The organism is Pseudactinotalea terrae (genome assembly GCF_009733845.1).
Classification (GTDB): Bacteria; Actinomycetota; Actinomycetes; order Actinomycetales; family Beutenbergiaceae; genus Pseudactinotalea; species Pseudactinotalea terrae.
On the sequence record NZ_WNXZ01000003.1, the window covers coordinates 1 to 57,146 of the forward strand.

Below are 57,146 nucleotides of genomic sequence, written 5' to 3' on the forward strand. Positions count from 1 at the left end.
GGCTCTTCGCAGTTGAGGGTGTAGCGGCGGGTTGAGCCAGGCGTGGGTCGAGGTCCTCCGATGATGGGAGTTCTCACGCTGCCCATCTGGAAGACCTCGACGTGCTTGACGCTACCTTCGCTGACCCTGATCTGACGACCTTCTGCCGCCTCGATGAGCTCGGGCTCGTCGCTGTGGGGCAGCGACTGGAGCCGGAGCGGGCGGTGATCGAGTGCCGGATCACCGAGCCCGACCCGTGGTGTCGCCAGTGTGGCGCTGAGGGTGTGTCACGCGGCACGGTCACGCGTCGGCTCGCGCACGAACCCTTCGGGCACCGGCCCACGACCCTGCTGGTGCGGGTGCGCCGCTACCGCTGCCAGGGCTGTGCCCGGGTGTGGCGCGAGGACACCAGCACCGCCGCACCACCACGCGCCAAGCTGTCCCGTGGTGGGCTGGCGTGGGCATTGGCAGCGATCGTGGTCGACCACCTCACGGTGACCCGGGTCGCGGCCGGGCTGGGGGTGGCCTGGCACACCGCGAACACCGCGGTGCTGGCCGAGGGCAAGCGCCGTTTGATCGATGACCCGCACCGCTTCGACGGCGTCGCGGTGATCGGGGTGGACGAGCACGCCTGGCGCCACACCCGCCGCGGTGAGAAGTACGTGACCGTGATCATCGACCTCACCCCGGTCCGCGACGGCACCGGGCCGGCCCGGCTGCTGGACATGGTCGAGGGCCGCTCCAAGGCGGTCTTCAAGGACTGGCTCTCCCAGTGCCCGCAGGCGTGGCGCGAGGGCATCGAGGTGGTCGCGATGGACGGCTTCACCGGCTTCAAGACCGCCGCCGCCGAAGAGATCCCCGACGCTGCGCCGATCATGGATCCCTTCCATGTGGTGCGGCTGGCCGGTGAAGCCCTGGACACCTGCCGGCGTCGCATCCAGCAGGACATCTTCGGCCGCCGCGGCATGAAGGGCGACCCGCTCTATACCGCCAGGCGCACCCTGCTCACCGGAGCCAGCCTGCTCCAGCCACGCCAGATCGAGCGGATCGAGGCACTGTTCGCTGACCAGCGCCACGCCGCGGTCGAGGCGACCTGGGGCATCTACCAGGACATCATCACCGCCTACCGCGAACCCGACCGCGGCCTGGCCAAGCACTTCCTGACCCACACCATCGCGCGGATCACCGCCGCGGTCCCGCACGAGCTCGTCGAGGTGCGCAAGCTCGGGCGCACCCTCACGCAGCGCGCAGCCGACGTCCTGGGCTACTTCGACCGCCCCGGCACCAGCAACGGACCCACCGAGGCGATCAACGGCCGCCTCGAACACCTCCGCGGCTCGGCTCTGGGATTCCGGAACCTGACGAACTACATCGCCCGATCACTACTGGAGACCGGCGGCTTCAGACCCCGGCTACACCCTCGTCTGCGATGAGCCGTCAAAGTTCTACGCTGGCTACAAGCGCGTCGGCGAACAAGTGACCGTGACCTGGACCCCGACGACCGTCACCCTCAGCGACGAGGCCGGCCACACCATCGCGACCTACGACAAGCCCACCACAACCCGGAGCTGGCACGGACCCACCGAACAGCGACTGTCCGCGAAGTCCTGAGACAACGAACTGTGCTCGATGTCCTGAGACAGCGAACTGTGCTCGATGTCCTGAGACACCTTCGTCCACGATGTGCTGAGACGTAACATTCAGACCCCGGCTACACCGTGGAATGCGATGAGCCTCGAAAGCGGAAGGACGCATTCCTGGCCTACTTCACCAACGCCCGGGCATCCAAGGGGGCACCGAGGCCGCCAACGGCATCATCGAGCTCCACCGCCGCCTGGCCCGCGGCTACCGCAACTCCGAGAACTACCGACTCCGGATCCTCCTGGCCGCCGGCGGACTCACCCCGTGATCCCCACCGAATGTCCGAAGAGCCGGTCAACGGGACGTACCATCTGATTGCGTGGGTAGGTCAACTTTGGGATCGGAGTTAACGAGTCCGGCTCTCGCCAGAGTGTGGATTCTCGAGACGAGTGCCAAGCTAGCCCAGAATACTGGCGAATTGTGCCAGTAGCCACTTACTAATATTGGGGCCACTGATGCAATGAACGCACCGGTAGAGAGCAGAACTAAATGGGTGGATCGTTGCGCTCGAATCGCCGAAACCATGGTGGTCGTGAACAGCACGATACCTATTATGCCCGTGCCCGTGCCTACGTCGAGGAATGCTTGGTGCGCACCAAACCCGAGATAGTTCTCTGGGACAGTGCGAAACGCACCGGCACCGCGACCTAGTATAGGGCTGTCCCAGAACACCTCGCGCGCTATCGGCCACACATCTAGGCGCCCGCTGAGGTTGCCCACCTCCCTGCCCGCATTTGGAACCACAGTCCTTATCCAATTGTCGAAAACACCCAAGAACGTTGCCAGTGACGCTGCGCCCATAACGGCTGCCATCACGGATACCGCCCGTCCCGGCCGCCGCGCGGCAATAACCGCCCAACCGATGAGTAGAACCAGACTCGCGAGTGCACCCCTTGTGCCGGTGAGGAGTATCCCTCCGTACAGGGCTCCGATGACTCCCACCCCCGCGACTCGCCACCTAACTGATCGCGTCGTTAGCAACATAACGATCACGACAAAGACTGCCGTAGTGAATGTATAGGCAGAATAGTTGGAGTTGATCGAATCCAGACTATAGCGCGCATCTGTCGTGTTGTAGGACCAGCGCAGGCCAGCGCCAGACGTCAGTACGAGCTGCGCAGCGGCGGCGACCGAGCCGGCGACAAACCCTATCGCTGCAAGCAGGAAATGTAGGCGAGTCCGGATTGTCAGCCGAACTGCAACGAACAGCGCGACGCATCCAGCCACATATCGGAGCTCGTAAGCGACTGTTACGTGGTGGGCGGTCCAGGTGAACGAGAGAGCTGATAGTCCCAAATAGAGCAGTGCGGCCGTATCCGGCCTGCCAAGCCGTGCACCGTTCAGCAAGGAAACTGCCGCACAGAAAATGAGGACGTAGAGGCCATACTGGAAAAAGAATGCGGGAGGGAAGGCAAGGGTCGCCAGGACGCAACCCTGAGCGAACGCGGTCATGTCCGCCAAAGCTCCGGTACCACTCGGGGATCGGCGTTGAGTCCCACGCGCCGAGGTACTCGTTCCCATCAACTCTCCCTATTCGCGCGGGCGTTGTAGGCATCACCTGTTCGCCGAACGCCTTGATGCAGCACCTTACCCATGGTACCGCGGTAGCCCAGCCATGCTGTGGGAATGAGTATGAGCAGATAAGTGATACATGCGCCTAAGGCCGCGCCCCCGATCCCCAGCGTCTGGATCAGGATTGCTTTGAGCGCGATCGAGCAAGCTAAGTAGGCGGACCATCCGATGTACTGGGGCCTAAGGTGATTGTGTGCATTCTGGATGGAGAAGTAGGGGCTCGCCACTGCGCGGAGGATCGACCACGTCACAAGCGATAGTCCTAAGACGGCACCGATCTGATGCGTCCGACCCAACCACAATTCCGTCAGTGGATTCCGGATCAAATACAGGAGCGTGGCAGCCAGTGTGACTGCAATTCCAAGGAAGGCCGCCATCTGACGAGCGTTACGCCGGATCCAGGCAAGGTCCCGACTCGCTAGGGCGTCTGCGTTCGAGGGCCACATCGCAAGCGCAGCCATAGTCACGATAAGGCCTAACACAGAGAAGAGGCGGTTGGCGATAGCGAACTCGCCCGCTGATTCAAGACCGGCTATGCCAGCGATTAGAAACTGATCAATGTTCATCGAGATTGACGTGAGAATTGATAAGAAGAAGAACGACAAACTGAGTCGAAGTATCGCTGAGAACTCAGCTTTCCGCAACCTTCCAATCGGCGCGACGTCTCGGCGTTGAAATAGATAGAACATGAGGGTATTTGCGATAAGCGCTGCCGGAGGTGCTGCGATAGCCACTCCGATTACGGCCAGGTCAGCAGAGTCCGTTCGCGAGATCCACCAGACCAGCCCGAGTTGTGCAAGGGCACCTACCGCCTGCCAGGCGTTCGCCTGCCACGCCCGCTTTAGTGAGTACTGGACCCGCTGTATCAGGGTCAGCGGGATCGTGCATAAGAATGCTCCTATGAACATGAACATAACCGCCCGGACGATCCAGTCGTCCACACCTGGATTGGGTCCGATGTAGACCTTCGGGTCCACGACCAAGACAAATAGAACCAGTCCGACCGCCAGAACGGAGCTGAATCCGAAGGCAAGTGCATACGCGTGAATCGAAATGGATCGGAAGCGCGTCCAGTCGTTCGTGGCCGCCGCGACCGACAGTCCGGACATGACGGCGTTGGCCGTTCCGAGATCCGCGAACGTGGCCAGCGCAAGAACTGACGTAGCAGTGGCCCAGAGTCCAAACAGGTCTGGACCCAGCCGGTCCAGCATAATAGGAAGGACAAGTAGAGGGGATAGGAGGGCTATGACCCGAGCAAGCACTCCGCTCCCGAGTGCTGACCGCATGCTCCGTGTTCTAAGCTGGCGTGTTACGTCGGTGGTCGCGTTCTCCGAATCACCTTCCACCATCCGTTACTCCTCAGGATTCCTTAGCGTGGTCGGCAGCGAAGCGATCTTCTAGGAAGCGCCGCTTCTCGGTTGGGCTGTATCCCTTGGTCGGGACGCCAGAACTGAGAGCCTTCTGAGCGTAGGTCTCAATGCTTTGCACGGCGCGAGCGGGCACCCCCGCAGCAACGGTGTTCGACGGTATGTGCTTGGTGACGACCGCACCCGCTGCGAGAATAACGTTGTCTCCGACGGTAACCCCGGGCAAGAGAATGGTGTTGATCCCGATGAAGACATTGTTCCCCACCTTGATGGGTTGGATCACGTCTAGCGTCGGATGAGCGTCCCGGAGCACCCAGACGCCGCCGTCATGGGTGATGAACTGAACCCCGCTGGTCACAGTGACGTGCTCTCCGATTGTGATCAGGTAGGGTTCTGATCCGAAGGTCTTATTCGTGATGTTTAGAAGTCTGCAGCGATCACCTACCGTGACGCCGATCGAACGGGCGTACTCCACAGGACGGAGCCGCTGCTCAATCGAGTGGTGAATGTGCTGGAAGATCGATCTCATCCTCAGGAGCTCCCATTCGCACGACTGTGACCGTTCCTGGCGCGAGTGGTCGCCATCTCCAGGAACCTCTGGAGTGCATCAGTGTAGTTGGATGAACTGAACCGATGGCCGGTTTCCTTCGCCGCCCGTCCCATACTCGCCAGTTGGTCGGCGTTTAGGCGTGCAGCACGCTGCAATGTGGCGGTCACCGCCTCGACGGAGTGACCGCTTGAGACCAGTCCGTTGATCCCGTCGTCCAGGTAGTTTGCGAGGTCACTGGTGTGATTGGCGATTACTGGAGTGCCGACTGACATGCTCTCGACAAACTTAGTCGGGAATCCTGCTTGATTCGAGCGCTTAGGCTTTCGTATCAGGATCGTGAACGACACCCGCTTAACAAGCTCGCGCACCTGATCCTGCGGGACGTTGCCAAGGATGAGTAACTTGGATTCCTGTGCGACCGGAACCATTCTCTGAACCTCGTCAAATGATGGGCCGGCGACTACGAGGCGAACCCCCTTGACGTTCGCTGCAGCCCGGACGATCGTCTCGAGCTCGTCCTTGGCTCCGGGAGTGCCGAAGTATAAAATCTCGGTATGGTCACCTGTGGGCAATGTGTCCACCTCGGGACCTTGGCTCATGAGGGCGAAATCGATGGTTGGTGGAACCATGACCGAAGGTATTTCGAATGTATCATGGTGCCGACGCAAGTAACTGCTGATGGATATTACGCCGTCTAGGTGTCGGTGTAGCACGTGATGAGCGATGGCTGCTTCAATGCTGAGAGGACCGAAACGGCCACCCTTTAGATATCGCGGGTCGTACCACTCCACGATGTCGGCGATAAGCGCCACTCCATGCCGGCGCGCCCAGCCGTGTAGATTCCACAGCCACGGGGCGAAGCCACCATATACGATGATTGCTGCAGGCGGATGATGCCGATGCCGGTCGAGCCATCGTCGGACCCGCCTTCCGCCTGTTAACACAAGCCGCGTCGCGAGAGTGAGGCGTGGCAGATCGGTGGGCAGTTCGCCCGTTCCGAAGTGGTGGATACGGGGTTCGCTGCTCAGCGGTGCCGGTTCTGGCGACGAATAGTCGGAGGCGCCTACGACCACGTTGTATCCCGCCCCGACAATGCTCTTGGCAATGCCATGGACACGCCTCGACCCGGCTTGACCCCACGGATATGAGAATGGGCCGACGTACAATACCCAGGGCTGCATGAACGGCGCGGTCATGGTCGACGCAATCCCGCCCATTCGTGAAGCCTACCAGCCGTCGAGCGCACAAAGCGGGTAACACGCATTGACGTATCAGTGACCTCATAACCAGTGGGGAGCTGACGATCGTGGTCCTGCGCATGGATCTGCAGCTGGATAGCTGTGACGACATCGTCGGGGTTGAGATCTGTCATGACGATGGCACCCACGTCGAGCGCTTCGGGACGTTCTATTGAACTTCGAAGAGTAATTGCAGGAAATCCGAGGATGGAAGACTCCTCTGAGATTGTTCCCGAGTCAGACAGGACGCACCGCGCATTCAGCTGCAGGGAATTGTAATCATGGAATCCGAACGGTTTATGGAAGCGGATGTCGGAATGAATCTCGCGGTCGAGCAACTCCATCCGCCTTCGGGTGCGCGGATGTGTTGACACGAGGACCGGGAGCCCCCAAGTGTCTGCGACTCGTTCGAGGCAGTCCAGAAGATGGTTCAGTCTGCTTGGTGAGTCAACGTTCTCTTCACGGTGAGCGCTAGCGAGAAAGTATCCGCCCCTCGACAGACCGAGGCGGCCGAGAATGTCAGAAGCGTCGATCTGCGGACGATATTGATCTAGCACCTCGCGCATCGGCGAGCCCGTGAGAAGGATTCGTCGCGGATGGAGGCCCTCAGCAAGCAGGTTCCGACGGGCATGCTCCGTGTACACCAGATTGAAGTCCGCTACGTGGTCGACCAAGCGTCGGTTCGTCTCCTCCGGGACGTTCTCATCGAAGCATCGGTTGCCGGCTTCCATATGGTATGTCGGGATCCGCAAACGCTTCGCCATGATCACAGCGATGCACGAGTTGGTGTCTCCGAGGACGACAACCGCCTCCGGCCGCTCGGACAGGAGCACTTTCTCAGTCTCGACCAGGACTCCGCCGAGGATGGAACCGAGACTGGAGGTGTCGACGCCCAGATAGTGATCTGGGGCCCGCAGGGCGAGATCTTCGAAGAACACTTGATTGAGCTCGTGATCGTAGTTTTGCCCCGTGTGGACAAGTATATGTTCGAAGGCTTCATCGAAACGTTTGAGGGTTGCTGACAGACGGATGACCTCCGGCCGCGTCCCAACGATTGTCATCACTTTCATGCCGATCGTTCCTCCGGTTGAACCTCGGCGAAGTATTGGTCCGGTGCCGCCTGGTCGAGTAGTTGGCTGGAGAAGAAGTGTGTGACCAGTTCATCGGATCCGACATTTCGGAGATTATGGATCCACATGGTCGGCATATCGATTATGGCTGGTTTGTTTCCGGACACCCGGAAAGTTATCACGCGGTCGTCGAGTAGACGCCGTAGATTGATCTCCGCAGTCCCTCTTACTACAACAAATCGCTCAAACTTATGAACGTGATAGTGCTCTCCGCGTATCTGTCCAGGTCGAGTGGTTGAGACGTATGTCTGGGCTTCGCCACCGTGGTAGCGAAGTGATTCGAACAGTATCCCGCGCGAGTCGGTGTGGACGCGTGGATACAGCGGGAAACGTTCGGGAAATGTGTACGACCGATAGGTGTTGAACAGGTCGATCGTGAATTGATCCGTCAATTCCGGGACCTCGCCGTGTTTGTAGAGCCGTTCGAAATCGACGAGCTGGGCCAATACTTCCGATACGAGCCGTGGAGACCCGCCCGGCTGATGCCTAATGTCCACAGGTTCGTTAGCAGCCTCAATCAGCGCCTGGGCGGCGCTCTGGGCATGTAGAAGCGGTATTTCCCTGTCTGCGATGACGACGGGCTCAGTGCCGTTGACTATGCTATGCGCGAAGGTTGCGACAAACGAATTATATTCGGGACGCCCATGTTCACCGAAGAGGTTGGGCAAGAGCACGTCGGCCATGACACCGCCGACAGCCGTCGTCGCGTGTCGGAGAATTTCAGCGGCACCGGCCTTGCCGCGGCCATACGGGTTGCCGTCAAGTGCCTGGATCGAGTTTGCGTAGACGAGTCGAACTGGTTTGTTCCGGGCCAAGATTGCCTGGCCGAGAACACGGGCGAGCCGGAGGTTTCCCTCCTCGACCTCTCGGGGGTTTGAAGCCCGGTTGACCCCTGCAAGATGGTAGATGACGTCGGCTTGCTCCACGATTGCGCGGAGACGAACTTTGTCCATCAGTTCCGTCCGACCGACGCGTATCGGTACCTTGCTCGTCTGGGCCAGGAGACGGGCCGAGAGATGCCAGCCAAGGAAGCCGTAACCACCGGTGATCACGACGGTCATGAGTGTGCCTCCAGCGAAGCACGGATCTCGGGGAGCGTGAGCAGAAGCTCCTTGACTGCGGCGACATCAAGGCGCTCCGCGTTGTGTGAGTTGTAGTCGATGTACTCCTTGCCCTCCTGCGTCCCTTCGTCAAAGAACAACTCGTACTCTAGGCGGCGAGCATCTAGCGGGACGCGGTAGTAATCTCCCATGTCGACTGCTTGTTCGCGTTCCTCCCGCCCTAGGAGCGATTCATATTGCTTCTCGCCATGCCTCGTGCCCAGGATCGTGATCTCAGGGTCGTCGTTCCCGTAGAGGCTGGCTACCGCGCGTGCCAACACTTCGATCGTGCATGCAGGTGCCTTCCGTACGAACAGGTCTCCCGGTCGGGCGTTGTCGAAGGCGTAGTGCACCAGTTCGACCGACTCCAGCAAGGACATGAGGAACCTAGTCATGCTGGGATCGGTTATCGTTAGGGGCTTCCCAGCCATGGCCTGCGCGGCAAATACGGGTATGACAGACCCCCGCGAGTACATGACATTTCCGTACCGAGTGATAGAGACGACCGTATTCGAGTCCGATTTATTGCGAGCGAATGCCTGTACCGTCTTCTCCATGATCGCCTTCGACATACCCATCGCATTGATCGGATAGACCGCCTTGTCGGTGCTGAGGCAGACCACGGACGCTACCCCAGCGTCCGATGCGGCATTAATCACGTTACTGCTTCCGAGGACGTTAGTTTGAACGGCCTGTAGGGGGAAGAACTCGCAACTCGGAACTTGCTTAAGTGCGGCCGCATGGAAGATGTGGTCCACCCCTGCAACCGCCTCGCGAACGCTCGCAGGGTCCCGCACATCACCGATGTAGAATCGCAGGCGGCCGTCCCTGAACTGTCGACGCATATCGTCTTGTTTAGCCTCATCGCGGCTCAGAATACGGACCTCATGCGCATCCGTGGAGAGGAGGTCGCGAACCATGGTTGTGCCAAAGGAGCCAGTGCCCCCGGTCACGAGGTAGGTTGTCATGCCGTCTTCCCGGTGGTGTTGATTGATGGGACGCCACAAATTGAGAGGAGGTCGCGGCAGTAGTCGTCGACCGTTCGCTGGTGCACGTGGACGTAGGGACGCGAGCGGGAGTCCGCCAGCGCGGACTCCAATGCGATTGCGATCCCGTCAACGTCGCCGACTGCAACCGGATAGTCATTAGCTGACAAGATGGATTCAGTGTCTCCGGTGCGGGTCGCGACAACGCGGACCCCCTGAGACTGTGCCTCCAGGATGGCTCGAGGCAAACTTTCGGACAAGGATGGGTGGAGCAGGACCGTTGCCTGCGCATACTCGCCAGGCCCGACAACCTCGCCTTCGACGACTGTCAGCGACTTTCCAGGGCCAGGTGCGACCTCATCCCAGAGTGCACGTACGTCTGTGCCATCGTTGGTATATAGAACCAAATGAACGTCTGCGGAAACCCTGGCGATGGCCCGAACAGCGGTGTCGTGTCCCTTCTCGGGGCGGGCGTTTCCCACCATGAGAACTCGATCAGGGTTCCGTTCTGCCGCGGTTCGGCCGAGCCACTCGTCACCAAGTGCGCTGACGTTGGTCTTGATGCGAGTTCGGGATATCCCGTTGTCGGCGAGTTTGTTGGCGGCTACTTCCGAGTTTGTCATGTAGACCTGTACAAGTGCCTGTGTCAAACGATCGACCTGCCACATCGTACGGCCGCGCTGGAACTCAAGACCATTGCGTGCGTCAATGAGTCGGAGCCTGAACCCCAGAATAGGCTTGACAAGGCGCACTGCCATTGACGCGCGCAAGCCGAAGGCGACCACCACACGTGGGCGTTTGTGCCGGAGGTAGCGCGCAAGCTGAACGGGGGAGCGAACGCTCTGCAGGACTTCGCCGACTTCGTTGAGATACGCGCCGAACGGTGTGTCGGCGGGTCCGAGGGTGACCGACTCGGACGCGATGCCTAAACTCGTGAGTCGGGGAATGAACTCGCTCGCCCTACGCTCCGTACCGCCCATCCCCTCGAGACGTCCCCATACGAAGGCGATGCTCGGCTCCGCGAGCGCGCGAGTGTTACGCGGACACTTCATCGCACAGGCTCCAAGACTTGAGCAATGATGGAATCCATTTTGTCTGCATAGCCCTGTGCCGAGTACACGTCCACCGCGACCGCGCGACTGTCTCGAGCGAGATCCCGGCGAAACCGTAGGTCACTCAGGGCGCGCTCTACAAGCGCCTGCAACCCATCGAGCTCGAAGGCGGGGGCCAGCGCCTGTGGCGGTAGAGTGGCCCGGCACCCGGCGATGTCGTAGGCAATTGTGGCGACATCTGAGAGGCTCGCCTCCAGAACCACACGGGGGATTCCTTCGCCCCTGGACGGCAGAACAAGGACGGCTGCGCGCGCTAGAAGTTTGCGGACTTCCCAGTCGTGGAGTGTTCCGAGGTAGTCGATCTTGCCGGCGTCAGCTGCTTCGTTCACAGCTGCGAGCAGGCCGTCGGCGCCCGCACTAGGCGGTCCTACCAAAGTAAAATCAGCTAGTCCTGCTAATGCATCGGCCACTGCAAGGAAGTCTGAGATCCCCTTGCTCGGGTGCACCCGGGCGACCATGATGCAAATCGGTCTCCCTTCAGGCTTAACCACCTCCAGTTCGAAAAGTGTTCCGTCGATGGCGCTCCCGACCAGCTCGAAGTGTCTGGCGACATGGGCAGGGACACGAGTGGCGAGCTCGCGCATGTCGGCCTCGGTCTGAAAAAGGACCCTCTCGGAGCAGGCGGCGGCTAGGCGAAAGCACGCCATGTAAATGGCTCTCAGAAGTGCGCCCAGCCAGCCTGGCCGACTGAAGGTTCGGCCCAACCCTGTGATCGTCATGATCGCGCGGGTCCCAGCTAGGCGAGCGAGGGGAGGGCCAGCTAGGGCAAGCTGGGTGGCGAAAAAGTGGGCAATGTCGGCGCGGGAGCGACGCAGGATGGACGGTACCCGCAGAAGCGCGACGAGCGTGGTTGGGCGAAGGCCCTCACCGATCGGCAGGGGGACGTACTTCTCGGCTGGAAGGGCGTGCGGTCGTTCGGGCAACGCGAGGAGGACGTCGGAGACCAGGCTGTCGCGGGCGAAGCTCACCCTATAGTCGCTATCGGGGAGCTTGGCGTTCGCGAACCCCACGTACCGGGCGCGTTGAGCCTGACCAGTCATCGTTCCTCCAGCTCGAGGGTCATGACCAGCATGCGACGACCTTCGCGCGTCTCGAAGGCGTCGGAGACCGTCCAGCCCATGCCTTCGTAGAATCCGATGGTCCTTTCGTTGGCGTCGCGGTCCGTTGTCAGATGGATCCGAGTCGCTCCCCGGTCGTGCATGCGTTCCGTCCACTCCGCGAGTAGGCGTCTGCCTACGCCTCGACCCTGTGTACGCCGACTCACGCAGATTGAACTCAGGAGGGCAGGATAGTCGGACGGGTCCGGGCCAACGCTCCGCAGGCGTCGGGCAACCCTTGGTATCAGGCTCGGCTTAGCCGCAACCCGCGGCAGTGCGGCGAGGGCGAACCTGATGAAATGGCGCTTCGCCAGCGATGCCAGATAGTTTCGGGACTGTGCTGGTCCACTGGCCACGCCAATGATAGTTCGTCCGCGCTGTGCCACTACGGAGATGCAGCCTGGATCATCGGCTAAGACCGTATACAGTTCCGCTAGAAAGCGGGCACCAAGGTCACTCAAAAAGAATGATGGAAATGCGTCTGCATGGATAGCGGCCGCGGCGCGGGCGTCCCTCGGCTCCAACGGTCGGAATGTGAGCGTCGTCGCTTCGTCCTCGGCCGGTTGAAGTTCATTCGCGGCTTCCTCGGTTATGTGTTCGCGCGTGTGCACTGCTACCGCTGCCAGAGTCGCAACGATCAACTTGATGTCACCGAGCAGCGAGTGTGAGGAAACATAACTGAGGTAGGCGTCGACCTTCTGTGGAATGAGGACTTCCTCGTAGTACGCCGCTGGGTCGTCCTGATCGGCAAGTATCGCTGACTCTGCTCTCAGTTCGATGCTGGCAGGATCGGTGATGCCGGGCCTGACCGATAAGATGATCCCGCGCGCGGCTTCTGGCCACAATGCGACGTATTGCGGGACCTCCGGGCGGGGCCCGACCAGGCTCATCTCGCCTCGCACGACATTGATGAGTTGCGGCAACTCGTCGAGCTTGGTGGACCGCAGAAACGCGCCGACTCGTGTGATCCGCGGATCTCGACCAATTGTCAACTGGGACTCGCCGAACCTCTGGTGTTGCATTGTGCGGAATTTCAGGATGTCGAAGTGTACTCCGTGACGACCCACTCGCTGCTGCCGAAAGATCGATCCGCCCGGTGATGTTGCCGCGACGACGACTGATATTGCCACGAGGATCGGGGACAGCGCCACCAGTGCCAGGACCGACACCAGCACGTCGAACGCACGCTTCATGACAGCAGGTCCCTGGTGGTCTCGATGACGCGCTGTGTGTCAGCGTCTGTCATTCTGCTAAAAATTGGCAGGCTGACGGCTGCTCTAAAGGCGGCCTCAGCGACGGGGTAACGCTTATGATCGAGGCCCAAAAATTCACGCCAGTAGCTGTGTCTATGTAATGGAATGAAGTGGACGCTGGTGCCAATTCCAGCCGTGCTCATCTCCTGGATGAAACGAGCGCGATTAATCGGTGCTTCAGAGGTCAGTCGCACCACGAACAGGTGCCATGAATGCAGGTCGTGCGGTGCTCCCGGATGCGGGGGCGTCAAAGGTAGGCCAGCCAGTCCCGTTAGGTATCTACCGGCAGTGGATGCCCGCTTATCGCGCATATCACGGGCGCGGGCCAGTTGCACGCGGCCGAGGGCCGCAGCTGGATCGGGCAGGTTGTACTTGAATCCGGGCGCAACGACATCGTACGCCCAAGAAGGAGTCGTTGCGGAATACCGATCGAACACACTCCGATCGATGCCGTGGAGGCGCATGACTCTAGCGCGCTCGGCGACCTTGGGGTCCCGCGTGGTGATCATCCCACCCTCGCCGGTCGTCATCGTCTTGTTCGCATAGAAGCTGAATACAGCAACGTCCGAGTACTTAAGCGATCCGACCATCGTGCCACCTGTCGAAGACGGCAGCGCGTGCGCCGCATCCTCGATGATCTTAATTTCAGTCCCTGCGAGTAATGAACGCACACGTGACATGTCCAGGCTCAGGCCGGCCAGGTGAACGACGATCACAGCTCGCGTCCGTGGCCCGACAGCTGCAGCCATATCATCGAGGTCGATGTTGAGCGTGACGGGGTCGACGTCCACAATGACCGGCGTCGCACCCAAGTACCTTATGACTTCGGCGGTAGCCGTGAAGGTCCATGTCGGAACGATGACCTCATCCTCGGGACCGATGCCGAGGGCTTCAAGTGCCAGGTGGAGACCTGCAGTCGCCGAGTTGACAGCGATGGCGTGGATACCTCCTTCATCCGAGCCGACATACTCTGCGAACTCGCGTTCAAAGGCTGCCGCTGCGGGTCCGGTTGTGAGCCAACCGCTGCGCATCGTGGCGGTCACGGCCTCAATCTCGGCTTCACCGATGTCGGGCCGTGAGTACGGAAGAAACGCAGACATGAAGAGACCCTGCTACTCGTTGGTGGCCTGTCGGAGGCCGTGGGTCGCTGGCTTCCGGGTCCTTCTTGGCCGTGCGTGTGACATCCTTTGCCTACTCCGTGGGGTGTGGTCAGGGCGATCCGCCGTTCGAGGCTCGTAGCCGTACATGTAGGCATCCGGTCCCTTCACCGGAGCCTTGGTGAACACGATGCCGGCGATTGCGGCGTCCACCGTATTGAGGTGCTCAAGTGCCGCCTTCAACTGATGCTCTGTGGTCTTGTTGGCGGCTACAGTCAAGAGGACGCCTGCCGAGCGGCCTGCGAGGAGTGCGGCGTCCGTGACGGGCAGGAGCGGTGGTGCGTCGATGATGACCCAGTCAAACTCGGGCCTCAGTTGCTCGAGTAGCGCCGTCATCGCCTTGGAATCCAGCAGTTCACTGGGATTGGGGGGTGTGCGACCAGCCGGAAGTACGTAGAGGCGGTCTCGGCCCCACTGCTGGACAGTGTCCGTGATGCGTGCGCGTCCGATGAGCACATCCGTAAGACCGACCGAGCCTTCGATGCCGAGATACTCGTCCAGTCGGGGTCGGCGCAAGTCGGCATCGACGAGGAGCACCGTCTGGTTGGCGCTAGCCAGTGCGAGGGCGAGATTCGCGCTTGTGGTGCTCTTGCCCTCCTCCGGCATCGACGATGTCACGACGAACGTGCGGTGCCTGTCGTCGACCTGCACGAACTGGAGGTTTGTTCGGAGGGTCCGGTACGCCTCAGCACGGGGACTCGTCGGCTCCGTGTGTACGACCAAGTGCCGCTGCTTCGCCTTCGGATCGAAGGCGATCGTCGCGAGGATGGGGTGCGGCGTCGCCGCTTCTAGGTCGCGGGCTGACCGAATTCGCGTGTCGAGAACCTCGCGGAGCACAGCAAGTCCCAGCGCTATCACCAGTCCAACGGCTGCCCCCAACGCGATATTCAGAGTGGTCCGCGGGCTGATAGGAGTCTCTGGGACTCGCGCGTTCTGGATCGTCGTCAGTCGCACCGGACTCGGCTGGCCGCCGACGCTTTCCACCTCATCGACGGCCGCAGCCAGGCTGGCTGCGGCCTGATCGGCAATCTCCGCAGATTGTCCGGGGTCGGCGTCTAGGGCGGTGATCTCAATGATCGTCGTCTCGATGATCGTGGTCGCGCTCACATGTTGCGCCAGGTCAAAAGGACTGACATCGAGCTCGAGCGTCTCTACGACGCCACTGAGCACCCGTTCGCTCGTTGCCATCTGTGCGTACGTCTTGACGCGGGAGAGGGTGTAGTTGTTGCCCTGGGCGAGTTCTGCGCCGGTATCCCCGGACTGCGTGGAGACGAACACCCTTGTGGTAGCCGAGTACTGCGGGGTCTGTAGTAGCGAGTACGTCAGGGCGGCGCCGATGCCAAGGAGCGTGATCACGATGATCGCGATCCAGTTCTTCCGAACGATCCGCAAGTAGTCAGTGAGTTCCACGCTGCTTCTCAGGTTGGGGCACCGACCGCCGGTGCTCGACGCGCCATGCTCTCACGAGCGGGTAGCCAGCAGTGCCAGGAGTCGATCGGTCGCGGAAACACGAGAGGTGGTCAGGGCCCTGCGAGCGTTCCCAGCCGCTCCACGATCACGTCGACGGTGGCAGTAATCGTGTCTGCTGAGCGGCGGTAGATCGCTCGTTCACGCCGGTAGGGGTCCTCGATGTCGTAGCGGATCGTGCGAGTGGCGGCGACCGAGCCTCGTCTCGCGGCAGCGACCCCGACGACCTCGGCCAGGAAGGCCTGCAGGGATGCGCCGTGCTCCGGGATGGCCACGTCCTCACCCGGCTCCAATGTCTCCAGCAGCGCGGCGAACTCGGTGAGCGTGAAGGCGCGTCGGTTGGCGGAGGGATCGAGCTGAACCGCGGCGCCGCGGTGACTGCGTTCGAGACCCAGTACGAGGTCGGCCTGTTCGACCATCGGAGCCCTGAGACGCCGGGCTCGGTGGGCTGCGGTGTCGGTAACCCCGAGGCAGATCGCCTCCGCAGCGGCGTGCTCGTCCATCGGCCACCCTTCGAGGCCGGCGGTGCCGGCGCTCTCCATCACCAGCAGCTCCACCACCTCGGGTCCGAGCGCCGTGGGGAGCCGAGCACGAAGCAGCGCAGCGGCCTGCGGCGATCGGCAGATGTTGCCGGTACAGACCGTCAGGATCCGGAACGGACCGTCGGCACGCCGCGGCATCTCAACATCACTCGGTAGCGGCACCCGGTCAGGCTAAGCCAGGCCGAGGGCAGGTCGATGCCTAAGATGACCCGACGAGAAGGGGGTGGCTCATGGCCGACCACGACAACGCCGGCGATCGGAGCCCCGGCATGCCCGCCGAGCCTGAGCGCCGCGCCGGTAATGAGGATCGCCCTGGGCGCCGCCACGGCAAGCGTCGGAGGAGCCGCAAGAGCGCAGTCGCATTGATCGTGGGTCTGCTCGTGGTTGTGATCGCGGGGGGCCTTGCCATCGCCGGCCTCGTGATCCAGTCCCAGATCAAGGGTGAGATCGACTACTTCGAGGACCCGTTCGAGGAACTCACTGAACGGCCCAACAGCGCGGAGGGCGAGGAGGGCGAGGCCGACCCGCTCAACTTCCTCGTGCTCGGCTCCGACAGCCGGATCTCGGCCGGCGACCCGACCCAGTGGGAGTTCGGCGCCCAGCGCACCGATGCGATCCTGCTGGTCCACCTCCCGGGGGATCGGCAGTCCGCCCAGGTCATGTCGATCCCGCGTGACTCCTGGGTCGAGATCCCTGGGTACGGCACGAACAAGATCAACGCGGCATTCAGCTTCGGTGGCCCGCCGTTGATGATCCAGACTGTCGAGCAGCTCACCGGCGTGCACATCGACCACTTCGCCGTCACCGACTTCGAGGCCTTCGCCGCGCTCACCGACGAGCTGGGCGGCGTCGAGATCACGCTCCCCGATGGGCTCAACCAAGGCGGTGTGCAGCTCGAGCCCGGCACGCACCTCCTCAACGGCGAGCAAGCACTCGCCTACGTCCGCCAGCGCTACGGGCTCTCCGGCGGTGACTTCGACCGGGTCCAGCGCCAGCAGAACTGGATGCGCGCGATCCTCAAGGCCGCCTTCGACAACGACGTGCTCACCAACCCCGGCAAGCTCGTCTCGTTCCTGCGCACGGTGGCCTCCTCCGTAGCCGTCGACGAGGGCTTCGAGATCGAGCAGATGCGTACCCTCGCGCTCAGCCTGCGAGACATCCGACCCGGCGACCTGACGTTCATGACCGTGCCGGTGGCCGGAACCGACACGAGCAGCGACGGCCAGTCGATCGTGGTCCTCGACCAGGAGCCCTTCGATGCGCTGATGGCCGCTGTGGCCGCCGACGACGAGGTCGCGCAGTACATCAAGGACCACCCCGAGCTCACGACTCTCGGGAGCGACGTCTCCTAGCCGGCTGCCCGTCAGCCCGGCACCAGCGCGTCCTGACGCGGCTCGGGCTCGGTCCAGCGTTCCACGGTCTGGGTGATCCAGAACCCGAGGAACTGGGCGATCAGCGCGGCCTCGAGCACGAACACCCATTGCTCCACGAACGGGCGCACCGCCACCACGATCAGGATCGCGGACACCAGCATCCCCAGGAACCCGTAGGTGTAGCGGTTGAACCAGCGGGTTCGCTTCGTGTGCCCCGCCTCCTGCCGTGCCCGCGCCATCGCGATGCCGTTGACGCCGACCACCCCCATGATCCCGATGAACAGCACGATCGCGGCGAGCCCGTGGCCCCAGTCGAGGAACGACTGCCTCGCCAGCAGGAAGAACAGGAGCAGCCCCACGTACGCGAGAGCGCTGGCCACGAGAGCGGCCTTGCCCCCGCGGGTGCCGGTCGAGCGTTCCCGCTGCGGCAGCACGACCATCTCGACGACGAACGCGAGCGCCCCCACGATGAGGATCGCCCACGTGTTGTTGATGACGGCGGCCACGAAGTCCTCGGGGATCACCGCCGTTCCCTGGCCCTCCACGGCTTCCTTGCGCGCCGTCGGCACGAACGCGACGAAGAACGCCAGGTAGCCGGAGAAGTTCAGCAGCACGTCCTCGAGGTCGCTGCGACCACGGTGGATCACCATGCACGCCCCCACCGCGCACAGGCTCGCGACGAACACCGCACGGGCGGGCGTGTAGTAGTAGGCGCTCACCGAGGGCAGCACGCTGCCGCCGTCCGCGAGGATCTGCAGACCCACCGCGATCCCGAGCAGGCCGGTCAGCAGGATGATCGACAGCCGCAGGTACCGGTAGGTGGCCTGCAGCTCGTGACGATAGCTCGCCCGGTCCGGGTCGCTCGCCCTCATCGCTGCTCCTGTGCTCGCCGTCGTGCTCCCACCCCTGAGGAGTACCAGACCACGCCCCTGAGACATGGGTCTTCGAGCGGGCTGTCTTAGAGTTGCCAGCACGTGATGAACTCCGACCAGCAGCCGATCGCCTGGGCCGAGCAGATGCAGGCCGTGCACGATCGCCTCCGTGAGGCGCTGACGCTCGCCGAGGCGGGGGTCGACGACGGCGCGACCGAGGGCGCGGATGTCCTCCTGTACTGCTGGGGCTTCTGCGCCGCGCTCACCGGTCACCACGGTGCGGAGGACACCACGCTGTTCCCTGCCGTGCTCGCCGACCGGCCAGAGCTGGCGGGGGTCGTGGCGAAGCTCGTGCAGGACCACAGCATGATCGAGCACCTGCTCGCCGCGCTGCGCCACGCAATCGAGTCCGGCGCGAGCGCCGAGACGCTACGAGGACATCTCGACGGCGTCGGCGCCATCATGGAGTCCCACTTCCGGTACGAGGAGCGGGAGCTGCTCGGCCCGTTGACGGGCCTGCGGCTGGAGGCACCGCCCCAGCAGGCACTCGGTCCGCTCGCCTGACGGCGGTCCACCGGATTCCCAGGAAACATCCAGGCTGCCTGGGGTCCTGGCGAAGGTTCAGGGGGTGACATGGGTCCATCAGCACAGGCCAGCCAGGAGGCACCGATGGGCACGCAGCAGTTCGAGAACAACAACCCGTACCGCGGGTACGAGGGTGGATCCCTCGCCGCGGGAGCGACAGATCCGGCGTCGGGAACCCCGACCCCCGCCGCGCCGGTCAACCCGGCACCCTTCAACTTCAGCTCGCAGCCTCCCGCGCCACCGCACCCGCCCGCACAGCAGCACGGCCCCAAGCCGCCGCAGCCTCGCAAGCCCCGGCCCGTGCTGACCGCCGTCACGGCGGCCGCGCTGGCCGCCGTGCTCGCATCCGGCAGCACCGCCTACCTCATGCGTGACGACGCCGCTGTCACGGGCGCGGACCAGGGCGCCGGTCTCACTCAGGTGCAGGGCATCTCGGCCAACGCCGACGGCAGCCCCGACTGGGAGGCGGTCGCCGCGGCCGTCCGTCCGAGCGTGGTCGCGATCAGCGTGCGGACGACGCAGGGCGAGGGTGCCGGTTCCGGTGTCATCCTCGATGCGGAGGGCCACATCCTGACCAACAACCACGTGGTCGCCGGCGCGGAGACCGTGCAGGTGATGCTCTCCGACGGCCGTCTCTACGAGGCCACCGTGGTGGGTACGGACCCGACCACCGACCTCGCCGTCCTCGAGCTCGCCGACCCGCCGGACGACCTCACGCCGGCCACGCTCGGCACATCTGAGGACCTGGGCGTCGGCGAGAGCGTGATGGCTGTCGGCAACCCGCTCGGCCTCGACAGCACCGTGACGACCGGGATCGTCTCGGCGCTGGACCGCCCGGTCACGGCGTCCGCCGAGGGCTCCAGCAGCGCCACCGTGACCAACGCGATCCAGATCGACGCCGCCATCAACCCCGGCAACTCCGGCGGCCCGCTGTTCGACTCGCAGGGGCTGGTCATCGGGATCACGTCCTCGATCGCCACCCTCACCGGTGGGCAGTCCGGCAGCATCGGCCTCGGGTTCGCGATCCCGGTCGACCTCGCCACCACGATCGCCGACCAGCTGATCGCCGACGGCCGCGCCGAGCACGCCTTCCTCGGCGTCACGCTGAACGAGGGGGAGGGGACCGCCGACGGCGTCACCCGTCAGGGCGCGCAGGTCGTCGAGGTCGTGCCGGACACCCCCGCCGCCGGCGCCGGGCTGCAGCCAGGTGACGTGATCGTCGCGATCGACGACAGCTCCGTCGGCAGCGCCGAGTCGCTCACCGGGTTCGTGCGCCAGTACGCCTCGGGCGACGAGGTCACCCTCACGGTCATTCGCGACGGCGAGAGCATCGACCTCACGGTCACCCTCGCCACCCGCGAGGAAGGCTGACCCTCCGGCCCGCCCGCTCAGCTCAGGGCGTCACGCATCGGTGACAGCTTGGCCTCCGACTCCGCCAGCTCGGCGGCGGGGTCGGAGGCGGCCACGATGCCGCAGCCCGCGAACAGCCGCAGCGTCCTCGGCCCGGTGACGGCCGCTGAGCGCAGCGCGATGCCCCACTCGCCGTCGCCGTCGGCCCCCATCCACCCCACGGGCGCGGCGTAGCGGGAGCGATCCATGCGCTCGTGCTCAGCGATGACATCGGCGGCGCGCATCGTGGGCGTGCCGCAGACGGCGGCGGTGGGGTGCAGCGCGGCCGCGACCGCCAGCGAGCTCATGCTCGCGTGCTCAGGCTGCAGGACGGCGGTGACATCGGTCGCCAGGTGCATCACGTTGGGCAGGTGCAGCACCGAGGGTGTCTCGGGCGCCGAGGTCGAGGACACGAACGGCCCGAGCGAGGCCGTGAGGGAGTCGACGGCGAACTCGTGCTCCTCGAGGTCCTTCGAGGACCGTGCGAGCGAGCCCGCGCGCGCGAGATCGCTCTCGTCGTCACCGGTGCGCTGGATCGTCCCGGCGAGCACGCGCGAGGAGAGCAGCCCGCGCTCACGGCGCACCAGCAGCTCGGGCGTGGCACCGATCATGCCGTCGACGGCGAACGTCCAGCAGCTCTGGTAGTCCTGCGACAGTCGGCCGAGCACCCGGCGGGCGTCGGGCTCGCCGTCCAGCTCGGCGATCACGTCACGCGCCATCACGACCTTGCCGACGGCGCCCGAGCGGATCACGTCGATGACCTCCCGGACGCTGTCCTGCCAGTCCGCGCGCGCCAGCGCACCGTCGGCGAAGGAGGCCCCGACCGCGGGGCGCATCGGCGCCACCCGCGGCAGCAGATCGGCGGCGTCACCGGCGGGAGCCAGGGCGCCGGCGGTCATCGTCGTCACCCAGCTGACGCCGTCACGGCGGCCCACGACGATCTCCGGGACCACCAGCACCCCGCCGGCCCGGGAGTGGCGCGAGAACGCGAACGAGCCGAAGCAGACAGGTCCGGTCCCGGGCAGCCTGACCGCGTCACGCACCACAGCGCCCGCCACGAGGTCGGACCACGCCGCGTCGGCGTCGGAGAACCGGACGTCGCCGGCGGTCCGGAACCGCGTCAGCTCGCCGATGCCGATCAGGCCGTCGCCGCGGCGTACCCACGACAGCGCGTCACCGAGGTCGGGGGAGGGCAGCAGATCGAGCAGGTTGCCGACGTCTGGCACCTCGACGGTGCGGGCGACGAGCGTGTGGGCCAGCGGCAGAGACATCAGGGGCCAGCGTAGGCGGCCGCTCCCGCCGCGCCGAATCGGGTGGGCACCTCTGCCCGGACCCCCCCGAAGATCGACGCAAACCTCCGGGTGCCCGCCACACTGTTCTCACCATGACGACGCCGGCACGGATCTTTCGCGACCCCGCCTACTGGGTGGGCATGCTGGCGATCGCTTGCCTGATGGTCGGGGCGGTCTGGCCCTGGTTCGCCGGAGCGAACGGCGTCGTCGGTGTCCCGCCCTCACGCGTGCTGCTGTGGCTGACGGTGATCGCGGGGATCGGGACCCTCGTTGTCGCGCTTCTTCGCCCACGGCTCGTGCTGATTCCCCTTGCTCTGCTGCTCGTGAGTGCGTTCGCGACCGCGACCAGCGCCGACCCGGGCTGGATGTGCTGGGACGGCGTCGACGCCGACGGCAACATGGTCGGAGGCTGCGTGGAGGACGAGTGGACCCCGATCGGCTACGTCTTCGCCGCGGGCGTGCTGCTCTCGGTGGTGGTGGCGGCTACCGCCTGGCTGCGATCACGTCGGCGGCGCTGAGCGCTCCGACAGCCGCGACGCCAGCAAGGGACAGCGCCTCCACCAGGTCGGCGGTCACGCCGTCGAGCACGGTCGTGACGCCCTCGGAGCCCCCGGCGGCCAGACCCCACACGACCGGGCGGCCGAGCAGCACCGCGTCGGCACCGAGTGCCAGCGCCACCAGGGCATCGACGCCGGACCGGATCCCGCCGTCGACCAGCACCGGTGCCCGCCCACCGACCGCCGCGACCACCTCGGGCAGCGCGTACGCCGTGGCGACGGCGCGGTCGAGCTGCCGGCCGCCGTGGTTGCTCACCACGATCCCGGCGGCGCCGGCCGCGAGGCACGCGTCGGCGTCGTCGGCACGCAGCACGCCCTTGACCAGCACGGGCAGCCCCGAGAGCTCGGCGAGACGCTCGATGTCCTCGAGGGAGGCCGCAGGGTCCTGCTCGATCGCCCGCATGGCGTCGACCTCCGGGCGAAGGTGCCTGCCCAGGTTGACCTGGTGCCAGTCGAGCGGCATCTGCGCCACCGAGTCGCGGCCACGGGCACGGGTGCTGAGGACCGGGGTGTCCCCGGTGAGCACCAGTGCCGAGGCTCCCAGCTCAGCCGCCTCCGCCACCAGACCCTCGATCGCCGCTCGCTCCCGCGTCAGGTAGACCTGCAGCCACCACGGCCCGGCCGCGGCGGCGATCGACGCGAGCGGCGTCGTGGCGCGCGTGGAGGCGATCATCAGCGCCCCCGCGGCACGTGCCCCGGCCGCTGTCGCCACCTCGCCCTGCTCATGGAACATCCGGTGGTACGCGGTGGGGCCCACCGCCACCGGCGTCTCGAGCCGGGTGCCGAGGATCTCGACGGCGGTGCTCGCCGCTCCCGCCGCGCGCAGCACCCGTGGTCGCAGCCGGTAGGTGTGCCACGCCTGCTCGGCCTCGTGCAGGGAGATCTCGGCACCGGCGCCCGTCTCGAGGTAGGCGTGCCAGCGGGGGTCGAGCTCGCGGGCCGCCTGCTCGGCGAGGTCCTGCAGGAACGGGAGCACAGAGTTCAGTGTGCCGGGTCCGCCCGACGGGCGCTCAGCGGTCGAGCGAGACCTGCACGACGGCCTGAGGATGGCTCGGTCTTGCCGGCCATCCTGCCGCCGGAGTTCGAGGCGGCGGGCTATCAGCGCCTCGGGCGCCGCCTCGGCGCGAACGGTGCAGTGCCTGACTGGCCCGCCAGCGGTGTCGGCGCCAGTGTCAGCCCGAGTGCCAGCCGCACACGCGCCAGGCCATCGGCGGCACCTTCGACCCCGGCGACCAGCTCGGGGTGGTGCACCAAGGCGCCGAGCGCATTGCCCAGGTATCGGCGATCTCGCTTGGTGGCTTGCCCGAGCTGGTCGTCAGGGCGCACGAGCGTGGCAAGCACCAGGAGGTCGGTGAGGTGGCGGGTACGGGCGCGGTCCAACGGGACGCCGTAGGCGGCGGCCTTGGCGACCAGGCTCCCCAGCAGGCTGGGGCGCCGCACCCACCCCCTGCCGGCCGCCGACGCTCACCGCGACGGCCATGGTGCGGTCGAGGGCCTGCTGGGCCGCCGGTGTGGCGATGGTGGTCCCGCCGCCGGCGCCGGTGCGGGACGAGGCTCGCTCGCCCAGGTTCTCCGGGATGAGGACGTCGATGACGGCAGCGCCCTTGCGCCATCGATGCTGATGTCCCTGAGGCGAGGTGCCTTCGGGCTCGAAGCCCAGGCTGACGAGCTGCGAGGTGACGTCGCGCAGGATTCCCGGGTCGGCACGGACGTCGAGCACCGTGTCGGCGTCGTCTGTCGGTCGCACGGGCGTGCCGCCGCGCTCCGCGCAATGCAGGTAGACCATCTGGCCGCCGACCAGCGTCCAACCTGTCGGCTTGCGCTCGTACAGGTCGAGAAGGGCGTGCCACGCGATCGTCTGGGCCGCGGTCATCGGCGGCATGGTCACGCTCACCGCTGGCGGCCCTCCTGCGGGGGCTGCGGGCGGTCATGCTGCCACTGCCACAACATGTCGCGTGCCTTCTCGTGCTCGCGCGCGCCATCGTGGTCCGCGAGGTCTGCGATCACCACAAGGTCGGGCACGGGGTTCGGCAAGGCCAGCGGACTCAGCCTGAGCACGACGTTCGCGCGCGCCCGCGGGGCGGGCACCAGCAAGTGGTCGGCGATCAGACCTGGCGCCTCGTCCTGGTGCACGTAGCCCTCAGCCATGGTGGCGGCCGAGATGCCGGAGCGGGGGTCGCTGACGCCGGAAGCAACGAAGCGATGGTCGTGACCGACCGCTTCGGCGTCCTGGGCAGCCAGGTACATCACCGGCGCCCGCGAGGCCAGCCAGGAACGGAGCCGGTCGAGCGGAGCTCCGCTGGCGCGCCACTGGGCCACCCTGCGACGCAGCCGATATGCCTCATCTGATCCGAGCCACGGGTCGCCGTGCTCTGCATCGGCGAGCAGCAGCGCCCAGGCGATGCGCTGACTCATGGGCCGTCCAGCGGGAACCCGCGACCTCGGTAGCGAGGCGGGGTCGATCGCCCATTGCCGGCCGACGCGCTGCACGTCCAGGTCGCCCGCATCGATCATGTGGTGGACGCGGGCGCGGGAGACCCCGAGCCGTTCGGCGGCCTCTGCAACGGACAAGGCGGACATAGACACAATAGTAGGCGAACGCCGATGATTGTGTCTATTGGAGGCTCGTCCGGCGCGGGAACGTCGGGCAGCGGATGCGGCGCGGCGACGTCAGCGGTCGAGCGAGACCTGCACCACGCCGTCCGCGACAGGGGAGGCGGAGAGGATCTCGGAGCCCGGGTGGAGACCGTCGTCGGAGCGGTAGCGCTCGAGCAGCGAGGCCTCGGCCTCGAGGTCGCCGGCGTCGGCGGCCAGCAGCAGCGCCGCGGTCTCGTCCATCCACGCGGCGTCGGCAGCGCTGACCGGCGTCCCGGGGGCGGCGATCCGGCCCCACGCGTCCCACAGCAGCAGCTCGTCCCCGAACCGGTGCGCGACCTCGTAGATGACCTCGTCGAAGACGAACCGCTCGCCGCGCAGGTCCGGGAGGCTCTTGTCCACCCCGTAGGTATCGGCGTCGAGAGCCCCCGCCCTGAACCCTGCCCAGACCTGGGCGGCGGTGACGAACCCGGTCGAGCCGAGCTCCGCCGTCGGCATGTCCATCGGCTCGGGCAGCGCCTCGAAGCCGCCCTCGATCTCAGGGTCGAAACGGCGCCAGCGCCCCTCGATCCAGGCCTCCACGACCACGTGGTCGGCGTGCCAGTCGCTGTGGAAGTAGCCGGCGTAACCCACGCGGGTGCGGGCGGGGACGCCGTTCGTCCGCAGCGCCGAGACGCACAGCAGGCTGTGGTCGCGGCAGCACCCCTGCAGCCGGGCGGTGGCCTCGCGCGGCTCGGCGAGCGCGGTGCCGTGGCGTTCCTGGTCGGTGTGGAGCATCGCCTCGACCCACCGCAGGTTGATGTCGTCGCGGGTGCGGGCGGGCAGGTCGAGGCCGTCCGATCGGTAGTGCACGATCACGTTCCTCGCGACCGCAGCCATGGCAGGCGGGTCGGTGGGGAGCGCCGCCAGCAGCGCGGCGTGCTCGCCCGGATCGCTGAACCGGGTGTGCGCGGAGTGGTCGACCACGGCGCTCGGGGATGTTGCCATCCGCCGATCCTGGCAGGAGCGCTCGCCCGAGCGCCCGGCAATATTCGCCGCCTGCCCGGTATGCGCGAGACTGGGGGCATGCCCCGCGCCGATCTCGACAAGGACCCCGCTGCCGTCTCCGGCATGTTCGACGGAGTCGCCAAGAACTACGACCTCACCAACGACGTGCTCACCTTCGGGCTCGACCGGCTCTGGCGCCGCGAGACGGTCAAGGCGATCGACGCGCTGCCGGGGGAGCGGGTGCTCGACCTCGCCGCCGGGACCGGCACCTCGAGCGAGCCGCTCGCCGACGCCGGCGTCGACGTCGTGCCCTGCGACTTCTCGCCCGGCATGGTCGAGGTGGGGCGACGCCGCCGCCCGGACCTGCCCTTCGTCGTCGGCGACGCGACCGACCTGCCGTTCTCCGACGGCGAGTTCGACGCGGTCACGATCTCGTTCGGGCTGCGGAACGTCGTCGAGGTCGACAAGGCGCTGTCGGAGATGTTCCGGGTCACCAAGCCCGGTGGCCGGCTCGTGATCTGCGAGTTCTCCACGCCCCCGAACGCCCTCTGGCGCGCCGGCTACCGGTTCTACAACGCCAACGTGCTGCCGCTCGTGGCGCGCGCGGTGTCCTCCAACAGCGATGCGTACGAGTACCTGAACGAGTCGATCGCCGCCTGGCCCGACCAGCGCGCGCTCGCCCGCAAGATCGCCGGCGCAGGCTGGATCAAGGTCGCCTACCGCAACCTCTTCGGCGGCGTCGTCGCCCTGCACCGCGCGAGCAAGCCGGCTTCCTGAGCTTCTGACCGCGGCCCGCGGGCTGCCGGTCGTGTCGGCCTGCCGGTCGTGCGGCCTGCCGGTCGTGCCGGCACCGGTGGTGTCGCCTGCCGGTCGTGCGGGCACCGGTGGTGTCGCCTGCCGGTCGTGCGGGCACCGGTGGTGTCGCCTGTCGGTCGTGCGGGCACCGGTGGTGTCGCCTGCCGGTCGTGCGGGCACCGGTGGTGTCGCCTGCCGGTCGTGCGGGCACCGGTGGTGTCGCCTGTCGGTCGTGTCGTCTGTCGGTCCCCGCGCCTGCCGGTCGCGTCGCCTGCCGACGCCCCCGCCTCCCGCACCTCCGCCGCCCGCCCCGTCAACGTGCGCTGCGCACGCAGCCGCTGGCCCCGCGCCGCAGCGTCAGCGCTGGGCGGCCCCGCCCTCCACCGTGCTGGCGTGCGCTGCGTACGTGTGGGGTGCGTACGGAGCGCACGCGAGGTCCGCTGGACCACCATGCTCACCCGACGGTGACGACCTGCTCCTTGGGCCGTCGCGCCAACAGCGCTGGGCGGCCCCGCCCTCCGGCCCCGCCCTCCACCGCGTTGGCGTGCGCTGCGTACGCATCGGGCGCTTACGGAGCGCACGACTGCGCGCGCTGGCGGGCGAGACGTCGTTGAGACCGGGAGGTTGTCCACAGGGGTCGCGCGATGCGCCACTGTCCACAGCACCCCTCTGGCGTGCCGGGCGGCGAAGCGTGCGCGGTGCCAGCGTGGCCGGATGGCACGCGTCGACCTCGGAGATCCAGCGCTGCGGGAGGCGCTGCACGCGCAGGATGGCGTCATCGCGTGGCGCCAGCTCAGCGAGCTGGGCGCGCAGCAGCACGACGTCGATCGGATGGTGCGCAGGCGCGAGCTGCGGCGTGTGCACCGGGGCGTCTACATCGACCACACCGGCCCCTTGACCCGGAGGCAACGCGAGTGGGTGGCGGTGGTGGCGCTCTGGCCGGCGGCGCTCGCGGACGAGTCGGCGCTGCCGGGCCCGCCGCCGGGCAGGATCGACATCGCCATCGGGCCCGGGCGAACCGTACAGGCGCCCGCGGGAGTGCGGGTGCGTCGGATCGAACAGCTGGATCGGCGGGTGCGATGGCAGCGCTCGCCACCGCGGGTCGGGATCGAGCACGCCACGCTCGACGTGATGTCGAAGCGAGTCCGCGGTGACGACGTCGCCGGCGCCTTTGCCACGCTCGTCCAGTCGGTGAGCTCGCGCGAGACCACGGTGGACCGGATCCTCGCAGCACTCGAGGAGCGCCGGCGCATCGGTGGGCGTAGGTTGCTCACGGACATGCTCACCGATGTCCGCGACGGGATCTGCTCCGTGCTCGAGCGCGGCTACCGCGACCGTGTGGAGCGGCCGCACGGGCTGCCGCGGCCAGATCGGCAGCACGTCAGCGAAGCGACCGGATTCCTCACCCACCAGGACGTGCGTTACCTCCGGTACGACCTGATCGTCGAGCTCGACGGCCTCGCGTTCCACAGCTCCGCGGCGGCTCGTGACCAGGACGCTGCCCGCGACCTCGCCGAGATGGCCGACTCTGGAGCGCCGACCGCCCGCGTCACGTACGGACTCGTGTTCTCCACGCCGTGCCGTACCGCCCACTGGATCGCCAAGATTCTCCGCCGCCGCGGCTGGCGAGGCCAACCCCGCCGGTGTCCCGACTGTCCCAGCCCTGACCGACCGTCCGCGCGCTGACCCGGCGGCCGGCGCTGATCCCCAGCCCACCCGCTGTATGCGTGCTTAGCGTGCTCTGTGCACGCGCGGGTTGCGTACGGAGCGAACGGCAAACGCCGCCGGGGGGCGAATGTCGTTGGAAGGTCAGAGGTGGGCGAGGATGGCGCGCGCTGACTCCTCGGGTGTCAACGTGGTGGTGTCGAGGGTGAGGTCGGCGGGGATCGCCGGGAGGAGTGCGCGGAAGCGGGCGTGCCTGCGCTCGTGGAAGCCCCGCTCGCGTGAGATCCCTCGCGCAGGGTCGCCGTTGGCCCGCTCCCAGGTCACCGCCAGCGGAGCGTCGAGCACCACCCTCACCACGCGGGCGGCAGCCGGTACAGCCACCTCGAGCGCCCGTTGCTCCTCCTCGTCATAGATGTTGCCTACCGCGATCACCACGTCGACGGCGGTCGCGAGCCACCCGGCCACGAGCGCGCCGTGCACCGCATGCGCGGCCGGCCACAGCCAGGCGGTGCCAGCGCCTCGGCCGCGCACCATGTCGGCGACATCGTCGACATCGACGAGCACCGCCGTCGACCCCCGCTCCTCGAGGAGCGCGGCCAGACGCGCCGAGACCACGCCCTTGCCGCCCGCGATCGGGCCGACGATCGTCACGAGATCTGCCACACGCCCCACTGTGCCCGCGATCGGCGGGATGTCGACCGAGATTCCGCAGCAGACCCCCGAGGCCGGGAGCCGAGACGTCGTCGAGGGCGGGAGGCGAAGGGAGGACGACGGCGGATCTGCGGACGTGATGTGCATCACCGCGGGGCCGCGCGCCAAGGCCGTGATCACGCACGTTTCAGCCCGGCGATCGGGGACGTCGGTGCAGGGCCCGAGTCCGATCGGCGCTAAGGTCGGAAGGCGTGCGCGTTCGGTGCAGGAACCGTGAGCGACTAGCGCAATAGCAGGGATTTTAACAACTCCGACGTGCTGGAAATGGCAGGTGCTGACGTGGTCCGGAAGGTGGACGACGACGCCGACGTGATCGTCGTCGGCGCTGGTCCAGCCGGTTCCTCGGCAGCCCATTACCTGGCGGCGGCCGGCCGGTCCGTTCTGCTGCTGGAGAAGGCCACCTTCCCGCGCGACAAGGTCTGCGGCGACGGACTGACCCCGCGCGCGGTCTCCGAGCTGGTCCGGATGGGCGTCCCGATGCGCCCCGAGGATGGCTGGATGCGCAACAAGGGGCTGCGCGTCATCGGGGGCGGCCACACCCTGCACCTGCCGTGGCCCGAGATCGAGCGCTACCCCTCCTACGGGCTCGCCAAGGCCCGCATGGGCCTGGACCAGACTCTCGCCCACCACGCACGCGCCACCGGCGCGAAGCTGATGGAGGGCATCAACGTCACCGGCCCGGTCGTCGACGACCGCACCGGCCGCATCGTGGGCGTCACGGCCCGCAAGGTCGATGCGCGTGGCCGCAAGATCGTTGGTGAGGACGTCGAGCAGGTCTTCCGAGCCCCCGTGGTCATCGCCGCCGATGGCGTCTCCGCGCGGCTCGCCACCTCGATGGGCATCGCCAAGAGCGACAACCGCCCGATGGGTGTCGCCGTCCGCACCTACTTCCGCACCCCTCGCCACGACGACGAGTGGATGGAGTCGCACCTCGAGCTCTGGGAGGGCGAGCCCCGCAAGTCGGCGCTGCTGCCCGGCTACGGCTGGATCTTCCCGCTCGGTGACGGCACCGCGAACGTCGGCCTCGGCTCGGTCTCCTCGACCGCGAAGGCCACCCAGCTCGACTACCGGTCGCTGCTCGAGGCCTGGATGCGCAACGCGCCTGCCGAGTGGGAGTTCACCCCCGAGAACCAGATCGGCCCGGTCCGCGGCGCGGCCCTGCCCATGGCCTTCAACCGCAAGCCGCTGTACCGGCGCGGGCTGATCCTCGTCGGCGACGCAGGCGGCATGGTGTCACCGTTCAACGGCGAGGGCATCGCCTACGGGCTGCAGGCCGGCCGGATCGCCGCCGACGTCATCGGCCAGGCCCTCGCACGCGAGACCGCGGCCGAGCGCGAGCGCACGCTCGCGACCTACGCCACCCGGATGGCCGACGACGTGGGCGGCTACTTCCAGCTCGGGCGCCAGTTCGTCAAGGTGATCGAGCGCCCCGAGGTGATGCGCCTCTGCACCACCTACGGGCTCCCGCGCAAGCACCTCATGAACTTCGTCCTCAAGCTGCTCTCGGACAGCTACGACACCCGCGGCGGGGATGTCTCCGACCGCATCATCACCGCGCTGGCCAAGATCGTGCCGGCAGCATGACGGCCACAGCGAGGAAGAGCCGAGGAACCCGATGACCAACCCCTTCGTCCCGATCCTGGTGATGGCAGCGCTCGCGCTGCTCATGGCCGTCGGCGGACTCGTCGCGTCCGCCGTCATCGGTCCCAAGCGTTACAACAAGGTGAAGGTCGACGCCTACGAGTGCGGCATCCAGCCGAGCCCGCACGCGACCGGCATGGGCAAGTTCCCGATCAAGTACTACCTCGTCGCGATGACCTTCATCATCTTCGACATCGAGGTGGTCTTCCTGTACCCGTGGGCGGTCACGTTCACGGAGCTGGCCATGTTCGGGTTGATCGCGATGCTCGGCTTCATTTTCCTGATCACGGTGCCCTTCGTGTACGAGTGGCGCCGTGGCGGACTGGACTGGGACTGAGGTGATGTCATGAGCTTCGACGAGAAGACGGCTTCCGGATTCGCGCTCGCCAAGGTCGAGGACTTCGTCGGCTGGGCGCACAGCGCCTCGCTGTGGCCGGTGACGATGGGACTGGCGTGCTGCGCCATCGAGATGATGGCGTTCGGGACACCGCGTTTCGACGGTTCCCGCTTCGGCATGGAGGTCTTCCGGGCCTCCCCGCGCCAGGCTGACCTGATGCTGGTCTCGGGCCGCGTGAGCCACAAGATGGCGCCGGTCGTGCGGACCGTCTACGACCAGATGGCCGACCCGAAGTGGGTCATCTCGATGGGTGTGTGCGCGAGCTCCGGCGGCATGTTCAACAACTACGCCATCGTGCAGGGCGTCGACCACGTGCTTCCGGTCGACATCTACCTGCCTGGCTGCCCGCCCCGCCCGGAGATGCTGATCAACGCGATCCTCGAGCTCCAGAAGCACGTGATCAAGGGGCAGGCCTTCGGCCCGCACCGCAAGGAGATCGCGCGCAAGGTCGAGGAGGCGGCGCTCAACGCCACGCCCACTCACGAGATGAAGGGGCTGCTGGCATGACCGAAGAAGACGTCCAGGCTCCCCAGATCGCAGGCGACGACAACGAGCAGACCGTCGTCCGCAGCAAGAGCGTGCCGCTCGACCTCGTCGACGTGCGTTCGGGCATGTTCGGCGTGCACGGCACCGGCGACACCTCCGGCTTCGGCGGTCTCGTCCGCACGGTGGCGATGCCCGGCCCGACCGAGCGGCCCTACGGCAGCTACTTCGACGAGGTCGTCGACATCCTCGCCGAGGTCCTCGGCGAGCAGGGGATCGAGCTCGAGGACGCCGTCGAGAAGGTCGTGGTCTTCCGCGACGAGCTCTCGCTGTTCGTCGCCCGCGAGCACCTGGTCGCCGTCGCACGCGCGCTGCGCGACGACCAGGACCTGCGGTTCGAGCTCTGCCTCGGCGTCTCGAGTGCGCACTACCCGAACGACACCGGTCGCGAGCTCCACTGCATCTACCCGTTGAACTCCATCACCCACAACCGATCCGTGCGGCTCGAGGTGACAGCACCCGACGCAGACCCGCACATCCCCACGCTCGTCGAGGTCTACCCGGCCAACAACTGGCACGAGCGTGAGGCCTACGACTTCTTCGGCGTCGTGTTCGACGGCCACCCGGCGCTGACCCGCATCGAGATGCCGGACGACTGGGTAGGCCACCCGCAGCGCAAGGACTACCCCCTCGGCGGCATCGAGGTGGAGTTCAAGGGCGCGACCATCCCGGCCCCCGACACCCGCAGGAGCTACTCGTGAACTCCGCTCCGAGCACGTCCACCCCGCGCGCGACCGGCGGCGCCGGCGCAGCCGGCACCGAGGGCGTGCATGAGTACACCGCCCTCGGCGGTGACTGGGACGAGATCGCCGCTGACGCCGCCCGCCTGGGTGACGAGCGCGTCGTCGTCAACATGGGTCCCCAGCACCCCTCCACGCACGGCGTGCTCCGCATCGTGCTCGAGATCGAGGGCGAGACCGTCACCGAGGCGCGGGCAGGGATCGGCTTCCTGCACACCGGCATCGAGAAGAACATGGAGTACCGCACGTACACGCAGGGCGTGACGTTCTGTACCCGCATGGACTACGTGGCCCCGCTGTTCCAGGAGGCCGCCTACTGCCTCGCCGTCGAGAAGCTCCTCGGCATCACCGATGACATCCCCGAGCGCGCCACCCTCATCCGCGTGCTGATGATGGAGCTCAACCGGGTCGCCTCGCACCTGATCGCGATCGGCACCGGCGGCAACGAGCTCGGCGCCACCACGATGATGACCGTGGCGTTCCGTGAGCGCGAGGAGATCCTGCGGATCTTCGAGGCGATCACGGGGCTGCGCATGAACCACGCCTACATCCGCCCCGGCGGGGTGGTGCAGGACCTGCCCCCGGGCACCCCTGCGCGCATCCGCGAGGCGCTCCCGCGGATCCGCAACGGGATCGGCGAGCTCGAGAAGCTCACGCTCGCGAACCCGATCTTCCTCGGTCGTACCAAGGGTGTCGGATACCTGCCGCTGGCCGGCGCGATGGCGCTCGGAACCGCGGGCCCGATCCTGCGCTCGGCGGGGATGCCGTACGACCTGCGCAAGGCGCAGCCCTACTGCGGCTACGAGACCTATGACTTCGAGGTCCCCACCCACACCGATGCCGATGCCTACGGCCGCACCGTCGTCCGGTTCGCGGAGGCTCGCGAGTCGCTCAAGATCGTCGAGCAGGTCCTCGAGCGCCTCGAGGCGCAGGACCGCGCGGGCAAGCACCCGGTGATGGTCGCCGACAAGAAGATCGCGTGGCCGGCCCAGCTCGCCGTCGGCTCCGACGGCCAGGGCAACAGCCTCGACCACATCCGCGAGATCATGGGCAGCTCGATGGAGGCCCTGATCCACCACTTCAAGCTGGTGACCGAGGGCTTCCGGGTCCCGGCCGGCCAGGTCTTCCAGCAGATCGAGCACCCCAAGGGTGTCATGGGCGTCCACCTCGTCTCCGACGGCGGTACCCGCCCCTACCGGGTGCACTTCCGCGACCCGTCCTTCAACAACCTGCAGGCGCTCGGCATCATGTGCGAGGGAGCGACGATCGCTGACGTCGTCGTCGCCGTCGCCTCGATCGACCCCGTGCTGGGAGGCGTGGACCGATGACCAGCCCGACCTTCACCGGGTACCCCTCCGAGGTGCGTGACCGGCTCGACGGCGATGCTCGCCAGATCCTGTCCCGGTACCCCGAGACCCGTTCGGCCCTGATGCCGCTGCTGCACCTGGTGCAGTCGGAGGATGGCTACGTCTCGCCCGCGGGGATCGCGTTCTGCGCCGACACCCTGGGCCTGTCCCGAGCCAACGTGTCGGCCGTCGCGACCTTCTACAGCCAGTACAAGCGGCGCCCGAACGGCAAGTACACGGTCGGCATCTGCACCAACACGCTCTGCGCCGTCATGGGTGGCGACGCCATCTTCGAGCGGCTCAGCGAGCGTCTCGGGATCCATCATGACGAGACCACCGAGGGTGGCGAGATCACCCTTGAGCAGATCGAGTGCAACGCCGCGTGCGACTACGCGCCGGTGATGATGATCAACTGGGAGTTCTTCGACAACCAGACGCCGGAGTCGGCGCTCGCGGTCGTCGACGCCATCCTCGAGGGGCAGGACATCACGCCCACGCGTGGACCCGACAAGGTCCCGAGCTTCCAGGAGATGGAGCGCGTGCTCGCGGGATTCGAGGACGGCCTGGCCGACCAGGGCAACGCCGGCGGCGCGCCCACCATGGCGGGCCTCACGCTGTCGAGGGAGAACGGCTGGACCGCTCCCGCCGTCGACCCGAACACCATCTCGACCGAGGATGCCGCCGGGCAGCCCGAGCCGGAGGCCGCCGAGCAGGCCGGGATCGACCCGGTCGGCGAGGAAGGCTCCAGCGCCGAGCGCCAGGAGACCACCGAGGCCGACTCCGACCCCGAGACCGTGGCGGCTCCCGCCGAGGCCGAGGACACCGACGCCGAGAAGCCGACCACCGAGGCCGGCGCAGCCGCCGCCGCTGACGAGGAGGACGAGTCGTGACTCAGACCGCCGCACCGCTCGCACCGGTGCTCTCCGACATCTGGGATGCCGACAAGCCCTGGACGCTGCGCACCTACAGCGACCACCACGGGTACGAGGCCTGGAAGCATGCCATCCGCCAGGAGCCGGCCAGCATCGTCGAGGTCGTCAAGAACTCCGGCCTGCGTGGCCGTGGTGGCGCCGGCTTCCCGACCGGACTGAAGTGGTCGTTCCTGCCCCCGCCGGACGGCGGCCCTCGCTACCTCGTGGTCAACGCCGACGAGTCCGAGCCGGGTACCTGCAAGGACATCCCGCTGCTGATGGCCAACCCGCACTCGCTGATCGAGGGCATGGCGATCACCAGCTTCGCGATCGGCTCGAACCACGCGTTCATCTACCTGCGAGGCGAGGTCGTGCACGTCTACCGGCGGCTGCTCGCAGCCGTGCGCGAGGCGCGTGAGGCGGGCCTGCTCGGCACGAACATCCTGGGCACCGGCTACGACCTGGAGATCACGGTCCACGCCGGCGCCGGCGCCTACATCTGCGGTGAGGAGACCGCGCTCCTCGACTCGCTCGAGGGCCGCCGCGGCCAGCCCCGCCTCAAGCCGCCGTTCCCCGCCGTCGCCGGGCTGTACGCCCGACCCACGGTCGTCAACAACGTGGAGTCGATCGCGTCGGTCCCGGGGATCATCCGCGGCGGTATCGACTGGTTCTCCTCGATGGGCACCGAGAAGAGCAAGGGCCACGGCTTCTTCTCGCTCTCGGGGCACGTGACCCGCCCGGGTCAGTACGAGGCGCCGCTCGGCATCACGCTGCGCGAGCTCCTCGAGCTCGCGGGCGGCATCCGCGACGGGCACCAGCTGAAGTTCTGGACCCCGGGCGGCAGCTCGACCCCGATCTTCACCGCGGAGCACCTCGACACCCCGCTCGACTTCGACTCGGTGGCCGCTGCCGGCTCCATGCTCGGCACCCGCGCGCTGCAGATCTTCGACGAGACGGTCTCCGTGGTGCGCTGCGTGACCCGCTGGCTCGACTTCTACAGCCACGAGTCCTGCGGCAAGTGCACCCCGTGCCGCGAGGGCACCTACTGGCTGCGCGCCGTCCTGCACCGCCTCGAGGCCGGCAAGGGCGAAGAAGGTGACGTCGACCTGCTGGTCGACGTCGCGAACAACATCGAGGGCCGCTCGTTCTGCGCGCTCGGCGACGCCGCGGCGACGCCGGTCAAGAGCGGCATCAAGTACTTCCGCGAGGAGTTCGAGCAAGGCATGCACACCCCTGCCTGGGAGCTCTTCCCGTACGGGGCGAACGCCCTGTTCACCGAGCTGGCCGGAGCCGCCCGATGACCGCAACCGCCACCCCGAAGTCCGGCACCCCTGCCGCGGCCGAGGGCGTCAACGTCACGATCGACGGCGTCGAGGTCAGCGTGCCCAAGGGCACCCTGATCATCCGCGCCGCCGAGCAGATCGGGATCCAGATCCCGCGGTTCTGCGACCACCCGTTGCTGAAGCCTGCCGGCGCCTGCCGCCAGTGCCTCGTGATGGTCGCCACGCCGGACCGCGAGGGCAACGTCCGCGAGATGCCCAAGCCGCAGGCCTCCTGCACCATGGAGGTCTCGCCCGGCATGGTGGTGAGCACCCAGCGCACCTCCGCCGTCGCCGACAAGGCGCAGCACGGTGTGATCGAGTTCCTGCTCATCAACCACCCGCTCGACTGCCCTGTCTGCGACAAGGGCGGCGAGTGCCCGCTGCAGAACCAGGCGATGAGCAACGGCAACGCCGGCTCCCGCTTCACCGACGTCAAGCGCACCTACGCGAAGCCGATCAAGATCTCGACCGAGATCCTCCTCGACCGCGACCGCTGCATCCTGTGCCAGCGCTGCACCCGGTTCCAGGAAGAGATCGCCGGCGACCCGTTCATCGACCTGCAGGGACGTGGCGGTGGCGCCCCGGGCGGCGCCGAGCACGGCATGCTGCCGCAGCAGATCGGCCGCTTCGACGAGGGCGTGCTGGGCTTCTCCGGTCTGGGGGAGGGCGTCCGCGACGTCGCGGAGACCGACAACATGGTCGGCCCCGACGGCGACGCCGGGCTGCTCTCGGGCATCTCCTACACCGTGGGCTCGGCCGAGATGGACGCCACCGGGCGACCTTTCTCCTCGTACTTCTCGGGCAACACGATCCAGATCTGCCCGGTGGGTGCGCTGACCTCGGCGACCTACCGGTTCCGGGCGCGCCCGTTCGACCTGGTCTCGGTCGAGTCGATCGCCGAGCACGACGCGTGCGGCGCGGCGATCCGCATCGACCACCGCCGCGACGTGGTGCTGCGCCGGCTCGCGGGCGAGGACCCGGCGGTCAACGAGGAGTGGATCACCGACAAGGACCGCTTCGCGTTCCCGTGGCAGTCGCTCCCGGACACCGTCAAGACCCCGCTCGTGCGGGACGAGGAGACCGGCGAGCTGGTACCCACCAGCTGGTCCGAGGCCCTCGCCCTCGCCGCGCAGGGCCTGGCTCAGGCTGCCGCCGACGGCGGTGTCGGGGTTCTCCCCGGCGGTCGCCTCACGCTGGAGGACGCCTACGCCTGGTCGAAGTTCGCCCGCGTGGTGCTCGGCACCAACGACGTGGACTTCCGCGCCCGCGCGGCCAGCGACGAGGAGGCCGAGTTCCTCGGCCACAAGGTCGCCGGCTCCTCGATGGACGTGACGTACGCGGACCTCGAGTCCGCGCCGCATGTGCTGCTCGTGGGCCTGGAGCCCGAGGACGAGGCCGGCACGATCTTCCTGCGCCTGCGCAAGTCGGTGCTCGCGAAGAAGACCTCGGTCACGACCCTCGCGCCGTTCGCGACGCGTGGTTCGACCAAGGTGCGCGCCGCCGTCGTGACCACCGCGCCCGGCACCGAGGCGAGCACGCTCGCCGCGATCGCTGCCGGCGGTGGCGAGCTCGCCGAGCTGGCCGAGGCGCTCAGGGCCGATGGCGCCGTGATCCTCGTGGGCGAGCGGCTCGCACAGGTGCCCGGCGGTCTGACTGCTGCGCTCGAGCTGGCCGGCGCGACCGGCGCCCGGCTCGCCTGGGTTCCCCGGCGTGCTGGCGACCGTGGCGCCGTCGAGGTGGGTCTGCTCCCGGGGCTGCTGCCCGGTGGCCGCCCCGTCAGCGACGCGGAGGCCCGCGTGGACGTCGCGACCGCCTGGGGCCTGGACGGCGACCGCTCGTTGCCGGCCGAGGTCGGCCGCGATCTTGCCACGATCCTGCGGGATGCCGGTTCCGGTGACCTCGCCGGGCTGCTGCTCGGCGGTATCGACGTCGAGGACCTCCCCGGCGCGGGCGAGGCCGAGCGTGCGGTGCGTGAGGCGGGCTTCGTGGTCCAGCTCGAGGTGCGTACCTCGGCGCTGACCCGGTACGCCGACGTCGTGCTGCCGGTCGCCCCGCCCAGCCACAAGGCCGGGACGTTCCTCACCTGGGAGAGCCGCCCGCGTCCGTTCGGGCAGGTCTTCGCGACCAGCTCGCGCTCGGACGCGCAGGTGCTCGACATGCTCGCCGCCGCGATGGGTGGTGCCCTCGGCACCCACTCCCTGGAGTCGGTGCACCGCGAGCTGAGCGAGCTGGCTGCCTGGGACGGCGCTCGCCAGCCCGCGCCGTCGGTTCCCGCCGAGGCGCGTGCGGCAGCGGAGGGCGAGTACACGCTCGCCACCTGGCGTCTGATGCTCGACGCCGCCCGTGGTCAGGACGGTGAGCCGTACCTCGCGGGTACCGCGCACCGACCGGTGGTGCGGGTCTCCGCTGCCACCGCCGCCGGCCTGGACGCCGCCGACGGCGACCGGCTCACCGTGGTCGGGCCGCTCGGCTCGGTCACGCTCCCGGTGCTCGTGACGCCGATGCCCGACGACGTGGTGTGGCTGCCGCTGCACTCGCCGGGCTCGTCGCTGTACCGGATGCTCGGCGTCGGCTCGGGTGGCTCTGTCCGCCTCGAGCCGGCTGCACGTGCGACGACCGGGGAGGTCCTCCGATGAACCCTGCGCCGATCGCGGACTTCAGCAACGACACCATCTGGATCACGATCATCAAGGCTGTCGTGATCCTGGTGTTCCTGCTGCTGTCCGTGCTGTTCGCGATCTGGTTCGAGCGACGCCTCGTCGCCCGGTTCCAGCAGCGCTCCGGCCCCAACTGGAACGGTCCGTTCGGTCTGCTGCAGTCGCTCGCCGATGCGATGAAGCTCCTGCTCAAGGAGGACATCACCGTCAAGGCGGCCGACAAGGTGATCTACCTGATCGCCCCGGTCATCTCGGTGTTCTGCGCGTTCATGGTGTTCGCGGTGATCCCGTTCGGACCCGAGGTCAGCATCTTCGGCGTCGTGACACCGCTGCAGATGACCGACTTCCCGGTCGCCGTGCTCTACATCCTCGGCATCACCGCGCTCGGCGTGTACGGCATCGTGCTCGGCGGCTGGTCCTCCGGTTCGATCTACCCGCTGCTCGGCGCGGTCCGCTCGACCGCGCAGATCATCTCCTACGAGCTCGCGATGAGCCTCGCGCTCGTGAGCGTGTTCCTGTGGTCCGGCTCGATGTCGACCTCGCAGATCGTCAACTCCCAGGAGAACACCTGGTGGGCGTTCACCCTGCTGCCCGCCTTCGTGCTCTACGTCATCTCGATGGTCGGTGAGACCAACCGGCTGCCGTTCGACCTCCCCGAGGCCGAGGGCGAGCTGGTCGGTGGCTTCCACACCGAGTACTCCTCGATGAAGTTCGCCTGGTTCTTCCTGGCCGAGTACATCAACATGCTCAACGTGTCCGCCGTCGCCACCACGCTGTTCCTCGGCGGCTACCGCGCCCCGTTCGGCATCGGCCTGATCGCCGACGGCGCGCTCGACACCGGCTGGTGGGGCGTGGTGTGGTTCCTGGTCAAGCTCTGGCTTCTGATGGCGTTCTTCGTCTGGGTGCGCGGCACGCTGCTGCGGTTCCGCTACGACCAGTTCATGAACTTCGGCTGGAAGGTGCTGATCCCGGCCGGCCTGGTCACCGTGGTCTTCTACGCGGTGCTCAAGGGTCTGTCCACCGGCTCCGACCCGCTGCTGAGCTTCGGCGGCGAGATCCTCACCCTCGAGTGGCGACAGCTGTTGCTGGGGGTGGTCGGAGGCCTGGTGGTCATCGCTGTCCTGATGCTGCTGTTCCCAGGCGAGGAGGAGGAGAAGCCCGCGAAGGCGGTCGCCGGCAAGACCGGCTCCTCCGCCAAGCCGGGCCGGAAGCGCACCAAGGAAGAGCCGTTCGACGCGTTCGCCGGCGGCTTCCCGGTGCCGCCGCTGCCGGGTCAGCAGCTCCCGCCGTCACCGCGCCGCGCGCGCGTCACCACACCAGCCGCCGCACCGGCAGCCCCGGCTGCCGCTGCAGGGGAGGACGAGAAGTGAGCGACGAGACCAAGAAGAGCCCACCCGAGGAGGAGTCCGGCCAGCCCCGGACCAGCTCCGAGCTCGAGCAGCCCGCCCGAGGCGGGCAGAGCATCGACGAGGTCAAGGGCGTCCACGCCCCGGATCTGCTCCCCGAACCCAAGAACGCCGTCGAGAAATTCGTCGCGCCCGTGGCCGGCTTCGGCGTCACGATGGCCACCCTCTTCAAGCCGGTGGTCACCGAGCAGTATCCGCGTGAGAAGGCACCCGTGGAGCCCCGCTTCCACGGGCGGCACCAGCTCAACCGGCACCCGGACGGTCTCGAGAAGTGCATCGGCTGCGAGCTGTGCGCCTGGGCCTGCCCCGCCGATGCGATCTTCGTCGAAGGTGCGAACAACACCCCCGAGGCGCAGTACTCGCCCGGTGAGCGGTACGGCGCCGTCTACCAGATCAACTACCTGCGCTGCATCTTCTGCGGGCTGTGCATCGAGGCGTGCCCCACCCGCGCGCTGACGATGACGAACGAGTTCGAGCTCGCCGACCAGACCCGCGAGAAGCTGATCTTCACCAAGGACGACCTGCTCGCGCCGCTGCGCGAGGGCATGCTCGCCGCGCCGCACCCGATGGCCGAGGGCACCACCGACGGCAGCTACTACCGCGGCGAGGTCACCGGACCGGCGCGGAACTCGGTCGAGTGGGTTCGCGAGAACCGCCCGGACGAGCCGTCGCTGGACTCCGCCGCCGCGGCGGCCGAGCGCTCGGGGGCGACCAAGTGAGCGAGCTGACGATCTCCTCCGGTGAGGCCGTGATCTTCTGGATCCTGGCCCCCCTGATGGTGCTGGGTGCCCTGGGCCTGCTGTTCGCGCGCAAGACCGTGCACATCGCGGTCGCCGTCGCAGGCGTCATGGTGGGGCTCGCGATCATGTACATCGCGAACGAGGCGCCGTTCCTCGGGGTCGCGCAGGTGGTCGTCTACACCGGCGCCGTGATGATGCTCTTCGTCTTCGTGATCATGCTGATCGGCGTCGACGCCAAGGAGTCGCTCAAGGAGACCCTCGCCGGGCAGCGCTTCCTCGCGCTGCTGGCCGGCGGCGGGCTGCTCGTGCTGGTGCTCGCCGTCACCACGCGCGCCGCGCTCCCGGACCCGGTGGGCCTCGCCGCCGCCAACGCGGACACCAACGCGGTAGGCGTGGCACGGATCCTGTTCAGCGACTTCGTGTTCCCCTTCGAGCTGACCGGCGCGCTGCTGATCACCGCCGCGGTCGGCGCGCTGAGCCTCACGCACCGGGTGCGCCTCGGCGCCAAGATCGGGCAGCGGGAGCTGGCCACCGCCAAGCTCAAGGCCTACGGCGCGGGCGCCGGGTCCTCGCTCATCACCAACCGCCCCGGCCCCGGCATCTACGCCCGGCACAACTCGGCCGACATGCCGGCGGTGGACGCCGCCGGTGAGCCCGTCGAGGACTCGATCACCACCGTGCTGCGGATCCGTGGGCAGGAGGCGCGCCTGCCCAGCGAGGAGGAGCTCGCCGAGGCCGGCGCCCCCTACGGGCAGGACGAGCCGGCGGCCGTCGTCGCTGGAGCCGGCGACGAGCGGAAGGAGCTCGAGCAGTGAGCATCCTCAACTACCTGGTCCTGTCCGGCATCCTGTTCTCGATCGGTGCGGTCGCGGTCATCGTGCGCCGCAACGCGATCGTGGCCTTCATGGGTGTCGAGCTCATGCTCAACGCCGCGAACCTCACGCTGGTGACGTTCGCCCGCATGCACGGCGACCTCACCGGACAGGTGATCGCCTTCTTCGTCATGGTCGTCGCTGCCGCCGAGGTGGTCATCGGGCTCGCGATCATCGTGTCCATCTTCCGAACTCGCGGGTCCGCGTCGCTCGACGACGCCAGCCTGCTCAAGAGCTGAGGCACCGATGTCCCTCGATCTCGCTGCGATCGGAATCGTTGCGATCCCGCTGCTGAGTGCCGGTCTGCTGCTGGTGCTCGGTCGCCGCACCGACGCCTGGGGCCACTGGCTCGGCGTGGTCGCCTCGACCATCTCCGCGGTGCTGGCGTTCGTGATCCTGTTCGGGCTGCTCGGCCGTGGTGCGGAGGACCGCGCCGTGGACGTGCACCTGTTCTCGTGGATCCCCGCCGGTGACCTCAGCGTGGACGCCGGGTTCCTGCTGGACCCGCTCTCGGCCACGTTCCTCATGCTGATCACCTTCGTCGGCACGCTGATCCACGTCTACGCAGTCGCGTACATGGAGCACGACGACGACCGGCGCCGGTTCTTCGCCTACCTCAACCTGTTCATCGCGGCGATGCTGATCCTGGTGCTCGCCGACTCCTTCGCGCTGCTGTTCGTCGGCTGGGAGGGCGTGGGTCTTGCGTCCTACCTGCTGATCGGGTTCTGGAACCAGCGCACCGAGTACGCGGTCGCCGCCAAGAAGGCGTTCGTGATGAACCGTGTCGGTGACATGGGCCTGATCATCGCGATGGGTGCGATGTTCGCGAGCATCGGCTCGGTGGAGTTCGCCGACGTGTTCGCCGCCGCCCCCGAGCTGAGCGAGGGCTGGGCCACCGCGATCGGCATCGCGCTGCTGATCGGCGCGTGCGGCAAGTCCGCGCAGTTCCCGCTGCAGGCGTGGCTGGGTGACGCGATGGCCGGCCCGACGCCGGTCTCCGCGCTGATCCACGCGGCGACGATGGTCACCGCAGGCGTCTACCTGGTGGTCCGCTCCGGCGTGATCTTCGAGGCGAGCCCGACGGCGCAGCTGCTCGTGGTCATCGTCGGTGCCATCACGCTGCTGTTCGGGGCGATCGTCGGTTGCGCGAAGGACGACATCAAGAAGGCCCTGGCGGCCTCCACGATGTCCCAGATCGGCTACATGATGCTCGCCGCTGGCCTCGGCCCGGTCGGCTACGCGTTCGCGATCTTCCACCTGCTCACCCACGGCTTCTTCAAGGCCGGGATGTTCCTCGGGGCCGGTTCGGTCATGCACGGCATGAACGACGAGGTCAACATGCGCGGCTTCGGCGGCTTGAGCAAGTACATGAAGATCACCTGGATCACGTTCGGCCTCGGCTGGCTCGCGATCATTGGCTTCCCGGGTCTGTCCGGCTTCTGGAGCAAGGACAAGATCATCGAGGCCGCGTTCGTGGGCGAGGGCTGGCAGCCGTGGGTGTTCGGCACCGTGACGCTGCTGGCCGCCGGGATCACCGCGTTCTACATGTCGCGTCTGTTCTTCATGACGTTCCACGGCAAGGCCCGCTGGAACGACGGTGACAACGGACTGCCGGGTCCCGTGCAGCACCCGCACGAGTCACCGCTGCTGATGACCGTCCCGATGATCGTGCTGTCGGTCGGGTCTCTCGGTCTCGGTGGCTTCCTCATGCTCGGCGACCGGTTCTTCTCCTGGCTGGAGCCGGTGACCGGGCACGTCGAGCACCACGAGCCGGTCATCCCGATCCCGGTCATCATGGGCGCCACGATCGTGCTGATGGTGGTCGGCGTGCTGCTGGCCTGGCGTCAGTACTGGGCCTCGGCCGTGCCGATCACCCCGCCCACCGGCTCGGTGCTCACGCGCGCCGCACGCCGCGACCTGTACCAGGACTCGGTCAACGAGGCGACGTTCGCCCGGCCGGGTACCCACCTCGTGCGCACCCTCACCTACGCGGACACCGCCGTCGTCGACGGCGCGGTGAATGGCCTCGGCTCGGGTGCTGTCGGCCTGGGGGAGCGGCTCCGAAAGATGCAGAACGGCCACGTCCGCAGCTACGCCGCCCTGATGTCCGTGGGTGTGGTCCTCGTCCTCGCCATCGTGCTCGCGGCGCGGATCTGAGCGGGAAGACCCGGGAGAAAAAGAGAACCCATGCCTGAGACTCTTCTCGGACAGTCCCCGCTGACCGTCCTCATCCTCGTGCCGGCCGTGGTGGCCGCGCTCGTGTGGCTCGTGCCGCCGTTGCGCCGCCTCGCGCGCCCGATCGGCCTGGTGACCAGCGTCGTCGTTCTCGCCGGCGCTGTCGCGCTGGCCGCAGGCTTCGACGTCGCCGCCGCCGATCAGGCGCAGTTCACGCAGGTCGCGAGCTGGATCTCCTCGTTCGGTGCGAGCTACGCCGTGGGCGTCGACGGCCTCGGGCTCGTCATGGTGCTGCTGGCCGCGCTGCTCGTCCCGATCGTCCTCGTGGCCGGGTGGAACGAGGTCGGGCTCCCGGTCGGCGTCGGCGACGGCGATGCCGCTGCCGAGCGGAAGGCGCTGGAGTACCGCCGAGCCGGCTGGGTCGCGCTCATCCTTGTCCTCGAGGCGCTGATGATCGCGGTCTTCGCGGCTCGCGACGTGTTCTTCTTCTACGTCGTCTTCGAGGCGATGCTGATCCCGGTGTACTTCCTCATCGGGGTGTACGGCGGGGCGAACCGACGCTACGCGGCGATCAAGTTCCTGCTCTACTCGCTGGCGGGCGGTCTGCTCATGCTCGCCGCGGTGATCGGGTACTTCTTCGTCGGCACCGGCCAGGGGCCGGAGGCGCTGCTGCTCGACCAGGTGGGTCTGGTGGAGATGCCGTTCGCCACCGAGATGCTGCTGTTCCTCGGCTTCTTCATCGCGTTCGCGATCAAGGCGCCGATGTGGCCGGTGCACACCTGGCTCCCGGACGCCGCACAGCAGGCGACCCCGGGCACCTCGACGCTGCTCGTCGGTGTCCTGGACAAGGTCGGCACCTTCGGGATGATCGTGCTCTGCCTGCCGCTGTTCCCGAACGCCGCGGCCGCGGCGGCACCGGTGATCATCGTGCTGGCGCTCGTCTCGATCATCTACGGCGGCCTGCTCGCGATCGGTCAGAACGACCTGATGCGTCTGATCGCCTTCACCTCCGTGTCGCACTTCGGCTTCATCGTGCTCGGCATCTTCGTGGGCAGCTCGACGGCGGTCACCGGGTCGATGATCTACATGGTCGCCCACGGTCTGTCCACCGCAGCGATGTTCCTCGTCGCGGGCTTCCTGACGCAGCGCGGCGGCACCCAAGACATGGGCTCGTACTCCGGTATGCAGCGGATCACCCGCGTGCTGGCCGGCACGTTCCTGGTCTCGGGTCTCGCGTCGCTCGCGCTGCCGGGCCTGTCCGGGTTCGTGCCCGAGTACCTCGTACTGCTCGGAACCTTCGAGCAGCTGCCCTGGGCGGCGATCGTCGCCGTCGTCGGCGTGGTGCTCGCCGCTCTCTACATCCTCATCGCCTACCAGCGGATCTTCACCGGACCACCGTCCGAGACACACGCGGGCATGACCGACCTGGGCGGTCGGGAGAAGGCCGTCATGGGTGTGCTGATCGCTGCGATGCTCTTCCTCGGTTTCTACCCGGCGCCAGTGCTCGAGGTGCTGACACCGCTCGGTGAGACCGTTGCTGCTCTCGTGACCGGAGGGGTTGCCTGATGTTCGTTGCGCCGCACATCGAGTGGGCCGCCCTCGTCCCGGTCATGATCGTGCTGGGGGCTGCCGTGCTCGGCGTCCTCGTCGAGGCCTTCGTGCCCCGCACCTCGCGCCGTCTGGTGCAGGTGGTCCTTGCTGCGCTGGCGCTCGCCGGCGCGCTGGTCGCCGTCGTCTGGCGCTGGACCGTGGTGCAGACCAGCGGGCCGAGCGCGCTCGTGGCAGGGGCGCTCCGCGAGGATGCCCCCGCGCTGCTCATGCAGGCGTTGCTGCTGGTCCTGGCGCTGCTCGCGCTCCTTGTGATCGCCGACCGGGCGCGGAGCGAGGACGCCTTCACGCCCACCGCGGCCGCCATCCCGGGCTCGGAGTACGAGGACCAGGCTCGTCGGGCCGGGCTCGCCCAGACCGAGGTGTTCCCGCTGACCCTGTTCGCGGTCACCGGCATGCTGGTGTTCCCCGCCGCCGCGGACCTGCTGACGATGTTCATCGCGCTCGAGGTGCTCTCGCTGCCGCTGTACCTGCTCGCCGGGCTGGCGCGACGCCGTCGCCTGGTCTCGCAGGAGGCGTCGCTGAAGTACTTCCTGCTGGGTGCGTTCTCCTCGGCGTTCTTCCTCATGGGTCTCGCGCTGCTCTACGGGTACGCGGGCTCGGTTCACCTCGATGACATCGCCACGGCGGTCCCGCTGGTGGCCGGCATGGACGGGCTGCTGCTGGCCGGCTCGGCGCTGCTGATCATCGGCCTGCTCTTCAAGGTCGGCGCGGTGCCGTTCCACGCGTGGACCCCCGACGTGTACCAGGGTGCGCCCACGCCGATCACGGGGTTCATGGCCGCCTGCACCAAGGTCGCGGCGTTCGCGGCGCTGCTGCGGTTCGTCTACGTGGTCACCCCGGGGCTGAGCTGGGACCTGGGCCCGATGCTGTGGGTCGTGGCCATCCTCACGATGGTGGTCGGCACCGTGCTCGCGATCGTGCAGACCGACATGAAGCGCACGCTCGCCTACTCCTCGGTGGCGCACGCCGGGTTCCTGCTGCTCGCCGTGATCGCGCTGGACAGCCGCGGCATCTCGAGCATGGTCGTGTACCTGCTCGCCTACGGCCTCGCGACGATCGGGGCCTTCGGGCTCGTCTCGCTCGTGCGGACCAAGGACGCCGCGGGCAACCTGCTGGGCGAGGCCGGGCACCTCTCGGAGTGGGCAGGGCTCGGCCGCCGCAGCCCCGTGCTGGCGGTGTGCTTCGCGCTGTTCCTGCTCTCGTTCGCCGGCATCCCGCTGACGGCGGGCTTCACCGGGAAGTTCGCGGTGTTCTCCGCTGCGGTCGCCGGTGGCGCCTGGCCGCTCGTGGTGGTCGCGGTGCTGGCCTCGGCCGCTGCCGCGTTCTTCTATGTGCGGATCATCGTGCTGATGTTCTTCACGGAGCCTGCGACTGCCGAGGACGGTTCGGAGACGACCGTCGTGCGCAGCGAAGGCCTGACCGCGGTCGCCGTGGTCGTGTGTGCCGTGGGGACGATCCTGGTGGGTGTCGTGCCGAATGCTGTTATCGCGCTGAGCGACCAGGCGTCTAAGTTCTTGCTGTGACCTCGACCCCTCTGCCCCTGGGCGACGACCGACTCGAGGAGGAGCTCCTCACCGAGCTCGAGGACGTCGAGCGCCGCCTCAACGAGGCGGCGGCCCACGCGAACCCGTTGGTGCAGTCGCCCGCCCGGCACCTCATGGACGCGGGCGGCAAGCGCCTGCGGCCCGTGCTGGTGATGCTGACCTCCCACTTCGGGTCGGGCATCAACGCCCAGGTCCGCACCGCCGCCGTCGCGACCGAGCTCACGCACCTCGCCACGCTCTACCACGACGACGTCATGGACGATGCGCCGCTGCGCCGTGGTGCGCCGAGCGCGCAGCACGTGTGGGGCAACTCCGTCGCCATCCTCACCGGCGACCTCCTGTTCGCGCGAGCCTCCCAGATGGTTGCCGAGCTCGGTCCGGTGGCGGTGCGGATCCAGGCTGAGGCGTTCGAGCGCCTCGTGCTCGGCCAGCTCCACGAGACGCTCGGTCCGGGTGAGGGCGAGGACGCCGTCGAGCACTACATCAGGGTGCTCTCCGACAAGACCGGCTCCCTCATCGCGGCCGCCGCCAACTACGGGACGCTGTTCTCCGGCGCGGACGAGAGCTCGATGCGCGCCTCGGTCGCGTACGGGGAGAAGGTCGGTGTGGCCTTCCAGCTTGCCGACGACGTCATCGACCTGATGTCCGACGCCGAGACGCTCGGCAAGGAGCCCGGCACCGACCTGCGCGCCGGCGTCGCCACGATGCCGGTGCTGCTGCTGGGCGCCCGCGAGGCCGCCGGAGAGGTGGACGAGGTCGGCGCCAGCATCCTCGCCGATCTCGGCTCCGAGGACGAGGAGGTCCGCGCGTCCACGCTCGGCCGGCTCCGCGTGCATCCCGTGCTCGAGGAGGCGCGCACGCTGGCGCGTCAGTGGGCCGCTGACGCGGTTGCCGAGCTCGACGTGCTTCCCGACTCCGCTGCCAAGCGAGCACTCGTCGCGTTCGCCGACATCGTCGTGGACCGTCTCGCCTGAGTCGTCTCTCCTCGCCCAGTTCGTCGCAGATCGCCGAGTTCGTAGCGCGCACCCGACGAACTGGACGATCTGCGACGAACTCGCAACGCGACCATGTCGGGCGTCGGTGGCAAGGTGGGGTGATGACGAGCCTGCAGCGGGTGGTCGAGGTCGCCGACGAGGTGGCCGCGACATCGAGCAAGCGTGCCAAGGTCGCCGCGCTGGCGGGGCTGCTGCGGGAGCTCGAGCCCGCAGAGGTGGTCCCCGCCGTCGGGATGGTGGTCGGCAAGCCCCGGCAGGGGCGCACCGGGGTCGGCTGGCGCACGCTCCGGAGCGTGCGGCCCGATCCGAGCCCGACGGCGTCCCTGTCCGTTCTCGATGTCGATGCGGCGCTCGATGCGCTGGCCCAGGCGGGCGGGAGCGGGTCCGCCGGGGTCCGGACCGAGGCGTTGCACGGCCTGCTCGGCAGGGCCACGGCGGCTGAGCAGGACTTCCTCTCACGGGTGCTCCTCGGTGACGTCCGCACCGGTGCGCTCGATGCGGCGGTGCTCGACGCCGTCGCGGCAGCCTCCGGGATCCCGGCCCCCACGGTGCGGCGATCGGCGATGCTCACGGGTGCGGTAGCCGAGACAGCGCGGCTCGCGCTCACCGGCTCCGACCTGAGCGAGGTCGGCCTCACCGTCGGTGTGCCCGTGCTCCCGATGCTCGCGGGCACTGCAGCGTCGGCGAGCGAGGCGGTGAGCACCACCGGCGAGGCGTCGATCGAGGCCAAGCTCGATGGTGCACGGCTGCAGATCCACCGGATCGGCGGTGAGGTTCGCGCCTACACCCGCAGCCTGGCGGACATCACCGACCGGGTGCCCGAGGTCGTGGCGCTCGTGGCATCGCTGCCGGGAGGGGACCTCATCCTCGACGGCGAGACCCTGCGTCTCGGCGAGGATGGCCGGGCCAAGCCGTTCGCCGAGACCATGAGCCGGTTCGGCACCTACGGCGAGGGCCAGGTGGGCCTGTCCACTTTCTTCTTCGACCTCCTGCACGCCGATGGCGAGGATCTGCTCGACGAGCCGCTCCGCCGGCGGCGGCAGCTCCTGGCCGAGCGCGTGGGGCCGCACCTCGTGCCCGGTGAGGTGAGCGCGGATCCGGAGGTCGCGGAGCGGGTGCTCGCGGAGTCGCTCGCGGCAGGGCACGAGGGCATCGTCGTCAAGGGCGTCGACTCCACCTACGAGGCCGGTCGGCGTGGCAAGCGGTGGCTCAAGGTCAAGCCCGTGCTCACGTTCGACCTCGTGGTGCTCGGGGCCGAGTGGGGGTACGGGCGCCGTCAGGGCTGGCTCTCCAACCTGCACCTGGGTGCACGCGACCCCGAGGGCGAGTTCGGTCCGGCCGGCGGGTTCGTGATGGTCGGCAAGACGTTCAAGGGCCTCACGGACGCGCTGCTGCGCTGGCAGACCGAGTACTTCCCCACCATCGCTGTGCGCGAGGAGCCGGGCGTGGTCATGGTGGAGCCGAGCACCGTGGTGGAGATCGCGATCGACGGCGTCCAGCGGTCCACGCGCTACCCGGGTGGGGTGGCGCTGCGGTTCGCGCGGGTCAAGCGGTACCGCACGGGTGACGACGCCAAACCGGTCGAGGAGAGCGACACGATCTCCTCGCTGCGCGCCCTGTTGCGCTGAGGCAGCCCCGGGCTCGACGGCGCCCCTCAGCTGGGAGATCCGCCCTCAGGGGTGAACTGGATCATGTACTCCGGGATCCCGGTGAGCGCGATCACCCGCGGGGTAGGTATGCCTTCGCCGCTGGCCACCACGGTCCCCCAGTCCGACGGCCGCAGGGTGCCTCCGCTGCCCAGCGTCGCCTTGAGATCGGCGACCCGGTCCGGGTGGATCCGCACGAACGTGTAGATCTGAGTGCCGTGCACGTTCGTGCCCTGCATGAGGAGGGTCTCGTCCTCCAGCGTCCACGGCGACAGAGCCACCGGCGGCACAGGCGGCTCCTGGTTCTGCACCTTCGCCGCGATCTCGCGGAACCAGCGGGCGCGGGGATGCTGCTCGCCGAGCACGTCGTCGGCCGTGACGACGAGACTCGCGCACACCTCCTCCGCGAGGTCAACCGCGCCTGCCAGCCACGCGATCTCGGCGAGGCTGGCGAGAGCTGACAACGTCAGTGGGTGGCGTGGCCCGTGGCGGGTCGCGGCCATGTGAGCGGATGTCTGGCTGAAGAAGATCGCGTGCTCGAGGTCGTTGCCGCGGGCGTAGCAGAGCGCGAGATTGACGCGGGCGGTGTCGTAGGCCGCGCGGGAGGGGTCGACGCTGCCGATGTCGCTGACCAACGACTCGAGCGCCTCGATCGCCTCGTCGTTGCGTCCGAGGTCGCTGAGTGTCATCGCGATGTTGTTGCGGGTGACCCACAGCTCGGGACTGGCGTCGCCGTGCTGCGCCGCCACGATCTCGCGCACCCGGCCGAACAGCTCCAAGGACCGGTCGGCGTGATCCCCGGCGGACAGCGCCACCGCCAGGGCGTTGAGGTCGTAGGCGTACGCCTCGTCGTGCTCGCCCCGTTCGTCGACGAGCGCCACGAGGACGTCGATCGCGTCGTGGACCCGGCCGAGGCTGCTCCACGTCTCGCCGAGCAGGCGGCGGGAGTTCAGCTGAGCGGTCCGATCAGCGCGCTCAGGAGCGCTGCTGAGCAGCGCCGCGAGTGTGCGGAGGCTGTCGACATCGGGTTGTTCACGCGCTTCCTCCACCAGGAGGTCGAACGAGTGCCACACCGGCGAGGTCCAGTCGGTGAAGCCCTCGGAGGCCAGTGACACCAACATCTGAGCCTGCCAGCGGCGTCGACTGGGCGACAGGGCCGGTTCCCGCGGGTCGAGATGGGCCGCGAGCGCCTCGTGGAGGGTCTGACGCCGTCGTCGTCCGAGTCCTTCGTGCGCGGCTTCCGCAGCGACGTCGAGCTGCGCGGGTTCGTGGAACCGCCGGAGCCACTCGTCGACACGCCGGACCCACGCGTACACGCTCGCGTCCTGACCAGCCTGCGCCAGCACCTCCCGCACGGCGTCGTCGAGCCAGGGGAGAGCTGCGATGGCGGACGCCACGACGTCCGGGTCCCAGCTGCCGTCCTGGAACAGGCTGCCCGTCGTCCGCGGGGTGGTCAGCGCCGACAGCATGAGGGCGTCCCGAGTGGCTGGGGGAAGTTGGTTCCAGACGATGCGGTACAGGCCCTCGACGTCTCGCGGCAGCTCGTCGACATCCTCGGCGCGCAGGTCACCATCGGCGACCGCGTCCCTGATGCTCCGTACCGAGCATGCGATCTCCACCGTGAGCGGGGTGGTGAAGCGCGACGCGAGCAACCGCCTGTCGGCAGGCGTGGTGGCCGGCAGCGCGTGCGCGACCAGGTGGAGCAGCGCATCCTGCTCGAGATCGGGCAGCTCGGTCGGCTGTCGCAGCCGGTGCACCCGCGCCGAGTGAACCTTCTGCAGCACCTCGGATGCCAGCGTCTCGCTCCGATCGAGCAGCCCCGGCCAGGCGGTCGCGATCACGATCACCGGACCACGGGGCGCCGAGAGCACCTGGGTGAGGAACTCGACCAGGGAGGCGTCGCCGTCGTGCAGGTCCTCGACGACGATGATGACGGGCAGGCCGACCTGAGCGAAGGAGCCCAGGCTGGTGGCGAGCTCGGTGACGAGGTCGGTGCGCTCGCCCGGGCGCGCGTCGATCTCGGTGGGGGCCTGCCGGTCGGCCGACCATCGCTGCTGCTGGCGCCACACGACCCCGCCGGCCCACATCAGGAAGCCGAGGCCCGGTACCGCGGACCCCAGCACAGCCTCGGCAGCACGGCCGATCCCCTCGTCGCGCAGCAGGGTCCCCAGCTCGGCAGCGTCCTCGCCGCGGAGCAGCCGGCCCAACCTCTCTCTGGTGCCGGCAAGCTCACGCCATCGGCGCTCGAGCGCGGGCGTGTGGGCCTCGACCTGGACGAGATCCTGGGCGAGCGCCTGCACGGCGGCGCCACTGCGGTGTGCGGAAGCCGTGATGCCCCACCAGAACCAGTGCGGCACAGCGCCAGGTGGTGGCGTGAACGTCGCTGGGTAGAGCCGCTTGCGGCGGCTCTCGAGCGTGAGTACCTCCTCGCCCACGGCGTCCAGCAGCGTCGGGGGCCAGTACCGGGGCTCCGGCTGCTGCGCGGAGAGCTTCGTGTACAGCTCCTGCAGCAGCCGCGTCTTGCCCCAGCCGGTACCGGCCTCGAGCGTGACGAGCCGGGGGCGGTTCGCAGCGGCCGTCTCCTCGACCTGCGCGAGCAGGTGCGAGACCAGCCGCACCCGTGCCTGGCCGACGAACGGGAGCGGGGTCCCGGTCATGGCCAGACTCTAGTGACTCCCACCCACTGGCGGGAGCTCGGGCGGGTGCGCGAGTCGGGCGGCTCGGGAGCTCCGGACGATGTCGACGGTGAGGATCGCGAGCGCCAGCCACACGAACCCGAAGCCCCACCAGCGTGCTGGCGACATCTGCTCACCGAGCACCAGCACGCCGGCGATGAGCTGCATGACCGGGGTGATGAACTGCGTCATCGCCACGGTGGCCAGCGGCAACCGCCGCGACGCCGCTGCGAACAGCACCAGCGGGATGGCGGAGGCGACGCCGCTGGAGACCAGCAGCGCGGCGTGCCCGAACGAGCCACCGAGGCCGACGTCGAGCCCGAACGTCGAGTCGCCGCTGCCCACGAGGAACACCAGGTAGAGGATCGCCGGCACGAGCAGCACCGTGGTCTCGATCGCGAGCCCGGGGATCGCCGTCACCCGGGCGCCGACCTGCTTCTTGGTGAGCCCGTAGAGCCCGAACGTGCCCGCCAGTGCGACGGCGATCCACGGCACGGCGCCGAGCCCGATCGCCATCACCACGATCCCGATCGCAGCCACCCCCAGTGCGGTCCACTGCGCCGGCCGGAGCTTCTCCCGCAGCACCACGACCGCGAGGCCGGCGCTGACGAGCGGGTTGAGGAAGTAGCCGAGCGACGCGTCGACCACCCGGCCCAGCCCCACCGCGATCACGAAGATCAGCCAGTTGGAGGCGAGGAACAGGGCGCCGAGCGCGAGCCGCCCCAGCAGCCGGCGATCGGCCGCGAGCTTCCTCGTGCCGGCAAGCGCACCCGTGGCAGCGAGCACGATCAGGCAGACGAGGAACGTCCACACCACCCGGTGGGCGCTGATCTCGATCGCGCCCGCGGGTGCGAGCAGGTGGATGAAGAGCGGGAAGACGCCCCAGAAGCCGAACGCGCCGAGCGCCGCGGCCAAGCCGCGGCGCTCCTGCGAGTCTGAGACGTCCATCTCGCAGAACGGTACGCCTGTGAGCGCCCTTCCGACCCCACCATTGGCGCCGCCTACACTGGGCGACGGTCCATTTCACAGGCAGAGAGAGAACCGTGTCCGAGCCGCTGCGCGTGGCCGTTGTCGGAGCCGGCCCCGCCGGCATCTACGCGGCTGACATCCTGAGCAAGACCGACCTCGACGTCTCGATCGACCTGTTCGAGCGACTTCCTGCGCCTTACGGCCTGGTGCGCTACGGCGTCGCGCCCGATCACCCGCGCATCAAGCAGATCATCGTGGCTCTCTACAAGGTGCTCCAGCGCGGCGACATCCGGCTGATCGGCAACGTCGACTTCGGCGCCGACATCACGCTCGCCGATCTCCGCGAGCACTACGACGCCGTGATCTTCGCCACGGGCGCGATCCGGGACGCCTCGCTCGACATCCCCGGCATCGACCTGCCCGGCTCGTACGGCGCTGCCGACTTCGTCTCCTGGTTCGACGGCCACCCGGACGTGCCCCGCGAGTGGCCGTTGGAGGCCAAGGAGATCGCGGTGCTCGGCAACGGCAACGTGGCGCTCGACGTCGCGCGGATCCTTGCCAAGCACCCCGACGACCTCATGCCCACCGAGATCCCGGCGAACGTCGAGGCTGGCCTGCGCGCCAGCCCGGTCACCGACGTGCACGTGTTCGGCCGCCGCGGCCCCGCCCAGGTGAAGTTCTCGCCGCTGGAGCTGCGCGAGCTCGGCCACGTGCCGGACGTCGACATCGTGGTCTACCCCGAGGACTTCGACTTCGACGAGGGCTCGGAAGAGGCGATCCGGTCCTCCAACCAGACCAAGCAGGTCGTCAAGACCCTCACCGACTGGACGCTGCGCGACCCGAGCGAGCTCACCGCCTCCCGCCGCATCCACCTGCACTTCCTGCACCGCCCCGCCGAGATCCTCGGCACCGACCACGTGACCGGCATCCGCACCGAGCGCACCGAGCTCGCCGGCGACGGCACGGTGCGCAACACCGGCAAGTTCGAGGAGTTCGGTGTGCAGGCCGTGTACCGCGCGGTGGGCTACTTCGGCTCTCCGCTGGCCGACATCCCGTTCGACGACGCCGGAGGGGTCATCCCCAACGCCGGCGGTCGCGTGCTCGACGAGCGTGGTGAGCCCATCCCCGGCATCTACGCGACCGGCTGGATCAAGCGAGGCCCGGTCGGTCTGATCGGCAGCACGAAGTCCGACGCCCGCGAGACGATCGAGAACCTGACCCAGGATGCGGTGACCGGAGGCGAGGCCTTCCGCACCGCCGTGGTCCGGGACCCCGACGCGATCCTCGACAAGCTCAGCGACGCAGGCGTGGCCTACACGACCTGGCACGGCTGGGAGGTCCTGGACGCCCACGAGCGCGCGCTCGGCGAGGCAGCGGGACGCGAGCGGATCAAGGTCGTGCCGCGCGCGGAGATGACCGACATCTCACGCTCCGCGCTCGTCTGACGGAGCGGCCATGGGCCACGGGCACCACAACGGGCTGAAGACCTTCGGGCTCTTCGCCATCATGTGGGCGGTGCTGCTCGGCCTGGGCGCGCTGCTCGCGACGCTCACCCACCGGCCCGCGGTGATCTGGCTGTTCGCCGCGTTCGGGCTGATCGGGACGTTCGTCTCCTACTGGCGCTCCGACACGATCGCCGTGCGCGCGATGGACGCGTTTCCGGTGACCGAGGCGGAGGCCCCGGTCATCCACCGGATCGTGCGCGAGCTGGCGGAGGAGGCGAAGCAGCCGGTGCCGCGGCTGTTCGTCGCGCCCACCAGGACCCCGAACGCGTTCGCGACCGGCCGCAGCCCTCGCAAGGCCATCGTGTGCTGCACCTCCGGGATCCTCGCGCTCCTCGACGAGCGCGAGCTGCGCGGGGTGCTCGCCCACGAGCTGATGCACGTCTACAACCGCGACATCCTCACCTCCTCGGTGGCGGCCGCCATGGCCGGCCTGCTGACCTCAGCGGCCCAGGTGCTGCTCTACGGCAGCGGTCGTGGCCGCGGGAATCCGCTGGTGCTGGTGGGGATGCTGATGATGGCACTGCTCGCGCCGCTGGGCGGTGCCCTGATCCGGATGGCCATCTCGCGTACGCGCGAGTTCGATGCGGACGCCGACGGCGCAGCGCTCTCGGGCGATCCGCTCGCCCTGGCGGATGCGTTGCGCAAGATCTCCGACGGCGCAGACGCTCACCCCTTGCGGCCCGACCGTGACCTCGTGAACGTGGCGCCGATGATGATCGCGAACCCCTTCCGTGGCGCCGGCGTCACCAAGATGTTCGCCACCCACCCGCCGATGTCGGAACGGGTCAAGCGCCTGGAGGCGCAGGCGATGCGCTGACGGCGCGCCCTGCCTCCCCGACCCACCGCTGAGGTGAGAACGCCGCCGGGACGGGCGGCGCCTCGCCGTCGGCGATCTGAGCTGCCCATGCGCCCACGTGCGGACCTGCGGTGAGGCCTTGCGCGCCCAGCCCGGTGGCGAGCACGAGCCCGGGCAGGTGGGCGATCTCGCCCATGGTGGGGACGCCGTCGTGACTCATCGGTCGAAGCCCGGAGCGGATCTCGGACCAGTGGGCAGTCGCCACGCCGGGTGCGAGGCGATGGCTGCGCTCGAGCATCTCGCGCAGGCCGCCGATCGTGGGGGTCTGCTCGAAGCCGCTGCTGTCCTCGCGGGTGGGGCCCATGACGAGGCGTCCGTCGGCGAAGCAGAGCAGGTAGGTCTCGGTGAAGCTGGTGACGATCGGGAGCGGGGCGGCGGCGTCCGTGCGGGCGTGCACGATCTGACCGCGCTGCGGGTAGACGCCGGACCTCAGGCCCAGTGGCTCGAGCAGCGCATCGGTCCAGGCGCCGGTGGCGAGGACGATGCGCTCGCAGCCGATCCTCTCGCCGTCCACGCGCACCCCGAGCAGGTGGGCGCCGTCGCTGATCAGCTCGGCCCGGCCGGTGCGGGCGACGACGCCGAGGGCCTGCGCGCGTGCGGCGAGCGCGGCCTGCAGGGCGCGGCCGTCGACCTGCGCGACCTGTGGCATGAGGAGCGCGCCGTGCGTCGGCGCGAGCAGCGGGTGCAGTGTGGCTGCGGTGGCGCCGTCGACGATCTCCGGCTCCCCGATGCCGAGGCTGCCGTGCTCGGCCACGCGCCCGCGCAACCGCTCCAGCACCCCGGGCAGGGACTCGGCCTCCTGCTCGTCCAGGGCGACCAGCAGCCGCCCGACCACCTGGTGCCCGGGGTCGAGGCCGGCGTCGCGGAGCCGGGGGAGGAGGCGGTCGTAGGCGTGCATGGCGCCGAACAGGAGCTCGGACCAGTCCGGGCCCATGTCCCGCCGGGTGAACGGCGTCGCGATGCCGGCTCCGGCCGGGGTGGCGCGCCCGCTGCGGGCGTCGTCGACGAGCACCACGCGGCGGCCCGGCTCCCGCTCGATCAGCTCCAGCGCGGCCGACCAGCCGACGATCCCGCCCCCGACGACCACCCGGTCCGCGACGTCCATACCGGTGAGCCTACGGAGTGCATCTCTCACGGGCAGCGGCACCACCGCCACGTACGCTGACGGCGTGACGCGGCAACGGCTGATCGAGCGCGCGGATGCGGGCGGCCTGCATGTCATGAGCCTCAACGTCCGCCGACCGGTGCCCACCCGCCGTGTGCAGGACCGGTGGTCGCGGCGGGCGCCGTTGCTCCACGAGCTGCTGCAGGCGGAGCAGCCGGCCGTGCTCGGCACACAGGAGGTGATGCCCGGGCAGCTGAGCACGCTGCAGGCGGCGCTCGGTGACCGGTATCGCTCGGTGGGCACCGGGCGGGACCGCCGCGGCGGGGGTGAGGGTTGCCCGATCTACTACGACGGCGATCGCGTGGAGCTGGTGCGGTGGCAGCAGCTGGCCCTCTCCGATCGGCCCGCAGCGGCGGGCTCGATCTCCTGGGGCAACCTCACGCCGCGGATCGTCGTCGTCGCGGCCGTCCGTGACCGC

51 protein-coding genes and 1 pseudogene (1 of these 52 running past the window's edge) are annotated in these 57,146 nt (G+C 68.1%); 29 read left to right on the plus strand and 23 right to left on the minus strand.

All coding sequences use genetic code 11. The annotated features are described in order from the left end of the window. Positions 1-101: 101 nt before the first annotated feature. The 3 genes and pseudogenes from GPA03_RS10755 to GPA03_RS10760 form a co-directional block, all read left to right on the plus strand. Entirely contained in the window at positions 102-1,412 is a 1,311-nt protein-coding gene (locus GPA03_RS10755; RefSeq protein WP_156252033.1) for an ISL3 family transposase, read from the plus strand. A 49-nt stretch (positions 1,413-1,461) separates the two neighbouring features. Continuing rightward, a complete protein-coding gene (locus GPA03_RS23035) occupies positions 1,462-1,590 on the plus strand; it encodes a hypothetical protein (RefSeq protein ID WP_277755104.1) in 129 nt (42 codons plus the stop codon). Between the two features lie 125 nt (positions 1,591-1,715). Beyond that, a pseudogene (locus GPA03_RS10760) lies at positions 1,716-1,888 on the plus strand (transposase); the annotation flags it as partial. A gap of 26 nt (positions 1,889-1,914) precedes the next feature. On the opposite strand, the gene GPA03_RS10765 reads toward GPA03_RS10760, so the two are convergent. From GPA03_RS10765 to GPA03_RS10825, 13 genes are all read right to left on the minus strand, one after another. Beyond that, complete coding sequence (locus GPA03_RS10765; RefSeq protein WP_162458338.1) at positions 1,915-3,072, minus strand: O-antigen ligase family protein; 1,158 nt, start codon at positions 3,070-3,072, stop codon at positions 1,915-1,917. 68 nt (positions 3,073-3,140) lie between these two features. Next, the gene (locus tag GPA03_RS10770) at positions 3,141-4,541 is read right to left on the minus strand and encodes a lipopolysaccharide biosynthesis protein (RefSeq protein WP_156252035.1); all 1,401 of its coding nucleotides are present in this window, start codon (positions 4,539-4,541) and stop codon (positions 3,141-3,143) included. Between the two features lie 10 nt (positions 4,542-4,551). Further along, on the minus strand, positions 4,552-5,088 hold the full coding sequence (locus tag GPA03_RS10775; protein ID WP_156252036.1) for an acyltransferase: 537 nt from the start codon (positions 5,086-5,088) through the stop codon (positions 4,552-4,554). A 2-nt stretch (positions 5,089-5,090) separates the two neighbouring features. Continuing rightward, positions 5,091-6,326 carry a glycosyltransferase gene (locus tag GPA03_RS10780; RefSeq protein ID WP_156252037.1) on the minus strand — a complete coding sequence of 412 codons (1,236 nt, stop codon included), beginning with the start codon at positions 6,324-6,326 and terminating at the stop codon, positions 5,091-5,093. Beyond that, on the minus strand, positions 6,302-7,417 hold the full coding sequence (wecB, locus tag GPA03_RS10785) for a non-hydrolyzing UDP-N-acetylglucosamine 2-epimerase (RefSeq protein WP_156252038.1): 1,116 nt from the start codon (positions 7,415-7,417) through the stop codon (positions 6,302-6,304). The genes GPA03_RS10780 and wecB overlap by 25 nt, the downstream gene beginning before the upstream one ends. Beyond that, complete coding sequence (locus tag GPA03_RS10790) at positions 7,414-8,538, minus strand: polysaccharide biosynthesis C-terminal domain-containing protein (RefSeq protein WP_156252039.1); 1,125 nt, start codon at positions 8,536-8,538, stop codon at positions 7,414-7,416. The genes wecB and GPA03_RS10790 overlap by 4 nt, the downstream gene beginning before the upstream one ends. Beyond that, a complete protein-coding gene (locus tag GPA03_RS10795; protein ID WP_156252040.1) occupies positions 8,535-9,545 on the minus strand; it encodes a polysaccharide biosynthesis protein in 1,011 nt (336 codons plus the stop codon). Before GPA03_RS10795 ends, GPA03_RS10790 begins: the two co-directional genes overlap by 4 nt. Beyond that, positions 9,542-10,615, minus strand: a complete 1,074-nt coding sequence (locus tag GPA03_RS10800; protein WP_156252041.1) for a glycosyltransferase family 4 protein — start codon at positions 10,613-10,615, stop codon at positions 9,542-9,544. The genes GPA03_RS10795 and GPA03_RS10800 overlap by 4 nt, the downstream gene beginning before the upstream one ends. After that, complete coding sequence (locus GPA03_RS10805) at positions 10,612-11,715, minus strand: glycosyltransferase (protein ID WP_156252042.1); 1,104 nt, start codon at positions 11,713-11,715, stop codon at positions 10,612-10,614. Before GPA03_RS10805 ends, GPA03_RS10800 begins: the two co-directional genes overlap by 4 nt. Beyond that, positions 11,712-12,965, minus strand: coding sequence for a GNAT family N-acetyltransferase (locus tag GPA03_RS10810; RefSeq protein WP_156252043.1), 1,254 nt, complete (start codon positions 12,963-12,965; stop codon positions 11,712-11,714). Before GPA03_RS10810 ends, GPA03_RS10805 begins: the two co-directional genes overlap by 4 nt. Further along, positions 12,962-14,125, minus strand: a complete 1,164-nt coding sequence (locus GPA03_RS10815) for a DegT/DnrJ/EryC1/StrS family aminotransferase (protein WP_156252044.1) — start codon at positions 14,123-14,125, stop codon at positions 12,962-12,964. The genes GPA03_RS10810 and GPA03_RS10815 overlap by 4 nt, the downstream gene beginning before the upstream one ends. A gap of 12 nt (positions 14,126-14,137) precedes the next feature. Further along, positions 14,138-15,592 (minus strand): tyrosine-protein kinase domain-containing protein, encoded by a 1,455-nt coding sequence (locus GPA03_RS10820; RefSeq protein WP_156252045.1) that lies wholly within the window; start codon positions 15,590-15,592, stop codon positions 14,138-14,140. Positions 15,593-15,702: 110 nt separating this feature from the next. Continuing rightward, entirely contained in the window at positions 15,703-16,329 is a 627-nt protein-coding gene (locus tag GPA03_RS10825) for an arsenate reductase/protein-tyrosine-phosphatase family protein (protein ID WP_156252046.1), read from the minus strand. A 92-nt stretch (positions 16,330-16,421) separates the two neighbouring features. Between GPA03_RS10825 and GPA03_RS10830 the strand changes: the two genes are divergently transcribed. Next, positions 16,422-17,543 carry an LCP family protein gene (locus GPA03_RS10830; RefSeq protein ID WP_241681249.1) on the plus strand — a complete coding sequence of 374 codons (1,122 nt, stop codon included), beginning with the start codon at positions 16,422-16,424 and terminating at the stop codon, positions 17,541-17,543. Between the two features lie 11 nt (positions 17,544-17,554). Here GPA03_RS10830 and GPA03_RS10835 read toward each other — a convergent pair whose 3' ends face one another. Continuing rightward, the gene (locus GPA03_RS10835) at positions 17,555-18,436 is read right to left on the minus strand and encodes a hypothetical protein (RefSeq protein WP_156252047.1); all 882 of its coding nucleotides are present in this window, start codon (positions 18,434-18,436) and stop codon (positions 17,555-17,557) included. Positions 18,437-18,541: 105 nt separating this feature from the next. On the opposite strand from GPA03_RS10835, the gene GPA03_RS10840 reads away from it, so the two are divergent. Both GPA03_RS10840 and GPA03_RS10845 read left to right on the plus strand, forming a co-directional pair. Then, positions 18,542-19,000, plus strand: coding sequence for a hemerythrin domain-containing protein (locus GPA03_RS10840; RefSeq protein WP_206673557.1), 459 nt, complete (start codon positions 18,542-18,544; stop codon positions 18,998-19,000). A 105-nt stretch (positions 19,001-19,105) separates the two neighbouring features. Next, the gene (locus tag GPA03_RS10845) at positions 19,106-20,392 is read left to right on the plus strand and encodes a S1C family serine protease (RefSeq protein WP_241681250.1); all 1,287 of its coding nucleotides are present in this window, start codon (positions 19,106-19,108) and stop codon (positions 20,390-20,392) included. Between the two features lie 17 nt (positions 20,393-20,409). Here GPA03_RS10845 and GPA03_RS10850 read toward each other — a convergent pair whose 3' ends face one another. Beyond that, positions 20,410-21,681 (minus strand): isochorismate synthase, encoded by a 1,272-nt coding sequence (locus tag GPA03_RS10850; RefSeq protein ID WP_156252049.1) that lies wholly within the window; start codon positions 21,679-21,681, stop codon positions 20,410-20,412. Between the two features lie 113 nt (positions 21,682-21,794). Between GPA03_RS10850 and GPA03_RS10855 the strand changes: the two genes are divergently transcribed. Then, complete coding sequence (locus GPA03_RS10855; RefSeq protein ID WP_156252050.1) at positions 21,795-22,220, plus strand: hypothetical protein; 426 nt, start codon at positions 21,795-21,797, stop codon at positions 22,218-22,220. On the opposite strand, the gene GPA03_RS10860 is transcribed toward GPA03_RS10855, so the two are convergent. The 4 genes from GPA03_RS10860 to GPA03_RS10880 all read right to left on the minus strand — a co-directional run bounded on the left by GPA03_RS10860 (position 22,186) and on the right by GPA03_RS10880 (position 25,841). Continuing rightward, positions 22,186-23,235: an alpha-hydroxy acid oxidase gene (locus tag GPA03_RS10860; RefSeq protein WP_206673522.1), complete on the minus strand. Its 1,050-nt coding sequence runs from the start codon at positions 23,233-23,235 to the stop codon at positions 22,186-22,188. The two genes, GPA03_RS10855 and GPA03_RS10860, sit on opposite strands and share 35 nt — an antisense overlap. A 339-nt stretch (positions 23,236-23,574) precedes the next feature. After that, positions 23,575-24,132, minus strand: coding sequence for a hypothetical protein (locus tag GPA03_RS10870; protein WP_156252052.1), 558 nt, complete (start codon positions 24,130-24,132; stop codon positions 23,575-23,577). Positions 24,133-24,149: 17 nt separating this feature from the next. Then, positions 24,150-24,839 (minus strand): helix-turn-helix domain-containing protein, encoded by a 690-nt coding sequence (locus tag GPA03_RS10875; protein WP_156252053.1) that lies wholly within the window; start codon positions 24,837-24,839, stop codon positions 24,150-24,152. Between the two features lie 90 nt (positions 24,840-24,929). Continuing rightward, the gene (locus GPA03_RS10880; protein WP_156252054.1) at positions 24,930-25,841 is read right to left on the minus strand and encodes a transglutaminase-like domain-containing protein; all 912 of its coding nucleotides are present in this window, start codon (positions 25,839-25,841) and stop codon (positions 24,930-24,932) included. A 78-nt stretch (positions 25,842-25,919) separates the two neighbouring features. Between GPA03_RS10880 and GPA03_RS10885 the strand changes: the two genes are divergently transcribed. Both GPA03_RS10885 and GPA03_RS10890 read left to right on the plus strand, forming a co-directional pair. After that, the gene (locus tag GPA03_RS10885; RefSeq protein WP_156252055.1) at positions 25,920-26,618 is read left to right on the plus strand and encodes a demethylmenaquinone methyltransferase; all 699 of its coding nucleotides are present in this window, start codon (positions 25,920-25,922) and stop codon (positions 26,616-26,618) included. A gap of 732 nt (positions 26,619-27,350) precedes the next feature. Beyond that, entirely contained in the window at positions 27,351-28,322 is a 972-nt protein-coding gene (locus GPA03_RS10890; RefSeq protein WP_206673523.1) for a hypothetical protein, read from the plus strand. A gap of 123 nt (positions 28,323-28,445) precedes the next feature. Here the strand turns inward: GPA03_RS10890 and GPA03_RS10895 are convergent, their stop codons facing one another. After that, positions 28,446-28,964: an AAA family ATPase gene (locus GPA03_RS10895; protein WP_156252056.1), complete on the minus strand. Its 519-nt coding sequence runs from the start codon at positions 28,962-28,964 to the stop codon at positions 28,446-28,448. 327 nt (positions 28,965-29,291) lie between these two features. On the opposite strand from GPA03_RS10895, the gene GPA03_RS10900 reads away from it, so the two are divergent. The 17 genes from GPA03_RS10900 (at position 29,292) to GPA03_RS10980 (ending at position 49,540) form a co-directional block, all read left to right on the plus strand. Then, complete coding sequence (locus tag GPA03_RS10900) at positions 29,292-30,596, plus strand: geranylgeranyl reductase family protein (RefSeq protein WP_421958417.1); 1,305 nt, start codon at positions 29,292-29,294, stop codon at positions 30,594-30,596. A gap of 31 nt (positions 30,597-30,627) precedes the next feature. Continuing rightward, a complete protein-coding gene (locus tag GPA03_RS10905; RefSeq protein WP_156252058.1) occupies positions 30,628-30,990 on the plus strand; it encodes an NADH-quinone oxidoreductase subunit A in 363 nt (120 codons plus the stop codon). Positions 30,991-30,999: 9 nt separating this feature from the next. Beyond that, entirely contained in the window at positions 31,000-31,557 is a 558-nt protein-coding gene (locus tag GPA03_RS10910) for an NADH-quinone oxidoreductase subunit B (protein ID WP_156252059.1), read from the plus strand. Further along, a complete protein-coding gene (locus GPA03_RS10915; RefSeq protein WP_156252060.1) occupies positions 31,554-32,294 on the plus strand; it encodes an NADH-quinone oxidoreductase subunit C in 741 nt (246 codons plus the stop codon). The genes GPA03_RS10910 and GPA03_RS10915 overlap by 4 nt, the downstream gene beginning before the upstream one ends. Continuing rightward, the gene (locus tag GPA03_RS10920; protein WP_206673524.1) at positions 32,291-33,661 is read left to right on the plus strand and encodes an NADH-quinone oxidoreductase subunit D; all 1,371 of its coding nucleotides are present in this window, start codon (positions 32,291-32,293) and stop codon (positions 33,659-33,661) included. The genes GPA03_RS10915 and GPA03_RS10920 overlap by 4 nt, the downstream gene beginning before the upstream one ends. Next, positions 33,658-34,569 carry an NADH-quinone oxidoreductase subunit NuoE gene (nuoE, locus tag GPA03_RS10925; RefSeq protein ID WP_156252061.1) on the plus strand — a complete coding sequence of 304 codons (912 nt, stop codon included), beginning with the start codon at positions 33,658-33,660 and terminating at the stop codon, positions 34,567-34,569. The genes GPA03_RS10920 and nuoE overlap by 4 nt, the downstream gene beginning before the upstream one ends. After that, a complete protein-coding gene (gene nuoF / locus GPA03_RS10930; RefSeq protein ID WP_156252062.1) occupies positions 34,566-35,891 on the plus strand; it encodes an NADH-quinone oxidoreductase subunit NuoF in 1,326 nt (441 codons plus the stop codon). Before nuoE ends, nuoF begins: the two co-directional genes overlap by 4 nt. Further along, positions 35,888-38,548 (plus strand): NADH-quinone oxidoreductase subunit G, encoded by a 2,661-nt coding sequence (locus tag GPA03_RS10935; protein ID WP_156252063.1) that lies wholly within the window; start codon positions 35,888-35,890, stop codon positions 38,546-38,548. The genes nuoF and GPA03_RS10935 overlap by 4 nt, the downstream gene beginning before the upstream one ends. After that, on the plus strand, positions 38,545-39,939 hold the full coding sequence (nuoH, locus tag GPA03_RS10940; RefSeq protein WP_156252064.1) for an NADH-quinone oxidoreductase subunit NuoH: 1,395 nt from the start codon (positions 38,545-38,547) through the stop codon (positions 39,937-39,939). The genes GPA03_RS10935 and nuoH overlap by 4 nt, the downstream gene beginning before the upstream one ends. Then, positions 39,936-40,694 carry an NADH-quinone oxidoreductase subunit NuoI gene (nuoI, locus tag GPA03_RS10945; protein WP_479681102.1) on the plus strand — a complete coding sequence of 253 codons (759 nt, stop codon included), beginning with the start codon at positions 39,936-39,938 and terminating at the stop codon, positions 40,692-40,694. Before nuoH ends, nuoI begins: the two co-directional genes overlap by 4 nt. After that, a complete protein-coding gene (locus tag GPA03_RS10950; protein WP_156252065.1) occupies positions 40,691-41,530 on the plus strand; it encodes an NADH-quinone oxidoreductase subunit J in 840 nt (279 codons plus the stop codon). The genes nuoI and GPA03_RS10950 overlap by 4 nt, the downstream gene beginning before the upstream one ends. Then, on the plus strand, positions 41,527-41,826 hold the full coding sequence (gene nuoK / locus GPA03_RS10955; RefSeq protein WP_156252066.1) for an NADH-quinone oxidoreductase subunit NuoK: 300 nt from the start codon (positions 41,527-41,529) through the stop codon (positions 41,824-41,826). The genes GPA03_RS10950 and nuoK overlap by 4 nt, the downstream gene beginning before the upstream one ends. 7 nt (positions 41,827-41,833) lie before the next feature. Then, positions 41,834-43,744 carry an NADH-quinone oxidoreductase subunit L gene (nuoL, locus tag GPA03_RS10960; protein ID WP_156252067.1) on the plus strand — a complete coding sequence of 637 codons (1,911 nt, stop codon included), beginning with the start codon at positions 41,834-41,836 and terminating at the stop codon, positions 43,742-43,744. Positions 43,745-43,774: 30 nt separating this feature from the next. Next, the gene (locus GPA03_RS10965) at positions 43,775-45,328 is read left to right on the plus strand and encodes an NADH-quinone oxidoreductase subunit M (RefSeq protein ID WP_156252068.1); all 1,554 of its coding nucleotides are present in this window, start codon (positions 43,775-43,777) and stop codon (positions 45,326-45,328) included. After that, positions 45,328-46,896, plus strand: coding sequence for an NADH-quinone oxidoreductase subunit NuoN (gene nuoN / locus GPA03_RS10970; protein ID WP_156252069.1), 1,569 nt, complete (start codon positions 45,328-45,330; stop codon positions 46,894-46,896). The genes GPA03_RS10965 and nuoN overlap by 1 nt, the downstream gene beginning before the upstream one ends. Beyond that, positions 46,893-47,891, plus strand: coding sequence for a polyprenyl synthetase family protein (locus tag GPA03_RS10975; RefSeq protein ID WP_156252070.1), 999 nt, complete (start codon positions 46,893-46,895; stop codon positions 47,889-47,891). Before nuoN ends, GPA03_RS10975 begins: the two co-directional genes overlap by 4 nt. A 122-nt stretch (positions 47,892-48,013) precedes the next feature. Continuing rightward, positions 48,014-49,540 carry an ATP-dependent DNA ligase gene (locus GPA03_RS10980; RefSeq protein WP_156252071.1) on the plus strand — a complete coding sequence of 509 codons (1,527 nt, stop codon included), beginning with the start codon at positions 48,014-48,016 and terminating at the stop codon, positions 49,538-49,540. Positions 49,541-49,566: 26 nt separating this feature from the next. On the opposite strand, the gene GPA03_RS10985 is transcribed toward GPA03_RS10980, so the two are convergent. Together GPA03_RS10985 and rarD are read right to left on the minus strand one after the other, a co-directional pair. Then, a complete protein-coding gene (locus GPA03_RS10985) occupies positions 49,567-52,215 on the minus strand; it encodes a tetratricopeptide repeat protein (RefSeq protein ID WP_156252072.1) in 2,649 nt (882 codons plus the stop codon). Positions 52,216-52,224: 9 nt separating this feature from the next. Continuing rightward, positions 52,225-53,181 carry an EamA family transporter RarD gene (gene rarD, locus GPA03_RS10990; protein ID WP_156252073.1) on the minus strand — a complete coding sequence of 319 codons (957 nt, stop codon included), beginning with the start codon at positions 53,179-53,181 and terminating at the stop codon, positions 52,225-52,227. Positions 53,182-53,276: 95 nt separating this feature from the next. On the opposite strand from rarD, the gene GPA03_RS10995 reads away from it, so the two are divergent. Together GPA03_RS10995 and GPA03_RS11000 are read left to right on the plus strand one after the other, a co-directional pair. Continuing rightward, a complete protein-coding gene (locus GPA03_RS10995) occupies positions 53,277-54,647 on the plus strand; it encodes an FAD-dependent oxidoreductase (protein WP_156252074.1) in 1,371 nt (456 codons plus the stop codon). A 10-nt stretch (positions 54,648-54,657) separates the two neighbouring features. Continuing rightward, on the plus strand, positions 54,658-55,524 hold the full coding sequence (locus tag GPA03_RS11000) for a M48 family metalloprotease (RefSeq protein WP_156252075.1): 867 nt from the start codon (positions 54,658-54,660) through the stop codon (positions 55,522-55,524). Here the strand turns inward: GPA03_RS11000 and GPA03_RS11005 are convergent. Next, entirely contained in the window at positions 55,493-56,668 is a 1,176-nt protein-coding gene (locus GPA03_RS11005; protein WP_162458339.1) for an NAD(P)/FAD-dependent oxidoreductase, read from the minus strand. The two genes, GPA03_RS11000 and GPA03_RS11005, sit on opposite strands and share 32 nt — an antisense overlap. 64 nt (positions 56,669-56,732) lie before the next feature. On the opposite strand from GPA03_RS11005, the gene GPA03_RS11010 reads away from it, so the two are divergent. Beyond that, positions 56,733-57,146: the 5' end (the start) of an endonuclease/exonuclease/phosphatase family protein gene (locus GPA03_RS11010; RefSeq protein WP_241681251.1), read on the plus strand. It continues 417 nt past the right edge of the window; 414 of the gene's 831 nt are visible here — the first part of the coding sequence; it begins with the start codon at positions 56,733-56,735; its stop codon lies off the right edge, out of view.

Coding starts and splice junctions, on each gene's coding strand:
- GPA03_RS10765 (WP_162458338.1), bottom strand. CDS start 3,072: ATGACCGCGTTCGCTCAGGGTTGCGTCCTGGCGACCCTTGCCTTCCCT.
- GPA03_RS10770 (WP_156252035.1), bottom strand. CDS start 4,541: ATGGTGGAAGGTGATTCGGAGAACGCGACCACCGACGTAACACGCCAG.
- GPA03_RS10775 (WP_156252036.1), bottom strand. CDS start 5,088: ATGAGATCGATCTTCCAGCACATTCACCACTCGATTGAGCAGCGGCTC.
- GPA03_RS10780 (WP_156252037.1), bottom strand. CDS start 6,326: ATGGGCGGGATTGCGTCGACCATGACCGCGCCGTTCATGCAGCCCTGG.
- wecB (WP_156252038.1), bottom strand. CDS start 7,417: ATGAAAGTGATGACAATCGTTGGGACGCGGCCGGAGGTCATCCGTCTG.
- GPA03_RS10790 (WP_156252039.1), bottom strand. CDS start 8,538: ATGACCGTCGTGATCACCGGTGGTTACGGCTTCCTTGGCTGGCATCTC.
- GPA03_RS10795 (WP_156252040.1), bottom strand. CDS start 9,545: ATGACAACCTACCTCGTGACCGGGGGCACTGGCTCCTTTGGCACAACC.
- GPA03_RS10800 (WP_156252041.1), bottom strand. CDS start 10,615: ATGAAGTGTCCGCGTAACACTCGCGCGCTCGCGGAGCCGAGCATCGCC.
- GPA03_RS10805 (WP_156252042.1), bottom strand. CDS start 11,715: ATGACTGGTCAGGCTCAACGCGCCCGGTACGTGGGGTTCGCGAACGCC.
- GPA03_RS10810 (WP_156252043.1), bottom strand. CDS start 12,965: ATGAAGCGTGCGTTCGACGTGCTGGTGTCGGTCCTGGCACTGGTGGCG.
- GPA03_RS10815 (WP_156252044.1), bottom strand. CDS start 14,125: ATGTCTGCGTTTCTTCCGTACTCACGGCCCGACATCGGTGAAGCCGAG.
- GPA03_RS10825 (WP_156252046.1), bottom strand. CDS start 16,329: ATGCCGCGGCGTGCCGACGGTCCGTTCCGGATCCTGACGGTCTGTACC.
- GPA03_RS10830 (WP_241681249.1), top strand. CDS start 16,422: ATGGCCGACCACGACAACGCCGGCGATCGGAGCCCCGGCATGCCCGCC.
- GPA03_RS10835 (WP_156252047.1), bottom strand. CDS start 18,436: ATGAGGGCGAGCGACCCGGACCGGGCGAGCTATCGTCACGAGCTGCAG.
- GPA03_RS10840 (WP_206673557.1), top strand. CDS start 18,542: ATGAACTCCGACCAGCAGCCGATCGCCTGGGCCGAGCAGATGCAGGCC.
- GPA03_RS10845 (WP_241681250.1), top strand. CDS start 19,106: ATGGGCACGCAGCAGTTCGAGAACAACAACCCGTACCGCGGGTACGAG.
- GPA03_RS10850 (WP_156252049.1), bottom strand. CDS start 21,681: ATGTCTCTGCCGCTGGCCCACACGCTCGTCGCCCGCACCGTCGAGGTG.
- GPA03_RS10855 (WP_156252050.1), top strand. CDS start 21,795: ATGACGACGCCGGCACGGATCTTTCGCGACCCCGCCTACTGGGTGGGC.
- GPA03_RS10870 (WP_156252052.1), bottom strand. CDS start 24,132: ATGACCGCGGCCCAGACGATCGCGTGGCACGCCCTTCTCGACCTGTAC.
- GPA03_RS10875 (WP_156252053.1), bottom strand. CDS start 24,839: ATGTCCGCCTTGTCCGTTGCAGAGGCCGCCGAACGGCTCGGGGTCTCC.
- GPA03_RS10880 (WP_156252054.1), bottom strand. CDS start 25,841: ATGGCAACATCCCCGAGCGCCGTGGTCGACCACTCCGCGCACACCCGG.
- GPA03_RS10885 (WP_156252055.1), top strand. CDS start 25,920: ATGCCCCGCGCCGATCTCGACAAGGACCCCGCTGCCGTCTCCGGCATG.
- GPA03_RS10890 (WP_206673523.1), top strand. CDS start 27,351: ATGGCACGCGTCGACCTCGGAGATCCAGCGCTGCGGGAGGCGCTGCAC.
- GPA03_RS10905 (WP_156252058.1), top strand. CDS start 30,628: ATGACCAACCCCTTCGTCCCGATCCTGGTGATGGCAGCGCTCGCGCTG.
- GPA03_RS10910 (WP_156252059.1), top strand. CDS start 31,000: ATGAGCTTCGACGAGAAGACGGCTTCCGGATTCGCGCTCGCCAAGGTC.
- GPA03_RS10915 (WP_156252060.1), top strand. CDS start 31,554: ATGACCGAAGAAGACGTCCAGGCTCCCCAGATCGCAGGCGACGACAAC.
- nuoE (WP_156252061.1), top strand. CDS start 33,658: ATGACCAGCCCGACCTTCACCGGGTACCCCTCCGAGGTGCGTGACCGG.
- GPA03_RS10935 (WP_156252063.1), top strand. CDS start 35,888: ATGACCGCAACCGCCACCCCGAAGTCCGGCACCCCTGCCGCGGCCGAG.
- nuoH (WP_156252064.1), top strand. CDS start 38,545: ATGAACCCTGCGCCGATCGCGGACTTCAGCAACGACACCATCTGGATC.
- nuoL (WP_156252067.1), top strand. CDS start 41,834: ATGTCCCTCGATCTCGCTGCGATCGGAATCGTTGCGATCCCGCTGCTG.
- GPA03_RS10965 (WP_156252068.1), top strand. CDS start 43,775: ATGCCTGAGACTCTTCTCGGACAGTCCCCGCTGACCGTCCTCATCCTC.
- nuoN (WP_156252069.1), top strand. CDS start 45,328: ATGTTCGTTGCGCCGCACATCGAGTGGGCCGCCCTCGTCCCGGTCATG.
- GPA03_RS10980 (WP_156252071.1), top strand. CDS start 48,014: ATGACGAGCCTGCAGCGGGTGGTCGAGGTCGCCGACGAGGTGGCCGCG.
- GPA03_RS10985 (WP_156252072.1), bottom strand. CDS start 52,215: ATGACCGGGACCCCGCTCCCGTTCGTCGGCCAGGCACGGGTGCGGCTG.
- rarD (WP_156252073.1), bottom strand. CDS start 53,181: ATGGACGTCTCAGACTCGCAGGAGCGCCGCGGCTTGGCCGCGGCGCTC.
- GPA03_RS11000 (WP_156252075.1), top strand. CDS start 54,658: ATGGGCCACGGGCACCACAACGGGCTGAAGACCTTCGGGCTCTTCGCC.
- GPA03_RS11005 (WP_162458339.1), bottom strand. CDS start 56,668: ATGGACGTCGCGGACCGGGTGGTCGTCGGGGGCGGGATCGTCGGCTGG.